The following is a 57,671-nucleotide window of genomic DNA, read 5'->3' as shown; positions in this document are numbered from 1 at the left end:
AGCCGCTCACCACGCGGAGCCGGCGGTAAAACCTTCCGGTGCGGCCGCGGGCGTCCGTTTTACGAACGAAAAAGGGCGGCCCGGGAGCCGCCCTTTCCTGTTTGTTGCTTGCGTCCGATCAGTATTGACGGCGCAGGGTCACACCGATGGTGCGCGGCTGGTTGGTGCGGAAGGAGAGGCGTGCCCGGCCGCCGCGTTCGCGGTCGAAGGACAGGTTCGCATTCTCGTCCATCACATTGTCGACGAAGGCGGTCAGCTGGGTGTTGCCCCAGTCGAGACCTGCCGACAGATAGCCGATGCCGTAAGGATCGAGGTGCAGGTCGACCCAGTTGCTCTCATTGCCGGTAGCACCGCCAAACGGCAGTCCGGAGAAAAACTGGCCTGCGCCGGTCTCCTGGTCGCTTGGCTGTGTGTAGCCGTCACCGACATGCTGGTAGGATGCGGTGAAGAAGCCTTCAGCACCTGATCCGGCCCAGCTGGCATCATAGGTGTAGACCGCGCTGACGGACATCATCAGCTCCGGTGTGGACGCCAGGCGGTTGCCTTCTCGAATGCCGGCGAGAACGGTGTTCGTGCCATCGACGACGGTGGAATCGAACTCTGCTCTCACATAGGTGCCGGCGAAGGCCACGAAGAGATTGTCGGTGAGCTGGTTTGAGAATTCGAGCTCAAGACCACCCGCATGGGCCTCTTCAACGTTGAAGCTGACACGAGAGGAACAGGAGCCCGCGTCAAGCGTGACCTGAAGGTTCTCGATGTCATTGTGGAATACGGCGGCATTCAGTGTCCAGCCATTGGCCTGGCCCTTGATGCCTGCCTCATAGTTCCAGGACGTTTCATCATCATAATCCTGGAAGCCACCGAAGATCGCCTCGTCCGCGGCCGTACACAGGGTGGAGTTCAGCGGGTCATTGACGCCGCCGAGACGGAAGCCCTGGGCTGCCTGGACGTTGAATGTGAACGTGTCATTCAGGTCATGACTGAAGATGAAACGGGTATTGATTCCATCCGACGCGGTTGAATCCTGGACGTTGGAGAAGCCGGAGGAGAACAGTCCGCCCTGGGAGATGGTGCGGTTCTCCTCGAAGTCATACCAGCGACCGCCAAAGGTCACACGGGTCCGCTCTGAAGCGTGCCAGGTGGCCTCACCAAACACCGCAAACTGATCGATATTATAGTCGAGATCAGCACTGTAGGGGCTGTCGGCCGGGAAACCGTTCAGCGTGCCTGCAGCGGTGCCTGCGCCAAGCGTTGCATCGGTGGCAGCATCATATCCTGGAGTGGGCAGGCGCTGTTTGTAGTTGCGCTCGACGTCGGAGAAGAAACCGCCGACGATCCAGTCGAAATCACCATCGCCCGTCGAAGCCAGGCGCAGTTCCTGGGTGAACTGGGTCAGTTCGGTCGTGTCGCGCAGGTTGGACGGCAGGAGGACTGCCGCATCAGCGTAGCCAAGGTCCACAGAGACCGAGCCGGTCAGCGCGGAGGCGTCACGGCTGACGAGGATGGAGCGATCCATGAAGCTGGTGACAGAGGTCAGGGTGAAACCGTCATAGTCCACCTCAACCGTCAGGTCGGCCAGCATGGTCTCGTCTTCGAAACCTTCCTGAAGCAACAGATACTGCTCGCGTGGACCCATGGTGATGGCCGGGCGGGTCGTTGTGTGCTCATTGGCGAACAGATTAAAGCGTTCCTGGCGATTGAAACCGTCTGCCTGGATCTCCTGGTAAACGATCCGCGGTGTGACCCGCATATTGTCGCTGACATCCATGGCAAGTGCCGCACGAATACCGGTGCGATTACCGCCATTGACGTCCTCGGTGCGCGAGCCGCCTTCGCCCAGCGCATCGATAAAGCCGCCATATTCCGTATGGTAGGCCGCGATACGCAGTGCGGCCGTATCCCCAACCGGGAAGTTGACCATGCCCTTGAGGTGGCCACCCATTTCGCCATCTTCGACGCTGTTCACCTCGAACTCGGCTTCGGCCGAGTACTCGCCGATTTCCGGCTGGTTGGTGATGTAGCGAATGGTGCCGCCGATGGAGCCCGAACCAAAGAGCGTGCCCTGCGGGCCACGCAGTGTTTCGACGCGGTTGAGGTCGTAGAGGTCGAAATCCGGTGTGAAGAGCGAGAGCGAGATAACGGATTCGTCGAGATAGACACCAACCTGTTCCTTCACGCCCGGCTGGTCGCGGACGATCTGGCCGGCGGAGACACCGCGAATGGAAACCTGGCTCTGGCCTGGCCCGAGATTCTGGATGTTCAGACCGGCAACATTGCGGGCAATGTCCTCGATTGAACCGGCGCCGGTTGCGCGGATGTCTTCCGCGGTTTGTGCGTTGATGGAGAACGGAACTTCCTGCAGCGATTGCTCGCGCTTGGTTGCCGTTACAACGATCACTTCAGTGTCTTGAGCGAGCGTGGGTGCCGCTAAAGAAGCCGCAAGTACAACTGCCAGAGCAGTTGAAGCGAGCACTCCAGACTGTTTCATTTTATCTCTCCCCGGGGGTTTTTGTTGGAATGATTCCAAGTTGCCACAATATATTGGGGTGTTCGAGCATTATTCGTGTTTCGCGTTAAGAGGAAAAATCATTTTCCCCCACGCGTTGCGTACAGATCACACTTCTTGACTTTCCCCCATTGCTTCCCCTTATCCAGCCTGAATGAGTGATCGCGACGACAATCCTGCCGCTTCGGGCGCGGACCGGCCATCCGAACAGGTGCCGGATACCAAGCCGGGGCTGGACATCATGACCTTTGGCTGCCGCCTTAATGGCTGGGAGAGCGAGGTCATGCGCGAACATGCGCAGGATGCAGGGCTGTCCAATGCGATCCTCGTGAATACCTGTGCGGTCACCAATGAAGCCGTGCGCCAGGCCCGCCAGCAGATCCGCCGCGCCCGCCGTGAGAATCCGGAAGCGAAAATCATCGTCACAGGCTGTGCGGCCCAGGTGGATCCGGACATGTTCGCTCAGATGCCGGAAGTCGACCGTGTGGTCGGCAATGACGAGAAGCTGAAGGCGGAAACCTTCAAGCCGGACCTCTTGCTGGGCGGCACCGAGAAGGTTCGCGTCAATGACATCATGAGTGTGCGCGAGACTGCCGGGCACCTGGTGGAGGGCATGGAGGGGCGTGCGCGCGCCTATGTCCAGGTCCAGAATGGCTGTGATCACCGCTGCACCTTCTGCATTATCCCCTTCGGTCGCGGCAATTCGCGATCCGTGCCGGCGGGCAAAGTGGTCGACCAGATCAAGACGCTTGTCGACAAGGGGCATAGCGAGGTCGTGCTGACGGGCGTGGATCTCACCTCCTGGGGCGGCGACCTGCCGGGAACGCCGCAGCTGGGGCGTCTGGTCCAGGCCATCCTGAAACAGGTTCCGGACCTGCCACGCCTGCGCCTCTCCTCTATCGATGCCATCGAGATCGACGAACCCCTGTTCGAGGCCATTACAGGCGAAGCGCGCGTTGCGCCCTATCTTCACCTGTCCCTCCAGGCCGGAGACGACATGATCCTCAAGCGCATGAAGCGTCGCCATCTGCGTGATGATGCCATCGCCCTGTGCACGCGCCTGAAAGAGGCGCGTCCGGATATCGCCTTCGGCGCGGATCTGATCGCCGGTTTCCCGACCGAGACCGAGGCGATGTTCGAGAACTCGCTCAAGCTCGTCGACGAGTGCCAGCTGGCCTATTTGCACGTCTTCCCGTTTTCACCGCGACCGGGTACGCCGGCCGCGCGCATGCCGCAGCTGGATCGCGCCGTGATCAAGGAACGCGCCGCCCGCCTGCGGGCCAAGGCTGAAGAAGCGCTCAACCACCATCTCGACAGCATGATCGGGCGGGTTGATGCGGCACTCGTCGAGAAGCCGGGATTTGCCCGCGCCGGAAACTTTGCCGCCATCCGCTACCCCTCCGACACGGCGCCGCGGCCCGGCGCGCTTGTGAATATCGAGGTTTCGGGTCATGACGGGCGTGAATTGCAGGGGAATCTCGTCGAATGAGTGAGAAAAAGCCGGGCTTCTTTTCCCGACTGGCTGCGGGTCTGAAACGCACCTCGTCCAAGCTGGGCGAGTCCGTCACTGCGATCTTCACCAAACGCAAGCTGGACCATGAGGCGATCGAGGAGCTGGAAGACACGCTCATCGCCGCGGATCTCGGCGCCGCTGCCGCGATGCGTGTGACCGAGCGCCTCGCCAAGGACCGGTTCGACAAGGAAGTAAGCGACGAGGAAGTGCGTGAAGTTCTCGCCTCGGTGGTCGCGGAAACGCTGGAACCCCTGGAAAAACCGCTCGACCTGACCGGCAGTGCGCCGCGTGTGGTGCTGTTTGTGGGCGTAAACGGCTCGGGCAAGACGACAACGCTCGGCAAGATCGCGGTCAAGCTCAAGCGCCAGGGGCGCAATCCGGTGCTGGCCGCCGGCGACACTTTCCGTGCGGCCGCGATCGAACAGGTCTCCGTCTGGGGCGAGCGGGCCAAGGCGCCGGTCGTCAAGCGCGACATCGGCGCCGATGCGGCCGGACTGGCGTTCGATGCGCTGGAAGAGGCCGAGCGTGGCGGTCATGACGTGGTGTTGATCGACACGGCCGGACGTCTGCAGAACAAGTCCGAACTGATGGAAGAGCTCCGCAAGATCGTCCGCGTCATTCGCAAGAAAATCCCCGACGCACCGCACGAGGTGTTGCTGGTGCTTGATGGCACGGTCGGCTCCAACGCCGTGTCACAGGCGGAAGCCTTCCTGGAAGCCTCCGACGTGACCGGCGTGATCATGACCAAGCTGGACGGCACCGCCAAGGGCGGAGCCCTGGTCCAGGTGGCCGAGAAATTCCAGCTGCCGATCCACTATATTGGGATCGGTGAAGGCGAAGAAGATCTCCAGCCCTTCAGCGCGCTGGGTTTTGCCCGCGCCATTGCAGGCCTGGAGGCGTAGGGCTTGCTCGAAGCCCTCCCGCTCGCCAGCCTGGCCATGCTGTGCTCGGCGAGCCTGCATGCCTTCATGGGGCTGCTGACCAAACAGGCCGGAGACCGTCTGGTCTTTCGCGCCACGATGATGTCGATCGGCGCGGTCTATGTCCTGCCGATCCTGCTGAGCAATCCCATCCCGGACTGGAGTGTCTGGCGTTTTTTGCTGCTGGGCGCGGTCCTGCACTGGGCTTTCCAGATGGCGATGATCCGTGCGTTCGAACACGGCGATATGGGGCTGGTCTATCCGATCATGCGCGGTGGCGCGCCGCTGCTGGCGGGGCTCGTGGCCTTTCTGGTGCTGGGCGAGGTTTTGTCGATCTGGGAGATTGCGGGGCTTGTAGTGGCTTCGTTGGCGGTGCTCGGTTTCGGCTGGCCGGAAAAGGGTGGTCGCCCCAAGGTGCAGGCCATCGGATTCGCCCTCCTCGCAGCCGGTATGACGGCGCTCTATTCTGTCAATGACGCATCAGGCGCACGCGCGGCCAGCAGCCCCTTTGTCTATCTGGCCTGGTTTGCGGTGGTGACGGCGGTGCCGATCCTGCTGACCGCGCTGATCCGTCGGGGGCGTGATTTGCCGGGACTGATGCGCCAGGAGCTCAAGTCCGGTGCCATCGCCTCGATCTTTGGCCTGGCAAGTTACGGGTTCGCGTTGTTTGCCTATGCCAACGCAGCAGTGGGACCGATGTCCGCGCTGCGTGAAACTTCGGTCGTCATCGGCGCAATCCTGGCCGCTGTCGTGCTCAAGGAAGGTTTCGGCAAACGTCGTATCGCGCTGTCGGTCGTGCTGGTCGGTGGACTAATCGCGATGAGGCTGGCGGCGGCGTAGTCTAGTTCAGCACGTCCAGTCCACGCTCAGGACGGAGAATATCTGATGAATTGAGCCGAACGTAGTGAATTAGGCGAGTATTTTCTGATTGAATATCTGATGTTCGGACGTTACGGGCCAGAGTATCCAACTGGTCCCACAGGGTTGAATCGAGGTCGTCGAGAAAATCCTCAATCGGAAGGTGTTTCACTAGATGAAACGTTGCCAAGACCATGTCTGCTTCTGCGTCGAACCCAATTTTACTAAGAGCAATTGCTGTTTCATTCAGGAAGCGAGTTCCATAGGTTTCGAGATAAGTAGGTAAGCCACTCCGTTCGACTGTGCCTATTAGACGCATGCAAAGTTCTATCTCGAATTCGGTTTTCGAAAGCTTGAGCGTTTGATGTGATGGGGCAAGACGGTGTGCCCAGAATGCTGCCAGGTCATGGAGCCCATCACCGCATTCTCGGGTGAGAAGCTCCTGAAAGAAAGTCTCCGAAATTCTAGGCTGCAACTCCGCCTCTCTGATCAATGCTAAGGACAACAAATAAACTGGTTATCCCAAGTTTGTCATCCCGGACGGATAGCCGGGCTTGACCCGGCTGGAGATCCGGGGCCCATCGCGCAATGGGTCCCCGCTCTACGCCCCGCTTTCGCGGGGCATTCGGCGGGGATGACAAGTGTTTCGGTGGTTTAAAGCCCTATCCGCCCCGATTGACCGGGACCAGCGCGCCGGAAATCGCACGGCTGTTGTTCGACAGAAGGAAACCGATCACCTCTGCTGCCGCTTCCGGCTTCACCCAGCTGGACATGTCTGCATCCGGCATGTCCGCGCGGTTGGTGGGGGTGTCGAGAATGGTCGGCAGGACCGCGTTGACGCGCACGCCGGCGCCAGCGCCTTCCTCCGCCAGGCTTTCGGTGAGTGCGTGCACACCGGCCTTCGAGGCCGTGTAGGCCGCCATGCCCAGACCCGGGGCTTTCACCGCAGAGGCGCCGATATTGACGATCGCCGCTTCGCCTTCAAACAGTGAAAACGCCGAGCGCGACGCAATCGCGGCGGTTTTTAGATTGATGCGGAACATCTTGTCGAAACCGTCAATCTCGCCGTCGGCGATCGTCTGCCAGATGAAACCGCCGGCGATATTGGCGATGCCGGTCAGGCCACCCATCTTTTCCTTCGCCGCGGCGAAGGCGGTCTGGACCGCCGCCTCATCAGTCAGGTCGACACCGCCGATGACGTGCTGTGCTGCGCTGGAACCGTTGTCGGCAGCCAGATCGATCGCGGTGACGGTTGCGCCGGTCTTGACCAGGTGAGCGACGACGGCCTGGCCCAGAATGCCCAGGGCGCCGGTGACGATGATCTTGTCTGACATGAGGATCTCCCGCTGTGTTGCGGGGCGGATAGCATGACCGTCACAAAGTGCAAGGGGCAAGCCGGGCCTGCCCCTTCACAGGATCAGCAGCGCATGCCGCGATAATCCTTCACATCCCAGGTCAGTCCCTGTTCATCCGTACCCGCCGTGTAGCCGCGGGGCAGTTCGTTCTGGTGGAAAGCGTTCTGCATCTGCAGAACCATCAGCTCACCGCTGCGCAGGAAGACGACGGCATATTGTCGATAGGCACTGAATTCATGAGTGCGCAGCGCGACGTTCAGCGCATCACCCATGATGGGTTCGATATCGGCCGGGTACGCTTCGCCCGTGCTGTCATCACGCAGGCACGCATTGAGGTCGACACCGCTGACATTGCGCGGGATTTCCCGGTTGCGCCATGATCCCGGTCGTTCCCAGGCGGCTTGCGCCATGGCGATGCGGTCGATCTGGCGTTCCGTGAAGATACGCTGTTCTTCTTCGGCGATCCGGCGTTCCTCTTCCTGGCGACGGCGTATTTCCTCGACCCGGCGGCGCTCTTCGTCAAACACGGCCGGACAGTCGGTTTCCCGCCGACCCAGCTCGGCATTGACCAGGCTGGTTTCCTCGACCTCGCGGCTGCCCGGATTGGCCTGGATACGGCAAAGTTGCAGGTCGGAGAAGCTGTAGACGTTCTCGGTGGTTACTGTGGTGGCGCAACCCGCCAGGGCGGTTGCGATTGCTGCTGCGGCGAGAGCAAGGCGTTTCATGAAAATCCCCCAATCAAAATCAGCGACAGAATACTGAGGGTTGTTTGCCAGACAACACCTGAACAGAGGATTGCAGGTTCGGGCTGGCTTTTTTTGCAGGCGCACCCAAAATGGCAAAAAACAAACAATGACGGCTGGTCCCATCATCATGCAAGACACAGAAGAAAGACGCCCGACGCAGGAAGAGGCGCCCGGCGCGCTGGTTGACCTGTTGACGGTCGAGGAAATCGATACCGACCTGTATCGCGGCAAGCGCAATCCGGGCGGTCAGGGCCGGGTGTTTGGCGGTCAGGTGATCGCCCAAGCATTGATGTCGGCGGTCGGGTCGGTGGATGAAGGGCGCGTCGCCCATTCGCTGCACGCCTATTTCATGCGGCCGGGCGACGAAAAACTGCCGATCATCTTCCGTGTTGAACGTGATTATGACGGGGGGAGTTTTTCCAACCGGCGCGTTATTGCCATTCAGCGTGGCAAGCCGATCCTCAATATGACAGCCTCCTTCCAGCGACAGGAAAAGGGTCTCGAGCATCAGGCCGAGATGCCGGATGTGCCGCAACCGGAGGAGCTGGAGACAGAAGCGGAAATCGCCGAGCGCTATCGCGATCGTTTCCCCAAGGCCTTCGTCGATTTCATGACCCGGCCCCGGGCCATAGAACTGCGCCCCGTTGAAAGCTGGCTGGACCCGGAAAACGAGGTTCGCAACGGTCTGCGCCAGACCTGGATCCGCACCTCAGGTCCGGTCGGTGATGATCCGATCATGCACCGTGCGATCCTGGCCTATGCCTCGGACATGACCCTGCTGGGCACCAGCATGAAGCCGCACGGTGTGAACTGGCTGATGCCGCAAATGCAGACGGCAAGCCTCGATCATGCGCTGTGGTTCCATGATGATGTGCGCGTGGACGACTGGCTGCTCTATGCCTGTGACAGCCCGTGGTCGGGCGGGTCGCGCGGGTTCAATCGCGGTCACCTGTTCACGCGCGATGGCAAGCTGATCGCCTCGGCGACCCAGGAAGGCCTGATCCGGTGGCGTGAAGACAGGAAGGGCTGAGTGTGACCCCGCAAATCCAGACAGAGGGCGAGTTCAAGGGCTGGCAATACTGGCCTGAAGAGCCGTTTGAGAGTCATGTCGGTCCGTTTTACCGCACGGTCGACGAAGAGGGCGTGATCGGTGCCTTTCGCGCTGAACGTAAACACATGAATGCAGGCGGTGTGGTGCATGGCGGCTGCCTGATGAGCTTTGCCGACTTCATGCTGTTCTCCATCGCCTGGGATGCCTTCGAGGACGGGAGCATGGGCGTCACAATGACCTTCAACTCCGAATTCCTAGATGGCGCACCGGAAGGCGCGCTGGTGACCAGCCGTGGCGAGGTCACCCGCATGGGCAAGTCCACCATATTCGTGCGCGGCATGATCTATTCCGAAGATCGTCCGGTGATGAGCTTTTCCGGTTCGATCCGCCGCTTCACACCCCGACCCTAGCGTTTGAGGTTTTTCGCGTCCTTGCCGTCCTGCATGTGGTGGGCGAGGAAGGCGAAGAGCATGTTCATCCTGTGTTTGGTCGGGCGTCCTTCGCCGAGGCGCAGGATATTGCGGTAGAAGAAGGCCATGTTGGCAAAGCCGTTCATGGCCCGCAGCGTGGGATTCGAGCTTTCGGGCCCGAAAATACCCGGGCCCAGCGCCAGCGAGTCTTCCCAGGATGTCAGCCGGTCGAGTGACCCTTCGATCAGACGCTCCGGCAGGTCCGTATCAACGCAGAGCGGTCGCGCCAGGCCGATGACCTGGATGTCGTCTTCATTGAGGGCCGCCAGCATGGCCTCGCGGGAACGGAAGCCACCAGTGACCATCAGCGGGACATTGCAATTCTCGCGGATCGCGGTCGCGTAGTTGAGGAAATAGGCTTCGCGGGCGCGCGTCGACGCCTTCACCGCCGTCTCGTCCTTGTAGACCGGTTCCAGGCCTTCAATGCCAAGCAGGGCGGGCTGTTCGTAATTGCCGCCGGAAATTTCGACCAGGTCTACGCCAGCCTGTTCCAGCATGCCGACAACGCTGATGCATTCATCCAGCGCAAAGCCGCCCTTCTGGAAGTCAGAGGAGTTGAGTTTGACCCCGATCGGATAGTCCGATCCGACCGCTGCGCGGACGGCGGCAATGATCTCCAGCAACAGGCGGGCCCGGTTTTCCAGCGAACCGCCCCATTCATCCTCGCGTTGATTGATCAGCGGGTTGAGGAATTCCGACAACAGATAGCCGTGCGCCGAGTGAACCTGGACCCCTGTAAACCCGGCGGTTTTGGCGACGCTGGCGGTGTGCGCGAAACGGGCGATGACATCCTTGATCTCATCCGTGCTCAAGGCGCGAGGCTTGGCGAACAAACCACCGGGCAAGGCGACTTCGCCAATAGCCGATGGTGCCACAGGCTCGGTAGCAATGGCCTTGGGAGACTGGCGGCCGGCATGGGAGATCTGCATCCAGATATGCCCGCCTCCGGAGCGTCCGGCCTCGGCCATCTTGCTGAGACCGTGCATCTGTTCGTCGGATTGCTCCCCATCGATGACGATATTGGCGGCGCGCTCGAGATAGCGCTTGTCGACCATGACATTGCCGGTGACAGAGAGGCCCAGCCCACCTTCCGCCCAGGCCTCGTACAGCCGGGCGTGTTTGTCGGTGGCGCGATTGTGATCATCGGCCAGGCCTTCCGTCATCGCGGATTTGCACAGACGGTTCGGCAGGGTGGCGCCGCAGGGCAGGGTGAGCGGATCGCCCAGATTGATCTTAGTCATGAAGCCCTCAAAACATTCCTTCTGCGGGAATTTGGATCAATTGCGCATCGCTTGGCAAACACTGTTTACCCGGCCTACGGTGTTCCGATCAAAACCGGGGGAGAGCTTGATGAAGATCGAACACGCGCTGGAGCCGACAGAGGCGCAGCTCAACGCGATCCTGGCGACGGGCAAGAGCGGCGAAGTCCACATGCTCAACCTGCTGAAATTCCGCGAATTCGCTGCCTATGAGGACGGGCGGGACGCGGACATGCCCGGGCGCGATGCCTATCTGCATCGGTATGGCGCTCCGATGGTTGAAATGGTGATGAAGGCCGGTGGTAGTCTGAAGTTTTCCTCTGTGCCCTCCGCATTGCTGGTCGGTGAGGTGGAAATGCCCTGGGATATGGTCGCGATTATAACCTATCCATCCATCAAAACCCTGATCGACATCTCGATGACACCTCAATTCCAGGAGATTGCCGTTCACCGCAAGGCGGGTCTGGAAGGCCAGCTCCTCATCCCGTGTTTTGGTGAGGACACGGCAATCGCATGAGTCTGAAAACCCTCGCGCCGCAGGTCCTGACCAGTTCGACCCTGCGCAATACCGTGCGCCTGTGGCACCTGCTGGGGCGCAGGCTTGGCGGCAAGGCGGCGACGTTGCACGCGTTTCTGGAGCCGGGTGAGCCCTATTCGGAATTGCTGATGCAGGCGCTTCCCAGGCTTCAGGAGACCTATGGGCTGGATGTCGTAAGACACTGCGTTGGTGCACCGGAGAGGTCTGCTGCGCCGGAACCTGAGATGCTGGCGAACTGGTCCAGTCTGGATGCAGAGGCGCTGGCCCACGCGCACGGCCTGGCCGGTGTGAAAGGTGTTGTCAGCGATATCGGGGGTGAGGCGCAGGCTGGAGCGGACCTGCGCCGCAAGCTGGGTCATTACGCGTCCGGAATGATCTGGTTTGAGGGCGAGTGGTATTGGGGTGTCGACCGTCTGGTACATCTGGAGCGTCGGCTGGGCGCCGTGCCCAGGCAGGCGCTGTTCGAGCCGCCTGCGGAGACAGGTGCGAGGACCGGTGGCAGCTTCGAGACGTTCTTCTCGCTGCGCAGTCCCTACAGCTATATCGCCCTGATGCGCGTGTTCGATCTTGCCCGTCGCTGGGGCGCTGAAATCAAGCTGCGTCCGGTCTTGCCGATGGTCATGCGCGCCTTGCCCGTGCCCCGGGAGAAACGTTTCTACATTGTGCGCGACTGCGCGAGGGAGGCCGACCGGTTCGGGCTCGAATTCGGCAACATCTGTGATCCGCTGGGCAAAGGGGTCGAGAACGGACTCGCTATCCTGGTCGACGAGATCAATGCCGGTCGCGGTGAGGTCTTTGTCCAGAGCTTCATGCGCGGTGTGTGGAGCGAGGGTCTGGATGCGTCCAGACCGGCCGGGCTCTACAAGATCTGCAAGCGCGCGGGCATCGACTGGAAACACGCTGAAGCGCTCATCGCGACGCAGGATTGGCGCGAAGTGGTTGAGACCAATCGCCAGGACATGTTCGCCGGCGGTCATTGGGGCGTGCCGTCCTTCCGAGTCGGCACACGCATGTGTTTCGGTCAGGACCGGCTGTGGCAGGTCGGTGAGTGGCTCGCTGAAGAGGCGGGACAGGAACCGGCATGACCGGTTCCTTTTGAAGCGTTAGCTGCGCGGTTTGCGCGGGGCCTTGCGGAGGCTGGCACCCTTTGGGCCACCCTTTGAGCCCGGCTTGCCGGAGCCTGTCGTGGCGCGTCGACGCGGACGATCCTCGGGTCCCGGGGCGCCATCGCGGAAATCACGCTTTTTCTTGAATCCGCCGGTCGGACCTTTTGATCCGCCCTTGGCCCCGAAGGGTTTCTTGCCCTTGGGCGTGCGCGGATCCTTCATCTTGCGACGCGGCTCATCGGAACGGTCATCCGACTTGAATTCACGATCATCGCGGCGTTTGAAGTCGCGTTTCTTGCCGTCGGTTGGACGGTTGTCACGGCGTGGCTTGCGGTTGTCGCGGTCGTTCCAGGCCGGACGATTATCCTGGTCACCCAGTAACTCATCCAGCGAAACATTTTCGTCGGCGGGACGGCGTTCGCCACGATCTTTATCACGCGGGCGGTCATCCCGGGGAGGGCGTGGCTTGCGGGGTTTGTCGAAGGAGCGCTCCTCGTCGCGCGGGCGGCGAGGACGATCATTCCAGTCCTTGCGGTCGCGATTGTCCGGCCGGCGATCATCGCGTTCACTCCGGTTGCGGTCATCGCGGTTCCGATCATCACGATCCCGGCTCCCGCGATCGCCACGGTCCCTGTTCTCGCGATGCGGACGGTCGCCACGCTCGCGGCGTTCGCCGTCACCGTCGCGGTCCCGTCGCGGACGCTCCTGGAAGGCGCGCTTTTCGCGGGCCGGGGGTTCCTCGTCGGTCTCGACGATACGGACATTCTTTTCACCGCCGCCGGAGGCTTCGAGGCCAGACTTGAACTGTTCCAGACCCTTGGCAGAAATCTGGACCCAGCTGTCTTCCTCGCGAATGCGGATGGAGCCGATATCGCGCTTGGTGACATCACCGGCACGGCAGACCAGCGGCAACAGCCAGCGCGGTTCCGCGCCGTGTTTGCGGCCGGTGTTCAGCTTGAACCAGCCACCATGTTCAAAATTATCGCGTTCCGACTTGGTCTTGGGCTGCGGTGCGGCCATCAGTTCCTCGGGAGCCGGCATGCCCTTCATCTGGGCGCGGATGAAGGCGGCAGCGACCTGCTCGGCACCAAAACTCTCCAGCAGCGCTTTCGCGTCCTCGAGCAGTTCCGGTTCAACCTCGTCGGTCAGGGCGGTGTCTGCCAGGATACGTGCACGATCCTTTTCCAGGATGGCTTCAGCACTCGGCGGGGCGATCCAGTCGGCCTCGATACCGCCATTGCGCAGCAAGGCACGGGCACGACCGGTGCGGCTGTAGGGCACGATCAGGGCGCAGATGCCTTTGTTGCCTGCACGGCCGGTACGACCGGACCGGTGTTTGAGGGTTTCGGCATTGGTCGGCAGATCGGCATGGATCACCAGTTCCAGACCCGGAAGGTCGATGCCGCGTGCGGCGACATCGGTGGCGATACAGACACGCGCACGGCCATCGCGCATGGCCTGCAGGGCGTGGCTGCGTTCCTTCTGGCTCAGCTCACCGGACAGGGCGACGGCAGCGAAGCCGCGATTGCCCAGCTTGGAGGCGAGACGGCTGACACCTTCACGCGTGGCGCAGAAGACGATGGCGCGCTGGGCGTCGTTGAAACGCAGAATGTTGACGATGGCGTTCTCGCGGTCGGGCGCCTGGACCGTCATCACCTGGTAGGAGATGTCGCCGTGTTGTTCCTTTTCGCCAGCGGTTTCCAGACGCATGGCGTCGTTCTGGTACTTCTTGGCAAGACGGGCGATGCCATGCGGGACCGTGGCTGAAAAGAGGAGAGTGCGGCGGCCGTCGGGAGACTGGTTGAGGATGAATTCCAGGTCTTCCTCGAAACCGAAATCGAGCATCTCGTCGGCTTCGTCGAGGACCACAGCACGGGCATCAGACAGGTCCAGAGCGCCCCGTTCAATGTGGTCGCGCAGGCGACCCGGCGTGCCCACCACGATATGGCAGCCGCGCTCCAGCGCCTTGCGTTCCGAGCGCGGATCCATGCCACCGACGCAGGAGGCGATGCGCGCCTTGGCTTCACCGTACAGCCATTGCAGTTCGCGCTGGACCTGCAGGGCCAGCTCACGCGTTGGGGCGATTACCAAGGCCAGAGGTGAGCCTGCGAAATCGAACTGGTCCTTGTCGCCGAGCAGTTCCGGCGCCATGGCCAGGCCAAAGGCGACGGTCTTGCCCGAACCCGTCTGGGCAGAGACCAGCATGTCCCGTCCGGCCGCCTCGTCGGTCAGCACAGCGCTCTGGACTTCGGTGAGCTCTGCATAGCCCTTGATATCGAGCGCGCGCGCCAGTGACGGCACGATATTCGCGTTGTTGGTCATTGTCTGGTCAATCCGATCCGGCGCATCTCGCGCCCTTGGCTGCATCTTGCCCGTCGCAGCTTTCATGGTCTGCCCTGCAGGCAGCGCGCGGGCATTAGCACAGATTGGCCGGAATGGAAAACGCAGCTGCAGATCAGATCGCGCGGCTGTGCTGTTCCTCCCGCACGATGAAGTTGGGATCGATCCGCGCAGCCAGGTTGCGCACGTAGGGACGACCCTGTTGCGGCACCAGAAGGCGCTGATCCTCGACGATGACCAGACCATCGGCTTGCATGTCGGCGATCGCATCGAGATCGATGCTGGGGTCGAGCGGAAGTTCGAAATCGCACATCAATCGTTCGATACGGGCGGCGATCCGGCGATCATCGGCGTCACGTTGCAGGCCGCGCACAAAGCTGGAGTGTCCCTGTTCTCGGGTCTCCGCATAGCGGGCGGGGTCCGGCTGGTTCTGCAGGTAACCGCCGGGCGCTTCGCTGATCGAAGAGGCGCCCAGACCCATCAGTACGTCATAATCGTCGTCGGTATACCCCTGAAAATTCCGGCACAGACGGCCTTCGCGCGTGCGGACAGCCATGCTGTCCGACGGCTTGGCGAAATGGTCGAAGCCGACGGGTTGATAGCCATGGCTTTCCAGCACCGACGAGGCTGCGAGCATCTGTTCGAAGCGCTCCCGTGCACCGGGCAAGCGATCTTCCGGAATGGCTTTCTGGTGTTTCTTGAACCAGGGCACGTGCGCATATCCGAACACGGCAATGCGGTCGGGCGACAGCTCTGCGACCGCATGCGCGGTCATCTCGACACGGTCGACCGTCTGGGCAGGCAGGCCATACATGATGTCAGTATTGATCGCGGCGATGCCAGCCTCGCGCAAATTCTGAACGGCCTGGCGGACAACACTCAGCGGCTGGATGCGGTGGATGAGTTTCTGAACCTCGTCGGATAGGTCCTGGACTCCCAGGCTGGCGCGATTGAAGCCCAGCTCGCCCAATCGCGTTGCCAGTGCCCGGGTTACCCCGCGCGGGTCAAGCTCGGCGGCAATCTCGGCGTCGGTTGCCAGGGGGAAGGCATCGCGGATTTCCTGCATGAGGTCGCTGAACTGGTCCGGGCTCAGCATGTCCGGTGAACCGCCTCCGAAATGGATATGGTGGATCTGTGCATCTGCCGGCAGCGACGCGGCCCGATGGCGTATCTCGTCTTTCAGTGCGTCCAGATAACGTTCGATTCGCTCCGACTTGTTGGGAATGGTGGTGTTGCAGCCGCAATACTAGCACATCGTCTTGCAAAAGGGGATGTGGAGGTAGAGCGAGATTTTCGGAGCTGCGGGAAGCGCCTGCATCCAGCTGGCCCACAGCGGCTCACCATCCACTTCGCCAAAGCCTTTGGCAGGCGGGTAGGAGGTATAGCGAGGCACGCTTTCGAGTGCGTAATTTGGCAGAAAACGAGGGGTCATGTCGGCGCATTCCTGAGCAGTTCAGGTGCACGCTACTCGTTTTTCGACCCCAATATAAATGTGCCCTTTGCGCGCAGCTTCAATTTGCCGCGCCTGACCGGATCAGGCTGCGCGGCGGTGGTTTTCCAGATGCTGACGCAGGGCGCTGATTGTCATTGGGCGACCGAAGTTCCAGCCTTGCATGAAGCGGAAGCCGAGAAGCTTGAGCATGGCGGCCTGGCTTTCGGTTTCAACTCCCTCGGCGACGAGGTCCTTTTTCAACGCATCGCCAAGCAGGGACATGGCCTGGAGCATTTTGTTGGAGCCATCGCCCTTGCCGATCGAGCGGACGAAACTCTTGTCGATCTTGATCTTGTCGAACGGGATCTGGTGCAGATATCCCATGCCGGCGAAACCGGTTCCGAAATCGTCCAGATTCAATTTGAAGCCGGCTTCGGAGAAGGAGACCAGCCGCTCGCGCGCGCGCTCGAAATCCTCGACCAGAACGGCCTCTGTCAGTTCGATCTCGATCTGGTTCGGCTTGAGGCCTGCATCCATCAGCTTGTCGACATAGTGATGGCAGATATTGGCGGCATTGAGCTGCGCGGGAGACAGGTTGATCGAGATGGTGTGCGACGTGGTTTCGTCGAAATCCTCACACACCGTGCTGATGACAAAATCGCCCAGCTTCTGGATCAATTTGGAGCGTTCGGCGACCGGGATGAAGACATCCGGCGGTACAGCACCGCGCTCTTCATTTTCCCAGCGCAGCAGCGCTTCGACGGATACGACCTCGTCCGTGTTGGCGTCCATGATCGGCTGGTAGGCGACATAGAACTCCTTGTTGGCGAGGCCTTCCTCGATCGCGGCTTCCATATTGCGGCGATGATTATGTTCGAGGCCCAGGCTGTTGTCATAGGTCAGCGGCTGGTCAAGCTGTTCGGCCTTGGCGCGATACATGGCCAGGTCTGCTTCCTCGATCAGGGTGTCAAAACTCTTCGGCGTTTGTTCGGTCGACCAGCTAATGCCGATGGCCCCGCCGATATCGTAGAGACGGCCATCGTGTTCGACAGGGTGATCAAGACTGCCAGAAAGGCGACGGGCGATATTGAGAGCAGCGCTTGTCGCCTCTTCACCAATCATTACGCAGGCAAACTCGTCCCCGCCGATCCGCGCCAGCAAAACATCGGCTGGAATGACCGAGCGGAAGCGTTGGGCAACGGCCCTGATGACTGCATCACCGGCATGGTGACCGGCCTTGTCATTGACCGCCTTGAAGCCGTTGAGATCGATATAGATGATCGCGGCCTGGCCCCTTGCTGCAGCATCCTCTGCGGTGGGACTTTCGATGAAATCGGTAAAGCCCTGGCGATTGGCGAGGCCGGAAAGGCTGTCCCGGCGCGCCGCAAGGCGCGCCCGGCGTTCATTATTGGTGACGCGACGGCCGAGCTTGCGAACGTGCAGGCGCAGGAATTGGAACGCGACCAGAAACAGCGCGACATAGGCGATCAGCGGCAGGAGGGCAAAACGCAAGGACTCGATGCCCGGCAGGGACGGGCTCCACACCAGGTGGCCGACTGTGTGTCCCCGGGCGTCCGCCAGCGGAACCGAACCCGTGACCGAGGGGTGGCTCGACGGTGTCAAAGCGATGTTCTCTAGCAGGTAGTTCGCGCCAAGCTCATCGAAGAAATACTTGTCCATTCGCGTGCCGATGATGATCAGCGGTACGGTGGCGATGTCCAGAATGGAGCGATCTTCGTGTTCACCGATTGCGGTCGCAGACATCAGATAGATATGGCCATTCAGCTCGGCCATGTGAGTGGCGCGCCAGAGTTCATTGGCCTGCGCCTCGAGCAGGTCTGCGCGGACCTGGGAAAGAGTTTCCTCACTCAGCAGTGAGCTGCGAACCTTTGAACCCGTCTCGCGATGCCAGGAGTATGTTTGCCCTTCGCTCTCCTGAGTCAGGACAACGAAGTCGAAGGAGCCGTGATCCTCGAACGGGCTGGCCATGCTCTCCGCGAGAATCCCTGTATCTCCGGCTTGGAAGATATAGAGAAGGTCGGCCCACCACCCGTAGTCGGTGGCCCAGTTTTCATTCTGGATGGAAGCCGCTCGAACGCCTGCCGAAAGTAGTCTCTGATCCGTTTCCAGCGCATTGCGATTCAATGCACCGACAAAGAAATAGATCGTGAGGATTGAGGCGATCAAAGAAATCAGAGCAGCGGAGCTGATATAGAGCCCCAGACGCTTTTCCAACGGATTTCGCATAGTCTTCCCGGTACTTCTCGAAAGCACAGGCTGTCACAAACTCGTAAAGACTCCGTCAGCGCGATGGTTAAGCGGTGCAGTGATCTCTTTTGCTGCGGTAATATTACATGCGCGTACTAACTATTTGTTTTCAAAAGTGAATTGTCCAACGTCGATGCGGTCGGTTTCGAAGCCTGCTTCGCAATAGGCTAGGTAGAAACGCCAGATGCGATCAAAACGTGTGTCGAAGCCCATCGGCTCGATGCATGCCCACTCGTTTTGGTAAACTTCACACCAGCGTCGAAGCGTCTCGGCGTAGTCCTTGCCAAAAAGATGGGTGTTGATCGATGCTAATCCGTGCTGACGGCCCAGTTCAACGACATGCTGATTGGTGGGCAGCATCCCGCCCGGGAATACGTATTTCTGGATAAAATCGACAGATTTCAGATAGCTGTCGAAGTCGCGCTCGCGGATTGTGATGACCTGCAGAGCTGCGCGACCACCCGGTTTCAGGACGGATTTCAGCTTGGCAAAATAGGTCTGCCAGTGTTCGGCGCCAACGGCTTCGAACATTTCGATGGACGCGATGGCGTCGTATTGCTCGGGGATATCGCGATAATCCTGCAGGCGGAGTTCGACCTGGTCCTCCAGGCCCAGGCGCTGCATCCGTGCCCGGGCAAAGTCGAGCTGTTCCTGTGACAGGGTCACGCCGGTGACCCTGCAGCCGAAATCCCTGGCAGCGATCTCGGCAAAACCGCCCCAGCCGCAGCCGATTTCCAGCACGTGCTGGCCCGGTTTCAGCTGAAGCTGTTCACAGATGCGGCGGTATTTGCGCTCCTGCGCGGTCTCCAGGCTCTCTTCGTGGCTGTCGAACAGGGCCGAGGAATAGGTCATGCTCTTGTCGAGCCATTTTTCGTAGAAGGCGTTGCCCAGGTCATAGTGGAAAGAGATGTTGCGCCGGCTTCCAGAGCGGGAATTGGCGTTCCGCAAGTGTTTGAGGCGCGCCAGCAGTCGGCTGGGACCGGTTTTGGCACTGGCGACGTTCATCTCGTCCAGCCCCGTGGCCAGGCTTGTCAGGAGCGCGGCCAGATCATCTGATTCCCACTCACCATTTACATAGCCTTCTGCAAATCCCAGTGGGCCGCTAAAGAGCGTCCGTGCCAGCACATTCCAGCTGTTCAGACGCCACTCGACCAGCGGTGTTGCGGAATGACGCGCAGCCATGAAGCGATATCCGGACGGCAGTTCAACGAGCAGGTTGAGTGCACCGGCGCGTGACAGCGTCTTGCTGATCCAGCCCGCAGCCTGCCGGTCCAGCCAGCTGGCGGTGTGTTCGGGAGAAAGCTCGGTGATACGTGAAGGGGACAAATCCATCAGACGCTCCTGGGGCGGGTGTCGACCGTGCCCCGGCGCGGGGCGAAGACGGGCAGGCCCTTGATTGCGAGGCGTGCGGCCTCGATCAGGATGCCGCCCACGATCTTGATCGTGTTGAACGGGTGGGAGATGAGGGCCTGCCTTAGAGCAGACTGGCTAAACGGGGTCAGGCGGGCGGTTTGCACGGCGGACAGGATTTTTTCGCCTTCGCGCTCGAGCTGAATGCAAAGGCGCAGGCTGGTCGCATCGCGGCGAAGCCGGAAGTGGTACTCGCCCCTGTTCGCAGGGTTGAAAGGGCTGACGAAGAAATCCTTGGCGCACTTGAACCGATAGTCGGGCCCGGCGTTCGGATCTACGGCGAAGGAATAGGCCTGGCGGCCGCTGTGGAAGTTGGAAACCTCGAAAATGACGCCGACAAAGCGCTCGCGGGTGTCAAAGGCGAAGAAAACCGATAGTGGGTTGAATTTGAGGCCGAAAATGCGCGGTACGGTGAGAAGTTCAATCCGGCCGATTGGTTGCACCATGCCGGCAGCTGACAGCTGTTGTTCCACCCAATCGCGCAGCTTAACGCGACCGCTCCCATAGTCGTGTGACCACAGGCTGATCAGAGCCGGTCGGTCTACTGCCCACAACCAGCCGCGGCGTCCGCGCGCGGTCTCGGCATCGATGTCGACAAGGACACTGAGTATGGAATACCGCAGCGAATGTGCTTTCGGTCCGTGCCGGGTGTGGCCGACGACGCAGTCACACAGGGATGCGGGCAGGGGTATCATTCGGCGGCCATGACGTGTTGAGCGCGTGCCCGGTGATGCAGATGGTCGGCCCAGTGAATCCGGTTGGTCGCGCCCTCAAGGCCCCAGGGGCGCACAGGCGCGCCTATTGCTTCGGCGACCGCGAGGCCGGCCTGCAGCCCGTCTTCATGGAAACCGGATCCCATCCAGGCGCCTGCATACCAGACACCGCCCTCGCCCTGGATATCTGGCAGGTCCTGCTGAGCCGTGATGGCGGCACTGTCGAAGAGCGGGTGGTCGTATTCATCAATCGCCAGGACCTTGTCCGAGCGGATGTCCTGCTGGGGGTTCAGAGTCACCAGTACGGGTGTGTCGGTTTTCAGCGGCTGCAGCGCATTCATCCAGTAGGTTAGGCTGATCTCGGTACGTGCAGACGGACCATGACTGGTCTCGAGATAGTTCCAGCTCGCCCAGGCTGCGCGTTTTCTCGGCATCAGACGCGTGTCGGTGTGCAGGATCGCTGTGTTGGGCCGGTAACGGATGCGGTCCAGGATATCAACGTCGCGACGTGATGGGTTTTGCAGCAGGCTCAGTGCCTGATCACTGTGAGTGGCTAGAACGACCTCATCAAACAGCTTGCTGTTTCCGCACGCGTCGTGAACGAGAACGCCGTTAGGCGTGCGCTCCACCGAACGGATTCCATTGCCGAGATGTGTCCGGCCCGCGAAATCCGCATGCAGCGCTCTGACATAATTCTGGCTGCCGTCCTGGATTGTTCGCCACGCGGGCCGATCGGTCAGCTGCAAAAGACCGTGATTGATGAAGAAGCGGAAAAATGTCCTGGCCGGATAATGCTTCATCTGTTCTGAAGGCGAGGACCAGATTGCTGCACACATCGGCAGGATGTGATCATTACGGAACGTATCCGAATAGCCTTCCTCGCGCAGGAATTCATCAATGGTGCGTGCGTCCGAAGTGAGATCGAAATGTTTCGATTGGCGGTATAGCCGCACCAGGTCGAACAGCATGCGCCACATGCGCGGTCGCAGGAAATTACGCTTCTGAGCGAACAAGCCTCCGGGGTTGGAGGAGTATTCGAAACGTCCATTGCCGAGTGACGCGGCGAAGGACATGTCGCTTTCCGCCGTCTGTACGTTCAGCTGCTTCAGAAGGGCGGTAAAATTGGGATAGTTGCGCGGGTTGTAGACGATGAAACCGGTGTCGACCTCAACACTCTGCCCGGCAATATCAACGGTGCGCGTATGGGCGTGCCCTCCCAAGCGGTCGGCACCTTCAAACAGGTCAACCTCATGGTTTCTGGAGAGCTGCCAAGCCGCGGAGAGGCCGGATATTCCAGAGCCGATTACCGCGATTTTGCGACCTGTCTTGGTGTCCATGTCCGTTCCCCGTGCCTAATGACGGGTGTACGTCGATGCGGCCAGTCTGGATCACCGGAAATTTCTTGTGATCCGATCATGCCTTGGAGGCGTATCCAACCTTATGTACGTTGCACTCGATACCAAGGATGCAGGCGGTCATGGCCTGGGGATCCATAGACAGCAGGGGGGAGCGACCGGCCCGGTCGCTGCGTCGAGTGCTCGATTGACGAATACCGAATTGGCTCAGCTTATCCAGAGGATCGCGCATCGTCGGGACCGTGAGGCCTTCACGACGATCTTTGATCATTTCGCGCCCAAGGTGAAAGCCTTTCTGCGGCGGCGTAATGTATCGACAGCGCTGGCTGATGATGTCACCCAGGAAGCGATGCTGGCCGTTTGGCGCCGGGCGGAGAAATTCGACCCAAGCAAGGCGGCGGCCTCAACCTGGATTTTCACCATCGCTCGCAATCTGCACATTGATCACTTCCGCAAACAAGCGCGTGCGAAGAAGCTGGACGAGCATGATCCGCACTTCCAGCCGGTGGGTGAACAACAGCCCGACGAGCTGTTGTCGCGCAGTCAGGATGTGAAAACTGTCAGCGAGGCCTTGTCAGTGCTTCCGGACGAACAACGTATGGTGCTGGAGCTGGCCTTCACCGAGGGCCTCTCCCACAGCGACGTCGCGGAGCGGCTGTCGTTACCCCTTGGAACTGTAAAGTCGAGAATACGGCTCGCGATGCAAAGGCTTCGCGGAGCACTTGGAGAAGTGGAATGACCCGGCGCGGAGAGATGCTGGACGATGCGTGGTACATGGACTACGCAGCCGGCACACTAAAAAGCGAAGGCGAGGACGTGCTGATGGCGGCTCATGTGGAGCTGTCGGATGAGGCGCGTGGCCGTGTGGAAGAGCTGGAAAAGATTGGCGCGGCATTGCTGATGATGGCGCCGGAGAACGAGCCGCTTCCGTTCACCGCTGATGATCTGCTGGCTGCCGAAGGCGCGCTGGCGCCGCTCGAGGTTGGGGACGTTACCCGTCATGAGGCGTATGTGCCCCAGGCGCTCGGCGACTTCCTACAGCGTATCCACAAGACGATCCGCTGGGAATTCCTCGGTCCGGGCCTGAACAAGGCGATGTTGTGGACGGGTCCGGATGGCGAGAAGCTGTGGCTGCTCAAGGCGCAGCCTGGTGTCGCCATTCCGCAACACGGCCATAATGGATCCGAGCTGACACTGGTGCTCAAGGGCAGTTTCTGGGATGGCGAGCAGCAATTCTGCCCCGGTGATGTTGAATATGCTGATGAGGCGGCCGCGCACGATATCCGCATCGATGACGGCGGTGAATGCATCTGTCTGGCCCTGACCCGTGGCAAGCTGCGCTACGACAACCCGATCCTGAAGCTTTTCCAGGTCTTTACCGGACTTTGATCAACTTCTTTGCTGCAGTTTTCTCGAAACTTGCCGAGGCCTGTGCTATCGAGCGTTAGCGATAGCATTCGAGGTGACGGGTTTGCGAACGAGGGCCAACAAGCAAAGCGGTGCAACGATCAAGGATGTGGCCGAGCGCGCAGGCGTTTCGGCCATGACTGTCTCACGGGTCCTCAACGGCGAATCCCGCGTCCGGGACGAGACACGCGAACGCGTGCTCGAGGCGATGAAGGAACTGGACTACCGGCCAAATATTTCGGCCCGCAGCCTGGCCAAGGCGCGCAGCTTTTTTCTCGGTCTTCTCTATAACAACCCCAATCCCGGTTATGTCAGCGAGCTGCTGGTGGGGATGATGAACCGTTGCCGCCAGGCTGGGTACCATCTGGCGATCGAGGATAGCGGATCCACCGATTCCCATTGGGCCAATGCCGTGGAGATGGTTCTGCGTACATCCAATTTCGACGGCGTGATCCTGCCGCCGCCGGTGTGTGATTTTCCGTCAGTCCGCAATGCCCTGGAAGAGATGGGCGTACCCTATGTGAGGATCGCTCCGGAACAGGACCGCGATGCCCAGCCCAGCGTCATAACGGACGATCGTGAGGCGGCCGAACGCATGACCCAATATCTGCTGGAACTGGGGCATACGCGGATCGGTTTCATTCAGGGCGATACGGAACACGGCTCCAGCCGCCAGCGCGAGGCCGGTTTCCGGGCGGCGCTGGAGAAGGCCGGGATTGCCCTGCGTGATGAATGGATCCAGCCGGGCCGCTATACTTATAGATCCGGATTGGTGGCGGCAGAGAACATGCTGCGAGGGGATGATCGCCCAAGTGCTGTTTTCGCCAGCAATGACGACATGGCCGCTGCTGTAGTGGCGGTGGCGAACAAGCTCGGATTGGATGTGCCCGGCCAGCTGTCCGTGACCGGTTTCGACGACACGCAGACCGCGACTACGCTGTGGCCCCAGCTCACCACGGTGCGCCAGCCAATCGCCGAAATGTCTGCTGCTTCGGTGGACATTCTGACCCGCGCTCTGGAACGGGGTGGCGAAGACTCGGATGTGGAAATTCGCCTTATTCCTTGCGAGCTTATAGTTCGTGGGTCGACAGCTCCGCCCGCCGCTTAGGGCGCGAGTCGAGGGCGGCAAGACCCGGGTCGTAATATATTATTAGCGAATAGCTTTATGCGGGCTCGGAGCCGATTGGTTGTCCAGCACAACTTTTTCGCGAAAAAACAAGCATTTATGATGGGTGTTAACGGGTTCCGGAATATTTCTATTACGCCAAAATGCTGCCTAAGCTGTTGTAATTCTTGAATAATAGCCGATTTCGGTGGTAGGGGTGTTTGACCGGTCATATTAGGGTTTGGTTAGAAGAATCGACTAAATTAACCATGATGTGTGCGATCTGCTCATGACACGCACAACGTGTGTTTCTAGTTGTCACGATTCTTAAGAGGCCCCCATGTCCGACTGGCGCAACGCTCCTGAAATGGACCCGGAAGTGATCAACACCCTGATTGCGGCCGTTGGCAAGGAAGCGTTCTCTGCGATGAAACAGCAGTTCATCGATGATCTTCGTTCGCTCTATGGTGCCTATTCCGAAGCCCACGGCAACCAGGACAGCGAGGCTGCCCGCCAGACAGCGCACGCGCTCAAGGGCGCTGCGGTCAATATCGGGCTGAAACAGCTGGGCGCGCTCGCAGCGGCACTCGAAGCCGGCGATGCTTCGCAGGCTGACGAGCTGGGCGCTGTCTTCGCCGCCGCCGTTGATCATCTGGAGGCTGCAGCCTGATGAGCGACGTGCCCGCCAATACGATTGAATTGCCCGCGCGCCTGGACGTTCCGGCGGCCGAGGCGCTTTTGACCGAGCTTCTGGAATATCGCGGCAGTGATGCCGACCTTGTTGTCAAAGGCTCTGATGTTGGCCTGATCGACACACCTGCCATTCAAATCCTTATGAGCGCTGCGCGGGATCAGGCCGCGCGCAAACGCGCTTTCACGCTGAACGACCCGAGTGCCGCCATTCGCGAAGCCATGGAGCTGATGGGCCTCGAGAATGAACTAGCCACCTGGAGGGGAAGCAATGAGTAAACGTGTACTAGCCGTCGATGATTCCAAGACCATGCGCGACATGGTCGCTTTCACGTTGAAACGAGAAGGGTTCGAAGTTGTCGAGGCCGAAGATGGTGTCGAGGCGATGGAGGTTTCCACGACCGGCGATTACGACCTGGTGATCTCGGACGTGAATATGCCCCGCATGGACGGCATCACCCTGGTCGGCAAGCTCCGCGAGAACCCCAAATTCCGTGCCACACCGATCCTCATCCTCACCACCGAGGCGGACCAGACCAAGAAGGAAGCCGGCAAGGCCGCTGGCGCTACGGGCTGGATCGTCAAGCCTTTCGACCCCGACCAGTTGGTGAATGTTGTCCGCCGGGTCTGCCGATAGTCTGAAGACTGGAGAAGACGAGTGAACGAGCTCGAACAATTCAAGCAAACTTTCTTCGAGGAATGTGAAGAGCTGCTGCAGCGCTTCGAGGAAGTTGCCGTGACATTGGTCGCCGGGCCGAATGACGCCGAGGTTCTCGACGACATTTTCCGGACCGTTCACTCCATCAAGGCTGGCGCCGGTGCTTTCAAATTCCAGCGGCTGGCGACCTATTGCCACGAATTCGAGAACTTCATGGATCTGGTCCGGGGGGGCAAGCTCCAGCTGGTCGAAGGGGACCCGGATCTCGTCATCCAGGCTGGTGACATCCTCCAGGATCTCGTCGCCGCCGCACGCGCCGGCATGGAAGCGCAGGCCGGTATCGAGGATGAGATCCTCGAGATTCTCCGCAACAAGACGGGCGCTCCTCAGTCCAACGCCAATGCTGGAGCCGACGTGAATGCAGCCGCTCCGTCCGGTGCCGGGTTCACGATCAAATTCCGTCCGCATCGGGCGATGTACGAGACGGCCAACGAACCGCAACTCCTCCTGCATGCGTTGAAGAGTCTGGGTGTCATGTCGATCTCGACCAGCTCCGAGGCCTTGCCTGACCTGGTCAAGCTCGATCCGCTGGAAGGGTATCTGAGCTGGGACATCGAGATCCGCGGTGACGACATCTCCCGCGAGAGTGTCGAGGAAGTTTTCGAGTTCGTAGATGGTGATTGTGATCTCGAGATCAACGAGATCGAATGCGCCTCCGAGCGGGTTGCTGCTGATTTGCCGGAAGCGCCGGATGCTGCCGACGAGCCGATGGCGGGGGCAGCCACTGCGGCGTCCACAGATTCCAAGGCGATCGCTGCAGCCGCCCAGAGCACGTCCATTCGGGTTGAGCTGGAGCGCATCGACCGCTTGGTCGACATGGTTGGCGAGCTGGTCATCGCCCAGGCCATGGCCCTCGACAGCCTCTCTGAGCTTGTCGATATCCGTCACGTCAAACAGCTCCAGGCGTTGGAAGACCTGACCATGCGGACGCGCCAGCTACAGGAAGGTGTGATGGCGGTGCGGATGCAGCCACTCAAGGCGCTTTTCTCCCGTTTTCCGCGCGTCGTGCGCGACCTCTCCAAGAAGCTGGACAAGAATGTTCGCCTGGAACTCGAGGGTGAAGCGACCGAGGTCGACAAGACGATTATCGAGGAGCTCAGCGATCCGCTTACCCACATGATCCGCAATTGCATGGATCATGGCCTCGAAACACGCGAGGAACGTGCTGAAACAGGCAAGGATGAGCAGGGGATCGTCAAGATTTCCGCCGAGCACCGCAATGGCCGCATCCTGATCCGTGTTGCCGATGACGGCCGTGGTCTGAGCCTCAAACGAGTACGCCAGAAAGCGATCGACAACGGTTTGATCGACGAGGATGCCGAGCTTTCCAAGGAGGAGATCGAGGCATTGATCTTCATGCCGGGTTTCTCCACGGCTGCGGCGATCTCCGATGTTTCCGGGCGTGGTGTGGGCATGGATGTCGTGCGCCGCAATATCCAGAAGCTGGGCGGTCGTGTGACCGTGGAGTCGGAAGAGGGCAAGGGTTCGACCTTCACCCTGGCACTGCCGCTGACCCTGGCTGTTCTGGACGGCATGCTGATTTCCGTTGCCGGCGAGCGTTTCGTCGTCCCGCTTTCCACCATTGTCGAGACAGTACTGCCGGATCCGAGTTCTGTGCGTCAGCTGCCTGACGGTGGCACGGTGATGTCGATCCGCGGCGAAACCATCCGCCTGATCGATGTCTGTGCGGCCATGAGTATTGACCGTTCCGGCCAACCGGAACCGCTGCGCAAGCTGGCGGTTATCGTGGAAACCGAATTTGGCCGTCGGATCGGCCTTATCGTTGACGAGCTGCTGGGACAGCAACAGGTCGTCATCAAGAGCCTGGAAGCCAATTACCGCAGCATTTCCGGTGTCGCCGGAACCGCCATCCTGGGCGATGGCCGGGTGCGTCTGATCCTCGATATCGACGGTCTCGCGGCCATGGATGTGCCGCGCACTGATGGCGGCCAGCCGAGCAACACACCCACTGATACCAATCGCGTCGCCTCGGGAGGGCAAAGCGCATGACAGCTGAGGAAGCCGTGCTGGCAACAGCCGAGGCCATAGCAAACGGTCGGGAAGCCGCGCCGGGCCAGAAACAGTATGTGAGTTTCGCCGCAGGTTCTGAGCAATACGCGGTGGACATCATGTCTGTCAGGGAAATCAAGGGATGGACGGAGGTTACCAGCCTTCCGAACCAGCCCGAGCACGTCCGCGGAGTGCTTAACCTACGCGGTGCGGTACTGCCGATCATTGATCTCCAGTGCCGACTGGGAGGGGGGTTGACCGAAACCACCCAACGCCACGTCATCGTGATCGTGGCGGTTATGGACCGGCAGGTGGGACTGTTGGTCGATGCGGTTTCAGACATTCTCGACGTATCCGACGACAAGATACAACCGGTTCCGGAAACCAACTCCAAGGAAGATGCGCGTGTCTTCTCCGGTTTCCTGACCGATGAAGACCAGATGGTCGCGATGCTGGACCTCGAGCGCCTGCTGGGCTCCGAAATCCTTGACCAATCCCAATCCGAAGACACCCCCGTTCAGTGAAAGCGACCAGAGGAGTCACTGCCATGACTTATGCTTACAACAATCCGAATAGCCGTTCCTCCGGCGACGCTGGTCGCCGCACTCAACTGCTGACCTCCGCCGCCATCTTTGCCGGAGCCGCTGCAGCCTTCGGCGCGGTCGCGTGGACCGCCGCAGGTGCAGGCCCGATCACCGCGCTGCTGGCCGGTCTGCCACTGGCCGCCATTTTCGGCGCCCACAACTATTTCCGTGGAGATGCCTCAACAGGTGCCGGTGGCACGTCCAACACCGAACTCACGGCCAAGCTCGACGCGCTCGACCGCGTCCAGGCCGTTATCGAGTTCGAGCTCGACGGCACGATCATCACCGCCAATGACGCCTTCTGCGGTGCCATGGGTTACGCGCTGGGAGAGATCCAGGGCAGGCATCATTCCATGTTCGCCGAGCCCGAGTACGCCGCCAGTCCGGAATACAGGTCCCTCTGGGACAAGCTGCGTCGTGGCGAGTTCGAAGCCGGTGAGTTCAAGCGCTTCGCCAAGGGTGGTCGCGAGATCTGGATCCAGGCCTCCTACAATCCGGTCTTCGATGAGACGGGGCGTCCGTACAAGGTCGTGAAGTTCGCGACCGACATCACCGAACAGAAACTGCGCAATGCGGATATGACCAGCCAGATCGAGGCGATCGGCAAGTCGCAGGCGGTGATCGAGTTCAATCTCGATGGCACGATTATCACGGCCAATGAAAACTTCTGCTCGACTGTTGGTTATTCCGTTGAGGAAATCCGCGGGCGTCACCATTCCATGTTTGTGGACTCTGAATACGCCGGGAGCCACGAATACAAGGAATTCTGGGCCAAGCTCGGCCGTGGCGAGTTTGACAGCGGTGAATACGAACGTGTTGGCCGTGGCGGCAAGCGCATTGTCATCCAGGCGTCCTACAACCCGATCTTCAACGCCGATGGCAAGCCATACAAGGTCGTGAAATACGCGACGGATCTGACGGCGTCAGAGCGCATGCAGGAGGCTGTTCGAATTCGCTCCGCCCTCGACAGCACGACGACCAATGTCATGGTCGCCGATGCCGATTTCAACATCGTCTACATGAACCACTCCCAGCATGAGATGATGAAGTCCAATGAGGATGCGCTTCGGACCGAGCTTCGCAATTTCAATGCAGACGAGCTGGTCGGCAAGAATATCGATGTCTTCCACAAGAACCCCGCCCACCAGCGCCAGATGCTCGAGCGTCTAACGGCGCCTCATCACACTGAAATCACAGTGGCCGGCCGAATTTTTGGTCTGATCGCTACGCCGGTGATGGATGCGGACGGGAATCGTCAGGGGATCGTTGTCGAGTGGGATGACCGCACCGAGCGTGTTGCTGCGGAAAAAGCGGCTGCCGAGGAAGCCGCTGAGAATGCCCGCATCAAGGCCGCTCTGGACACGACAACGACGAACGTCATGGTCGCCGATGCTGACCTCAACATCGTCTATATGAATGAGTCCCAGCGCGAGATGATGAAGGCCGCCGAGAGTGACTTGCGCAAGGATCTGCCGAATTTCGACAGCAATAACCTGCTTGGTCAGAATATCGATGTCTTCCACAAGAACCCGGCTCACCAGCGTGGAATGCTGGCGCGCCTTACCAGCGCTTATGAGACGGATATCAAGGTCGGTGGCCGCAGCTTCCACCTGATCGCAAGCCCGGTCATGGATGACGACGGACAGCGCGCGGGAACCGTTGTTGAATGGAGAGATGAGACTGCCGAGAAAGCTGTCGAAGCCGAGATCGCTGAAGTGGTGTCTGCTGTTTCGGCGGGCGATTTCACCAAGACATTGCCGCTGGAGGGCAAGGAGGGCTTCCTGCGCGCCCTGTCCGAAGGCGTCAACAGCTTGTCCTCGACAGTGGACGGGGTACTCCAGTCATTCGGTACCATGCTGGGGTCGCTTTCACAGGGCGATCTGACCCAGCGGATCAACCAGGATTATCAGGGCGTCTATGGCGAGCTGAAGGAAAATGCCAATTCCATGGCGTCAACCCTGCAGGAAACCGTCAAGGCGATTTCCATGGCATCCGAGGAAGTCTCCTCCGGCGCCGAGCAGATCTCCACGGGTGCTTCCGATCTGTCCCAACGCACTGAACAGCAGGCAGCCAATCTGGAAGAGACCGCTGCCTCGATGGAAGAAATGGCTTCAACCATCAAGCAGAATGCCGATAACTCCACACAGGCCAGCCAGCTTGCCATCACCGCGCGTGACAGTGCCGAGAAGGGTGGCAATGTCGTCTCCAACGCTGTTGATGCGATGGGCAAGATCGAGGACTCCTCGCGCCGTATCTCCGACATTATCGGTGTCATCGACGAGATTGCCTTCCAGACCAACCTCCTGGCCCTGAACGCAGCGGTCGAGGCGGCCCGGGCTGGCGATGCCGGACGTGGTTTCGCGGTCGTGGCGTCGGAAGTCCGCTCCCTCGCCCAGCGCTCCGCGCAAGCTGCCAAGGACATCAAGGATCTCATCGTCGACTCGACCGAACAGGTCCAGGGTGGTGTCGAGCTGGTCAACGAGACCGGCGAAGCGCTCACCGAGATTGTCGACAGCATCAAGAAGGTGGCGGATATCGTCGCCGAGATCTCTGCCGCATCCCGTGAGCAGGCCACCGGTGCTGACGAAATCAACACGGCTGTCACGCAGATGGACGAGATGACCCAGCAGAACTCTGCCCTGGTGGAAGAGAATGCTGCTGCAGCCAAGACGATGAATGACCAGGCAAGCCGCATGCGCCAGCGCATGAGCTTCTTCAATGCCGGCCAGAATACGGGCGGATACGAAGCTCATGCGGCTCCAGTCGCCCGTCCGCAAGTGGTCGCAGGGGGTGGCGCGGGAGCGCGTGGCCTGCAGGCAGCGCTTGCCGAGAGTGTCGTGGACGACGAGGACGACTGGTCTGAATTCTAGGCGAAGGCGGTCCTGAGCGAGTAGACAAGAATGGCACCAACAGCCTCCAGACGATCCGCCGGTGAACGTGAATTTGCCATGCGAGATGCCGATTTTCGGATTATCGCAAATGCAATTTATGACCATGCGGGCATTGTGATCGGTGATCACAAGAAGGAGCTTGTCTACTCGCGTCTCGCCCGTCGGCTGCGTCAGCTGGGGCTGGCCGATTTCACGGCCTACCTGGCCCGCCTGGGCGGGCCCGACGGGGATAGTGAGCGCAATCACCTGATCAATGCGCTGACCACCAATCACACCAACTTCTTCCGCGAACCGCATCATTTCGACTACATCAAGGATGTTCTGGTTCCACACTGGAAGACACGGGCCGCCAAAACCGGCGACAAGACCCTGAAGGTCTGGTCAGCAGGCAGCTCGACCGGCGAAGAGCCCTATACACTGGCCATGACCCTGGACGCCGCGCTGAAGGGCGATCCGGGCTGGAAGTGGAAGATCCTCGCCACCGATATCGACACAAATGTGCTCCAGCATTGTCGTGAGGGCAGCTATCCCTCCTCGGCCATCAGCGGCATTCCCAAGGGGTATCGGTCCTATTGCGAACGCGATCGCCGCGAAGGTGTGGACAGGTTCGTGATGTCCCAGGCCCTGAAGTCGCGGCTGGTTTTCAATCGGTTGAACCTGCACGCCTCCTGGCCGATCAAGAACAAGTTTGACGCGATTTTCTGTCGCAACGTCACCATCTATTTTGATGGCCCGGCCAAACAGCGCCTGATCGAGCGTTTCGTGAGCATGCTCAAGCCCGATGCCTGTTTGTTCCTTGGCCATTCCGAGAGTCTTCTGGGGGGCAAGGTCGACATGACGCCGGTCGGCCGAACGATCTACGCCTTCCGCGGAGGCGCTCACGATGTCTAGAAGCAGCGCTGCCCGCAAGAGCGATGTCCCTGGCTCCACGCGCTATCACGACAAATCTGCCGACAAATGGGTCGTAAAGGTCCTGCCGGGCGGGTACCACGTGACCGAAGGTGCTGATGGCAGCGAGCTGATTTCAACGGTCCTGGGCTCCTGTGTCTCGGCCTGCATCTGGGATCCGGTCATGGGACTGGGCGGGATGAACCATTTCATGTTGCCGCATGATGATGCCGGTGTGTGGGGCGGGGCCAGCCTGGCCATGCGCTACGGCAACCACGCCATGGAAAGCCTGGTCAACACTTTGCTCAAGGCTGGTGCTGACAAGCGTCGTCTCCAGGTGAAGTTCTTCGGCGGCGGAAATGTCATTCAGCGAATGCGCGGCGTAGGCGACCAAAACGCTGATTTCGCACGCAGATATGCCGAGGCCGAAGGTCTGAACGTGATCGCCTGGGATCTCGGCGGGGACCGCGGTCGCCGCATCATGTTCGACCCGGAAAGTGGCAAGGTCTGGCGGAAATTCCTCAACTCCTCTGCCCTGGGCGAGGTCACTGAGGTGGAATCCTCGATGCACAAAGCTCCGCCGCTTCGCAAGAAGCAAACCGATATCGAGCTGTTCTAGGGGATTTGATGGCGCGCAAGATACGGACATTGGTGGTCGACGACAGTGCTCTGATGCGGATGCTTATCCCGTCAATGCTCCAACGCTCGCCTCACATCGAGGTGGTTGGTGCAGCGTCGAACCCGTTCGCCGCGCGCGAGATGATCAAGGAGCTCAATCCGGACGTCATCACGCTGGATGTCGAGATGCCGAAAATGGATGGCATTTCCTTCCTCAACAAGATCATGACCTTGCGGCCCACGCCCGTGGTTATGGTCTCCTCGCTGACCCAGAAGGGCGCCGATATCACGCTCAAGGCGCTGGAGCTGGGTGCGATCGATTTCATCGGCAAGCCGACAATTGACCTGGAAAAGAACATGCCGCTGCTGGCGGACGAGCTGATCGACAAGGTGCGCGCAGCGGCCGTCTCCAGGGTTCGCGCGCACACCCGTAAGGTTGAGGTGAAGGCTGCCGCTCCGGTCCAGTTCGACACGACCGAGGCAATTGTCGCCATGGGAGCCTCGACGGGGGGGGTGGAAACGCTCGGCCGGATCCTGCGCGCCATGCCGCCGAACGCGCCGGGCATTGTTATCGCCCAGCACATGCCCGCCGCCTTTACCAAGCAATTCGCCGAGCGCATCAACAAGTCCTGCGCCGTCAATGTGGCGGAAGCGGACCAGGGACGGCGCATTCGCCCGGGTTCGGTGTGGATCGCACCGGGCGACCGGCATCTGGAAGTGCGTCGCTCCGGCGCTGACTATGTTTGCCAGCTGACTGATGAGGCGCCGGTCAGTGGTCACAAACCGTCTGTGGATGTGCTTTTCAATTCCGTTGCCCGGGCCTGTGGGGCGCAGGCGATCGGGGTCATCCTGACCGGCATGGGCAAGGACGGTGCGAACGGGCTCAAGACGATGCGCGACGCGGGATGTCACACGCTGGGCCAGGACGAGGCGTCGAGCCTCGTCTACGGCATGCCGAAAGCGGCCTTCGATGTGGGTGCAGTCGAGCGGCAGTTACCGGAAGATAAGATTCCATCAGCCATACTGCGGATCGTATCCGAGGGTGGCGACGTATTGCGTATTTAACCTGGTGCGATTTGGGCGCACCCAGCAGGACGAGTTCACGTTATGGGACAGGTTGTAAACTTTGATTCAGGCCCAGAGGATGCCCGGGAGCCCAAAACCCCGGTCGCGCGTCTTCTGCTGGGCACGATTGAGTCTGCCAATCTTGTATTGAATGAAACAACCACCGACGTGCAAGCCCAGGCCCATCGCCTGAGTGCGCTTTTCACCAGCCTGACCGATGCGTCCAACGAGCAAACTGACCGTCTCTCGGAGCTGGTCGAGCAGATATCGTCGGTCGAGTACGATGGCGGTGAGGTGGATCTTGTCGCTCTGCCGCGCATTCTCGAGGAATCGCTGGAAGAGGTCACCGAGCGTATTCTCGTCCTGTCCAAACAGGGCGTGTCGCTGATCTATTCCCTCGACGCAATCCTTGAGGAAATCGACGAACTACAGAGCTGTATCACCGAGATCGAGGCCATCAATCGCCAGACCCGCCTGCTCTCGCTGAACGCCCAGATCGAAGCGGGCCGGGCTGGTGACGCCGGGGCCGGTTTCCAGGTCGTTTCGACGGAAATGCACACATTGTCTAGGCGTATTGATGCGCTTTCGGAAAAGATGCGGGGTAGTACGGCCATCGTCACGCGATCGATCAAGGAGGTCATCTCCTCGATCCGTACAGAGTATGAAGAGCTCAGCGAAATCGGCGCGATGGACCTGACCCAGCAGATCGATGCCAAGGAGCACCTGGAGATCCTGCTCAACGCGCTGGTGGCGCGTAATGACGAGATCCACGGCGTGCTCGGGCATTCGACGGATACCGCGCGGCGCATTTCCGATGAGATCCGTGAAGTCGTCATGGCCATGCAGTTTCAGGATCGTATGAAACAGCGCACCGACGCGATCGTGAAGGCCCTCGATGCCGTTGCCCATTTCCTCGACGACCATCCTGATCTCGTTTCCGATGAGAGCGGATGTGATACGCTCAAGAAGAACATCCTCGATTCCATAACGCTATCGGATGTGCGCCGTGAATTCGGTCAACGCTTCGGAGTAGAGGAAGCAAGGCCTTCCTCCTCGCCGTCCGGCGGTGGCGATCTTGATATTGAACTATTCTAGGGGAGAAGAATGGAATACACCGCTGACCACTCCGGAGAAAGGCTGCACGTGCGTATTTCCGGCGTTCTGACTTTTGATGATCACGAGCGTTTCAAGTCCATCGTCAAGCTGATCGCTTCGGGTGATGAGACCCAGGTCACACTCGATCTCGGCCAGACCAAGATGATCGACTCCGCGGGCATCGGCATGCTCCTTCTGGCCAATGACAGAGCCATGAAAGAATCCAAGAAAATGTCTCTGACCGGAGTCAATGGTCACGTGGCGAAGGTGATCGAGTTGTCCAAGGTCGATCAGATTATCCCCATCACCTGATAAGGGTCTGCTATGAGTGCGAAACCGAAGCCGGTCGACACCGAGATTGCGTCTGCGACGATTGAGGCGAACGATGCTCGTGTCCTGATTGTTGATGATTTGAGATCATCTCGCATGCTCATCGGAAGCGTGCTCAAGGCTGCGGGTTTCTCTAATCTTGACTACGCGGTCGATGGTCTGGATGCGCTCGAAAGGTTCAGAAAGAACGAGCCGGATGTTGTCGTGCTCGACATTGTCATGCCGCGCATGGACGGGTTCGAGGTCTGTCACGAGATTCGCAATACGCTTAAAAGCGATGTGCCGATCCTGATTCAGTCCGGCGTGCAGGAAGGCAATCAACGGGTCCGGGCCTTTGACGAAGGTGCCAGCGATCTCGTTTCCAAGCCGATCAATGCAGCTGAACTTGTCTCGCGCCTGCGTCTGCATATCGAGCGTCGCCGTATGATCGACCGCCTGCAGCGCTATCAAAACCGGATGGAGGAGGAGCTGCACACGGCGGAAGCCATGCAGATGTCGCTGCTCAAATCACCGGAAGAGCTGGAGGGACTGGCTCAACCCAAGGGCGCGGAGGTCGAGGCCTTCTATCGCGCTTCGCACAAACTTGGCGGTGACCTGTGGGAAGCCTTCGAAGTCGATGAAGACCGTTTCGGCCTGTTGATGTTCGACCTGTCCGGGCACGGTGTGTCCGCAGCGATCAACGCGTTTCGCCTGCACATGCTGGTCAATTCCCACAAAGAGTTGCGCAGTGACCCGGCGAGATGGCTGGCACAGGTCTCTGCCGATCTGTACCGCATGCTTCCGGTCCAGCATTTCTCGACGGGTTTCTATGGCATCTATGACCGCCGTGACCGAACGCTCACCTATGCAGGCGCGGGCGCGCCGACACCGGTCTTGATACGCGGTGCCGAGGCAATCCAGCTCGACGGTAGCGGTGTGATCATGGGCTGCCTGCCCAGCTCGGAGTACAGCAATCACCGCCTGCAGATGCAGCCGGGTGACCAGCTCTGCCTCTACAGCGATGCACTGTATGAGGACTTCGATGATCCGACCCAGTCGCTTGAGGTCGCGGATCTGGTTGAGCACATTCGTTCAGGGCTTGCTAACCGCAACAAGGCCGGTTTCGCCGATGCCCTGGTGCGCAGCATTTTCGGATGTTTCCCGGAGAGCATGCCGGACGACCTCACCATATTGCGGTTGGAGGTGAAGGCGTGATTGCTGAACTCCCGGCCAGCGCCAGCGACGGCAAGGTCTGGGTCCGATTCAAGGATCCGCGCCTTTCCCGCCTGATCCCGGACGTGCTTGGCGACGAGCTGGGCCACGCCATTGCCCACGACGAGGCGCCGGATTTCTCGAACGTCGGTATCGTCATTGTTGACGACGCCCATGCGGATATTCTCGTTGCCGCGCGCGCAGACAGACGCGATCGTACAAACCATCTTGATTTCGGTCGATGCCTCGCCAGGACGAGCCGATTTTGTCCTTCCGGTGGATGTCGACGCCCAGGTGCTCAGTTCGGTCTATTCGGCGGCATCGGAGTTTCGCTCGCAAGTCGCCAGCCTGCGTCGTGATGTTGCCAGCCGCCAATCCGCGGTCGGCACCATCAATCATGGTCAGTTTGTGCTCTCCTCGCTGGATGAGGCACGTAATCTGGCAACGATGCTCGCCCTTGCCTGTCCGAATTCGGACCTGGTTGCGATCGGCCTTCAGGAATTGCTGATCAATGCCGTCGAGCACGGCAACCTGGAAATCACAGCCCAGGAGAAGCAGGAGCTGCTGATCGACGGCAAGTGGCGTGACGAGGTAGAGCGTCGCCTCAACAGCGCGGAATATGCGGGGCGTGTCGTCCTGGTGAACTTCCAGCGCGGTGAGCGCATGATCTCGATCACCATCCAGGATGATGGCGAGGGCTTCGAATACGACAATTATGTCGACAGCGATGTTCCAACCGAAGGCTATCGCGGCCGCGGTATCGCCATGGCCCGCGACCTTTCCTTTTCCAGTCTGACCTATCTGGGTCGGGGCAACCTGGTTGAAGCAACCATCTTGCTGCAGAGCGACTAGGTCGTCTCTGATAGTTCACTGGATTTCCGGCTCCAGCTCCGCTAGGCGAGCCGACGAAGAATATTGGAGGATGTTCAGTGCGCGTTTCAATCAGCACCGCCGTGTCCGTTCTGGCGGCCGTCTCGACGATCTGTTCCGCAGGTCATGCCCAGTCTGGCGAAACCACTCGGGATGAGACCTGGGTCCGGGCACAGGCCGAGGCACGCGCGCGAATCGAGCGGCGCCTGCGCCCGCAAGAGGCACGCAATGTCATCCTTTTTGTCGCCGACGGGATGAGTATTCCGACAATCACGGCAGCACGGATCTTCGATGGCCAGCAGAATGGGCTGGGTCAGGATGATGTGGAACATTTGCTGAGCTTCGAGAGCTTTCCGGACGCGGCACTGGTGCGGACCTATTCTACCGATGCCCAGGTACCGGATTCGGCAAACACGGCCTCGGCCATGGTTACCGGGGTCAAGACACGCAATGGCGCGCTGAGTGTGCGTGGTGACCAGTTCCTGGACGTCTGCGACGGCTCCTCCACGCCGCCCGCAACCCTGGTCGAGCTCGCCGAGGATCGTGGCATGGCGACCGGCATTATCTCCACCGCACGCATTACCCATGCTACGCCGGCAGCGACCTATGCTCATTCATCTTCCCGCACGTGGGAACTGGATACGGTGCTTCCGGACGAAGCCGTGGAGGCCGGTTGTGAGGATATCGCGGCTCAGCTTCTCTCATTCGACCATGGCGACGGGCTGGATGTGGTGCTGGGTGGTGGGCGCCAGGCCTTCCTGCCCGAGGGGGGAGGCGGACGTCGCGGCGACGGCCGCAACCTGATGCAGGAGTGGGCGGATCGTGGCGGTGCCACCGCAACCACCGCACAGGAATTCAGGAGCCTTGCAGCCGAGGATGAGGCTCCGGTGCTCGGTCTTTTCACCGGCAGCCACCTGGCGTTCGAGGCGGACCGCGTCAGCGAGGAGGAGCCTTCCCTCGCCGAGCTGACGTCCTTCGCCGTGCGCCGTCTGGAAAATGACGAGGATGGTTATGTCCTGCTCGTGGAGGCGGGTCGTGTCGATCACGCTCACCACGCGACCAATGCCTATCGCGCCTTTACGGACATGCAGGCTTTTGCGGATGCGATCGCCGCCGCGGTAGAGCTTGTCGATCTGGATGAAACGCTGATCCTGGTCACAGCCGACCACGGTCACACCATGACGATATCGGGTTATCCTGCACGCGGTAATCCGATCCTGGGTCTCGTGCGCTCTGCCAATATGGAAGAGCGTGGTGGTGAGCCAAGCCTGACGTTCGACGCCACCGGTCGTCCCTATACGACGATCGGTTATGCCAATGGTCCCAACACGCGTTCGGAAGATGACGAGGCGCTGACCGAGGAAGAGGTTCAGGATACCAGCTATCGTCAGGAGGCGACGGTAAGGCGCCCGGCCGAGACGCATTCCGGTGCCGATGTAGCGCTTTTCGCCAATGGTCCGCGCTCGCATTATTTCACGGGTTCCATGGAGCAGAACACGATTTTCCACCTCATCACCGCTGCCCTTGGTTGGGCGAGCGACGAGGGGGCGCAGGACTAATTTCAACATTCAGCTGGGGTTCAGGCCCTCTATCCCCTAATGTTGCCATCTTAGGGTATGCGCGGTGCCAGGCACCCCGCATCAGGGAAAAGGGGATCAAGATGAAATATGTTCTTGCGATCTCGGCGAGTGTATTGGCGCTGGGGAGTAGTGCGTTTGCTCAGGATTTCACACAGCCGGCGACGGCTGGCAGCGTGTCGCTGAACTCCGGTTTCACACCGGATCCACACACGGCACAGATCACGTCCGGGGGAACGATTTCGGCTTCGAATGTCGGTGGAAACTGTCGTGGCTGGATTGCCAATGCGCCGGATTATTCGGTTTCGTACAGCGCGGGCAATCTGTTCGACCTGACAATTGGTGTCGATTCCAATAGTGATACGACGCTCGTTATCAATGACCCGAACGGCAACTGGTATTGCGACGATGATGGTGGCGAAGGTCTCAACCCGCTGATTTCATTCTCCAACCCGCTGTCAGGCCGTTACGACGTCTGGGTTGGTTCCTACCAGTCCGGCGAATATGCCAGCTCGACCCTGTCGGTTTCCGAAATCGGCGAAGTGGCCGAGCACTATGACCAGCCGACCGTCTATGGCCCGGATTACAGCCTGCCGGCCCTGTATGGTTCGGTCAGCCTGAATTCCGGATTTGCGCCCGACCCCTATCGTGTGAACGTGGTGTCCGGTGGCCAGTTTGCTGCGTCGGATGTTCGTTCGGGCTGCCGCGGTTGGGTCGCGGGCCCGCCGGACTTCGAGCTCAGCTTCTCGGCGGGTTCCCTGCCGCTGATTATTTCAGCGAATTCGAGTTCCGACACGACGCTTCTGATCAATGATCCGAACGGAAACTGGCACTGTGACGACGATGGCGGCAATGCCGGCCTCAATCCGGCGCTGACCTTCCACAATGCCATGTCCGGCACATATGACATCTGGATCGGTTCGTATCGCCAGGGCGAAAACGCCAATGCGAGCCTCTCCATTTCCGAGCTCTACAGCGAATAGTTCAACTCGTCTGACAATCGGAGAGGCCGCTGCGAGCCAGCGGCCTCTTTTTTTGTGTGGCAAACCCCGGCAAGCTGTTGGCACGGAGATTGTCATGCGCATCATTCTGTCCGCTCTTGTGGTTCTTGTTGCGGCCATCCTCATCGGGGTGTTCCGGATCCTGCCCGCCCATGTCGATAACGATATGAATGGCGTACATCCTCATGCGCCGTATCAGGTATCAGCCGAAGCGCGCGCGCTTCACGACGAGCTGCGTGTCGCGGACCTGCATTCGGACATGTTGCTGTGGATGCGCAATCCGCGTCGCTGGAATAATCGTGGCCATACCGACCTTCCGCGCCTAGCCCATTCCAATGTGCGCCTTCAGGTCTTTGCCAGTGTCACCAAGACGCCCTCCGGCCAGAATTACCAGAGCAACTCAGCCGACAGCGACAACATCACCGCGCTTGCAGTGGTTCAGCGCTGGCCGGTGGATACCTGGAATTCCCTGTTTGCCCGCGCGCGTTTCCATGCCCGCCGTTTGCAGCGTATTGAGCGTGCGGGCGACGAGCTGGTGATCGGTCGGACATCAGCTGACCTGCGAGCCGCCCTGGCCAATCCAGACGGGCCGATGGTGGCGCTGCTGGCGACGGAAGGCGCGCATTCCCTGGAAGGCGAGATCGATAATCTTCAACGGCTCCATGATGAAGGTTATCGGGTGCTCGGCCTGCATCACTTCTTTGACAACGAACTGGGTGGTTCCCTGCACGGCCTTGCAGGTGACGGGCTCAGTGCCTTTGGCGAGCAGGTCGTGTTGCAAGCTGTGGACATGGGAATGGTGATCGATGTGGCCCACTCCTCGCACCAGGTTGTGCGCGATGTGCTGGGCCTGATTGATGAGCCGGTCATCGTGTCCCACACCGGTATTCACGGTCACTGTCAGACCCAGCGCAACCTGCCGGATGCGCTGATGCGGGAGATCGCCGCTGCGGGCGGTCTGATCGGGATCGGTTTCTGGGCGGATGTGACCTGTGATGACAGTCCCGCCGGTGTCGCCCGGGCGATCACGGCAGCGGTCCAGCTGGTGGGAATCGATCACGTTGCGCTGGGCTCGGACTATGACGGCGCCATCACCGCCAGTTTCGACGGCGCAGAGCTCGCTGTACTTACGCACGAGCTTTTGCGTCAGGGTTTCTCTCGTGACGAGGTCGCGCTGATCATGGGCGAGAATGCGATCCGTTTCTTCCTCGCCAATCTGCCGGAGGGTGAGGGCGAATGATCCGTCGTGCCCTGTGGCTGATTTTCGGGCTGTTGATGACGGGGCTGGCGATTGCCGGCGCGCTGTTGCCACTCTTGCCCACGACGCCATTCCTGCTGCTGGCGGCCTATGCTTTCGCGCGCAGTTCCAAACGCCTGCATGACTGGCTGCTCAACCATAGAAGTTTCGGCCCGCTGATCCGCAATTGGCGTGACTATGGCGCCATTGATCGCAATTCCAAGATCATCGCCATCGCTGTGATGATCGGGGCTTTCGCCTTGAGCTGGTTCATGGGGCTGGGCTGGTGGATCCTTCTGACCCAGGCGCTGGTGCTCACGGCGTCCGCCACTTTCATTCTCTCCCGGCCCGGCGGACCGGGAGAGAAAGGCAAGAGTCAGCGTGCTCCGTAGAGAAGCTCGGCGCTGTCGCAATGCCAGCAACTGTCGGCACCGATCGGGCTGCCCGGCGGGATGGCGGTATCACTGTCAGCAAGGTCCTCGCCTTCACCAATGCGTGCCAAACCGGTCTCGATACGCTGCGCCAACCAGTTACGATGGGCGTTGGAGCCGCGGGACAGGAAGCGTGAAAGCCCGGTCAAACGCGCCCGGCCGAGGGAAGCCACGGCTGGATTATCCGAGCTGGCCAGGGCGAGAAGGCGATCGGCATATTCGGTCTGTACGGCTTCGCGAATGGGCGTCAGGCGTGCTGCCTCACCGCGCGGGGCGTTGAAGACCGCAGCTTCCACTGTGGAGAACAGCTCGTCCGGGCCCAGCTGGTTCTCATCGCGTGCGGACTGATCCGCGATGCGCGCCACCCGCCCCGAAGACAGCATGGCATTGAGGCTGATGCGGCTGGCAGCTGCCGCTGCGTCACGGCGACTGAAAGCCGGGTAGAGGGAGGAGTTGAACAACTCCCGCGTTGCCGCCGCGTCATAGTCTGCGAACGGAGCCGGTGCCAAAAGGGCCAGCGTCTGGTCGCTGATGTCCAGGAAGCCCGGTTCCAGCGTTGCTGTCAGAGCGGCCAGTGCATCGCGCTGGTCCGCAGCGGACGCGGTGCGCAGGCCGGCTGCACCAACGGCGTTTGTCTCATAGGCAAAGTGAACGCCGCCCAGTGTCTTGGCAGCGGCTTCGGCCTGGTAACGGTGATACAGATAGATCGGCGGGAAAACACCGCGCAGCGAGCTCAGCGGCTGGTCGGCCGCCATGACCTGCTGGCCGAAACCGGCCAGGGCGGCGTTGCGCACATCGATGATCTCGCGCAGCTCGGCGACGGGGTCAGGGCCATTGTCCCAGAGATTGGCCAGAGGGTGGGCCGCATTGCTGCCACGCGCATGCAGGTCGGTGATGTAGAGAAGGCCGTTATCGCGGGCGTCTTCCAGAACGCCCTCGATCAGGTTCGCCTCGGCGGCAGGTGTCGCGGCCTGGCCATAGAGCCAGGATATCGCCGTGATATCCCACTCTCCGATATCGGTGTCATAGGCCCGGGAGACATCAAACTCACCAGCGTCACTCATGCGCACCCAGGGGGCCGGGTAATCCATCACCGAGGCCCGGTTGTTAATGCTGGCCGCGAAATTATGGGCGAGGCCGATCGTGTGGCCGATTTCGTGGGCCGAAAGCTGGCGAATGCGGGCAAGAGCCAGTTCCAGCGGATCATTGGCGCCGCCGCTTCCTGTTCCGTCAACGCCGAGCAAACCTTCAAAGATCATGCGATCCTGGCGCACGCGCTGGCTGCCCAGGATGACGTGGCCCTTGATGATCTCGCCCGTGCGCGGGTCGATGACCGAGCCGCCATAGGACCAGCCGCGTGTCTGGCGGTGGACCCACTGGATCATGTTGTAGCGTACATCGGCCGGGTGAGCGCCTTCCGGCAGGAGCTCGACACGATAGGCGTTTTCAAAACCGGCAGCCTCGAAAGCCTGGCCCCACCAGTTGCCGCCCTCGATCAGGGCCTGGCGGATGACTTCCGGGGCGCCGCGGTCAACATAATAGACAATCGGTTCCACGACCGGGCCAGACGTGGCGGAGGGATCAATACGTTCCAGGCGGTGACGCAAGGCAAATGAGCGGCGGACCGGCTCGTCCAGCGGCGCGGCCATGTCATAGACGCTGGTGATGATGCTCCCGGCGCGGTCGTCGGCCATACGGGGTGTGTAGCCCGCATCCGGCAGGGCGACGAAGGAATGGTGTATCGTCAGCGTCACCGAATTTGGCGAAGGCGCTACCGCACGGACTTCCGATCCCGGTGAGGAGGATTGCAGGGTCAGGACTGCGTCGATCTCTACGTTTTCGGGAAAGACCAGAACACTGTCGGTCAGCGGTGCACTGCGCCCGCCATCCACCGAGAAAGAACCCTGGCCGGAGCGCGACAGCGTGCGCGCCGTGCCAACCTGGTCACGTTCCAGGAAATCTGACAGGTCGATGAGAACACGACCATCGCTCTCCGCGATGATGTTGGTTTGCCAGATCACGGAGCGTGCGAAGCTCTGGCGCGTAGCGTCCGCTTCTTCCTCCCCGGCGCCCAGGGCGACATAACCCGTATTCTCGAACTCGGCGAAGACCTGGCCATTGACGCGGCTGAAACGCAGGATTTCCGAGCTGGAACCCAGTCCGCGATCGAGGCCAACAGGGTTGGAGCCGAGGCCAGAGGTCAGGCGGGCCGTGTAAATCATGCGTCCCAGCGAGCCGTCTGCCTGTGGCGTCAGCTCGACCAGCACACGACCGTTCGCAGTGTCGACATAGCTCGTCAGGAAGCCTTCGCGGGCATCAAGACCATCAACGGCTTCGGAAATGCTCTCCTGGGCGAGCGCTATCGGGCTGACGCCAAGCGTGAGAATGGCCGCCAGAGTCGTAAGTTTTTTGTACATATGGAGTTCCCCTCTTGGCGCGAACGCTAGCTGCACCACGCTACGCTGTCATCACACAAAGCGTTTAACTGAAATAATTGTATATTGGATCCAATTTCTGTAGTATGGAAAATTATGTTCCATTTCCTACGGGTTTGAATGAAGGGTGCGCATATGAGCAAGATCGGATGGCGAGGCGTATTCCCCGCGGCAACGACGCAGTTCACGGAGGACCGCTCCGTGGACATTGAGGCAACCAAGCGGGTGGTCGACAATCTGGTGCGCGATGGCGTGCACGGCATCATTGCCATGGGCACTGTCGGGGAGAACAACTCCCTGCGCGCCGGCGAGAAACGCGATGTGCTCAAGGCGATCGCCGAGGTCGTGGCCGGGCGTGTGCCGGTCATCACCGGTGTGTCCGAGCTGACGACAGAGCTGGCTGAGAACTATGCGCGCGCCGCTGAAGAGATCGGTGCAGACGGTCTCATGCTGTTGCCGGCCATGGTCTATGTGCCGACGGAAGCCGAGCTGGAGGCGCATGTACGCCGTGTGGCCGGTGCCACCCGTCTGCCGATCATGCTCTACAACAACCCGCCCGCCTATCGCGTGTCCATCTCAATCGACACGCTGCAGCGCCTGTCCGATGTCGCGAACCTGGCTGCGATCAAGGAAAGCGCGCCCGATCCCCGTCGGATCACCGATATCATCAATGCCTGCGGCGAGCGCTATACGGTGTTTGCGGGTCTGGATGATGTGGCGCTTGAAGAGTTGTTGCTGGGTGCCGAGGGCTGGGTGTCCGGTCTCACCAACGCCTTCCCGCGTGAGTCCATCGCGCTCTGGGACGCATTCGAGGCGGGTGACCTGGTCCGGGCGCGCGAAATCTATCGCTGGTTCATGCCGCTGCTGCATCTCGATGCCGATCATGATCTGGTCCAGTCGATCAAGCTGGCCGAAGCGGTTATGGGGCGTGGATCAGAGCTGGTGCGCATGCCGCGCATGGAACTGACGGGGGCGCGTCGCGCCGAGGTGATCCGAATGGTTGAAGAGGCCCGTGATACGCGCCCGGTCAGCCAGCTGGATGCCATTCCGGCCCAATAAGGACGAGCGAGGGGCCGGGCATGCGCCATACATTCCTCTGTCTGGACGGGCATACCTGCGGGAACCCCGTCCGGGTGATCACCGGTGCTGTCCCGGCCCTTGCCGGCGAGACCATGGCGGAGCGCCGCCTGGATTTTCTCGCTCACCACGACTGGATTCGCACGGCCCTCATGTTCGAACCGCGCGGTCATGACATGATGTCCGGCTCCATACTTTATCCGCCAATCAGCAAGGGGGCCGATGCGGCAATCCTGTTTGTGGAGACATCCGGCGCACTGCCCATGTGCGGGCATGGCACGATCGGCACGATCACCATGGCGCTGGAGAACGGATACATTATGCCGAAAGACCGCTCCCGCGTGGTTCTGGACGCCCCGGCCGGACTGGTGCGCGCCGAAGTGGAATGGGATGGCGATCATGTCGCCGGGGTCCGTATCTTCAACGTGCCCAGCTTCCTTGATCAGTCCGAGGCAAAACTTGAGGTCGAGGGGCTCGGCGAACTGGTTGTCGACATCTCCTATGGCGGCAATTTCTACATCATTATCGAACCCCAAAAGAACTTCCCAGGCCTTGATGAGGTGGGTGTAGACTGGCTGCTGTCGCGCAGCCTCCAGGTGCGGGCCGCTGCATCTGCCCAGCTGAATTGCCAGCATCCGGAAAGTCCGGAAATCAGCGGTTTCCACCACGTGCTCTGGGCCGACAAGCCAAGATCAGCCCAAGCTCACGCGCGCAATGCGGTGTTCTACGGTGAGCGTGCAATCGATCGTTCTCCCTGTGGCACGGGCACAAGTGCGCGCATGGCCCAGCTGGCCGCGCGTGGTGAGCTCAGGCCCGGCGATGACTTCGTGCATGAGAGTATTATCGGGTCGCTGTTTCACGGGCGGGTGGAAAGCGCGGCGCGGGTCGGCGAATTCAACGCGATCTGTCCCAGCGTTCGGGGCTGGGCTGTGCAGACGGGTGTAAACACGATTTTTGTGGATGATCGAGACCCGTTCAAGCACGGGTTTTTGGTCAGCTGATCAGGCGTCCGCCAGGACCTGGCGCTCGCGCAGGGCTGCCAGCAGGGATGAGCGCGCATCCTGTATATGTTGCTGCAGGATCGAGCGAGCTTCCTCGCCATTGCCGCTGGTGAAGGCCTGCAGCATTTGATCGTGTTCGATATTAGCCCGATCCGGTGCCGAGCGCTCCAGCGATAATTGCAGGCGCACATAGCGATCGATATTGGCATTCAGACCGTCGAGCAGGGCCAGGGAGCGCGGCCGGGCGGACGCTGTGTAGAGCGACTTGTGGAATGCCCAGTTCAAGGCGCCCCAGTGTTCTTCATCTCCGGAAGAGTAGGCGTCCTGAACCGCCTTCAGTGCAGCTCTAGCGGTGTTTTTGTCCTGCTCGGTCGCATTCTCGATTGCACGCTGGATCAGATCGGTCTCGATGGCGAGGCGTAGGTCGAACAATTCCTCGGCTTCCTCGATCGACATGGCGCTGACGACAGCGCCGCGATGCGGATGGAATTCAACAAGACCTTCGGCTTCAAGCTGACGGAAGGCCTCACGGATCGGCATGCGGCTGACGCCGTAGGCCTCGGCAAGGGCTTCCTGGCGCAGCGGCTCGCCCGCGCGCAACTCGTTTTTCAGGATACGCTCACGTAGTTTTCCCGCCAGCGTGTCCACGACGCTGGTTTTCTGGATTGGGTCGGAAAAGCTGGGAGATGACTTGGGCAAGGATAAATCCTGAAATCTGGTTTTGGTTTTGTTTCTAGTTTCCGCAGACCTACAGCACAGACGGATGTCATTCAATAAGAAGCGCTCGTAATGGCTTCCAAATCAGACGGTTGCGAGAAATTCCTGGAAATTGTGCGGTGCGTCGTATGAGGCTTGGGTGGAAATTGCTTACGCCCACGTAAACGACGAAAATAATACCTCCTATTCACCAAAGTTATCGCTACCACGGAATAATTCTCTATAAATTGTGACCGAGTCAAACTTGTGCGGTTGCGAAAATTATGCTGCGCTGCGTCAAGGCGAGTGTGGGAGGCGAGCGTTTTGCTGCGATTTGTAAACTTGGATCAGAACTACCCGAAAGCGCGCGACGCTCAGGACCGCAAGCAGGATTTCGAGGAAATCTATGCGGACTGGGCGGTGGATGCGGCGACGGGCCAGGCTTCCAGGTGTTCGCAGTGCGGCGTACCCTTCTGTCAGTCTGGTTGCCCGCTTGGCAACAACATTCCTGACTGGCTGATGCTGGCGGGCAATGACCGCTTGCACGACGCCTACCTGGCCTCCTCGGCGACCTCGACCATGCCGGAGATTTGTGGCCGGATCTGTCCCCAGGATCGGTTGTGCGAAGGCAGCTGTGTGATCGAGCAGTCCGGGCATGGTGCCGTGACAATCGGCAGTGTCGAGAAATTCATCACCGATACCGCCTGGCAGGAAGGCTGGATCGAGCCGATTAAGCCGGGTGTGCCAACAGGGGCCAGCATTGGCATCATCGGATCCGGTCCGGCGGGTCTGGCGGCCGCCGAGCGCCTGCGTGAAGCCGGGCACGCGGTTACCGTTTACGAACGCAGCGACCGCGCGGGCGGATTGCTGATGTACGGCATTCCGGGCTTCAAGCTCGAGAAGAGTGTCGTCGAGCGCCGCCTCAAACGCCTGGAAGAGGGAGGGGTCGAATTCCGCCTCAACTGCGATGTCGGCCAGGACGTGCCCTTCGCTGACCTGCGGGTCCGGCACAGCGCTGTCCTGATCTCGACCGGCGTGTATGCCGCGCGCAAGCTGACCTGTCCGGGCGCTGGCGAACAGCTTGTTCCAGCACTGGACTATCTCACGCGTTCCAATCGCGATGATCTGGGTGATGCCATTGACGAGGCAGGCCGCCTGGACGCGAAGGGCAAGCGCGTTGTGGTCGTTGGAGGCGGTGATACGGCGATGGATTGTGTGCGCACCGCGATCCGACAGGGGGCGAAAAGCGTGACCTGCCTGTATCGCCGCGACAAGGCCAACATGCCCGGTTCGGCCCGTGAAGTCCGCAATGCCGAGGAAGAGGGTGTCACCTTCGAATGGCTCGCCAATCCGATCGCGATCAATGATCACGGCGATGGTGTTCAGACGGTACGGGTTCAGCGCATGCGGCTGGGAGCAGCCGATGCGACGGGCCGCCGATCACCTGAAGCGGTTGAAGGCGATGTGTTTGACCTCGACGCGGATCTGGTTGTTGCTGCCTTGGGCTTTGAAGCTGAAGACCTCCCCAAGGCTTTTGCCAATGCTGATCTGGCGCGCGACCGCTGGGGCAATGTCGCGGCTGATCGCGATACCCGTATGACCAGCCTTGAGGGGGTATTTGTGGCCGGCGATATCTATCGCGGTGCGTCCCTTGTGGTCTGGGCGATCAAGGACGGGCTCGACGCTGCTCAATCCATTCAGGCCTATCTCGACAACCGCCAGGCCGTATTGGGAGCTGCCGAATGACCCGTTCTGTCAAAGATCAGCTGCATCGGCTCCAGAGCACCGGCCTGCACCATCCTGAACATGAAAAAGATGCCTGTGGTGTCGGCCTTATCGCGGACGTCAACGGCAAACCACGTCGCGAGATCGTCGAGCTGGGTATAGCGGCGCTCAAGGCAGTCTGGCACCGCGGTGCTGTGGACGCTGATGGTTTGACCGGGGATGGTGCCGGCTTGCGTGTCGGTGTTCCCCAGGCGTTTTTCAAGAACGAGGTCGCTCGCACGGGCCACGAGCCGGAAGCCGGGGACGTTATCGTCGGCATGGTCTTCCTGCCGCGTACAGATTTCGCCGCCCGCGAGCGCGCCAGGGCCATCATCGAGGCGGAAATCCTGCGCGAAGGCCTCGCCTTTTATGGTTGGCGCCAGCCGCCTATCGACACTTCGGTCCTGGGTGAGAAAGCCCGTGCGACCCTGCCGGAGATCGAACAGGTCCTGTTTCGGGATCCGGTCGACCGGCATCCGGAAACCTTGTCTCGCTGCCTGTATCTCATACGCCGCCGTATCGAACGCCGGGCGCGAGAGGAAAATCTGCGCGAGCTCTATGTCTGTTCGCTCTCGCCCAAGGACATCATCTACAAGGGCCTGTTCCGGGCCCAGGATATCGATGCTTTCTATCTCGACCTCCGGGATCCGGAATTCGTCTCGCCCTTCGCGATCTTCCATCAGCGTTATTCCACCAATACCTTTCCGGAATGGCGCCTGGCGCAGCCCTTCCGCATGCTCGCGCATAATGGCGAGATCAACACGATCCGCGGCAATACCAACTGGATGCGATCGCACGAGCGTCACATCGCGGAAAAGGCCTTCCTGTCCGAGACGGATGATGTTCTGCCGGTGATCCAGCCCGGGGCGTCGGATTCGGCAGCGCTGGACCAGACGTTTGAGGTTCTGGTGCGGGCCGGCCGCACGGCGCCAATGGCCAAAACGCTGTTGATCCCTGAGGCCTGGTCCAAGCGGACCGATGTCATGCCGGAGAGCTGGCAGGCGTTGTACGGCTATTGCAATGCGGTGATGGAGCCCTGGGACGGGCCCGCGGCGATCGCCGCGTTTGATGGTCGCTGGGCCGTGGCAGGGCTGGACCGCAATGGCCTGCGCCCGATGCGTTATTCGCTGACCCATGATGGTATGCTGATCGTTGGCTCCGAGACGGGGATGGCACCCGTTGATGCGGAACGTATCGCCGAACGGGGTTCCGTCACCCCTGGGCGTCTGATTGCCCTGGATCTGGTCGAGGGACGCTTTTACCGCGAGCCGGAAATTCTGGACGAGCTGGCGAGCTCAGGCCCCTATCAGCGCTGGCTGGAGAGCGTCGAGGATATCGAACCGGTGGTCGGGCCGGGTGCCGAACCTGAACTGTTCAACGCGCAAGAGCGCCGGTCCCGCCAGGCCGCCGCCGGATTTTCTTTCGAGTCAATCGAGCTGGTGCTCAAGGAAATGGCGAAAGCCGGCAAGGAGGCTGTCGGTTCGATGGGGGATGATACGGCGCTCGCCGTACTGTCGGATCGCTATCGTCCGCTCAGCCACTTCTTCCGCCAGACCTTCTCCCAGGTCACCAACCCGCCCATCGACCCCTTGCGGGAAGGCCGGGTGATGGGGTTGAAGACGCGTTTCCGCAATCTGGGCAATATTCTCGGTTTCGGAGAGCGCCAGTACAATGTGCTGGTTCTTGAAAGTCCAATCCTGACCAATGGCGCCTTTGACCGTCTGCGCACGCATCTTGGCCGCACGGTGCACGAGATCGACTGTACCTTCCCGGCAAAGACTGCGGCCGGTGACGGCCAGGCTATGCGCGATGCGCTGGCCTCGGTGATGGAACAGGCCGGTGAAGCCATTCGCGGTGGTGCGGGCCATCTTGTCCTCTCCGACATGGCGCAGGACGAAACCCGCCTGCCATTACCGATGATCTTGGTGGCGGGCGCTGTGCACGCGCATCTGACCAAGCAGGGCCTGCGCAATGCCTGTTCGATCAATGTGCGCACGGCCGAGTGTTTCGACGGCCATTACGCAGCTGTTCTGATCGGTCTGGGCGCGACGACCGTGAACCCATATCTCGCCTTTTCCACCGTGACCGCAGATCGTCCGGCCGTGGGCGGTGATGAATGGGCACGGGACCGCGCGCGTCATCTCAAGGAGGCGCTCGACGGTGCCCTTCTGAAAATCCTCTCCAAAATGGGGATTTCCATCATTTCCTCCTATCGCGGCGGCTGTAATTTCGAGGTGCTGGGTCTCTCACGCGCGCTGGTGGAAGCCTATCTGCCGGGCGTGGTCAGCCGGATTTCCGGTATTGGACTGCCGGGGCTGGAGGCGATCGCGGTCGATCTGCACGAACGCGCCTGGGCCAAACACGAAGCCCTGCCCGTGGGCGGTTTCTATACCCGCCGGTCCAGCGGCGAGCGCCATGCCCTTTCCGGCCAGGCTATCTCGGCCCTTCAGAAGGCTGTGCGCTATGAGGATCGTGATGCGTGGGCTGAATACCGCAAGGCGCTGGCAAGTGAAGGTCCGACGCAATTGCGCGACCTTCTGGAAATGCGCGCGCTGGGCCCCGAGGTGAGCCTGGAACGGGTCGAGAGTGTCAACGGTATCCGCAAGCGTTTCGTCACGCCGGGCATGTCGTTGGGAGCGCTTTCCCCGGAAGCCCATGCCGCACTGAATGTCGCCATGAACCGGATTGGTGCCAAGTCTGTCTCCGGCGAGGGTGGCGAGGACCCGGCGCGTTATGTCGCCCTGCCCAATGGAGACAATATGAATTCCGCGGTCAAACAGGTCGCCTCCGGGCGATTTGGGGTGACTGCGGAATATCTCAATCAGTGCCGCGAAATCGAGATCAAGGTCGCGCAGGGCGCCAAACCCGGTGAGGGCGGCCAGCTGCCCGGTTTCAAGGTCACTGACTTCATCGCCCGCATGCGCCTGTCGACGCCAGGCGTGTCGTTGATCTCGCCGCCGCCGCACCACGATATCTATTCCATCGAGGACCTTGCCCAGCTGATCTATGATCTCAAGCAGATCAATCCGGAAGCTCGAGTGGGCGTAAAGCTGGTTGCCTCTTCGGGCGTCGGTGCCGTTGCGGCGGGTGTTGCCAAGGCCAACGCCGATATAATCAATATATCCGGCTCGATCGGCGGTACGGGTGCTGCGGCACTGTCCTCGATCAAGTTTGCCGGCGGTCCGCTGGAGCTGGGCCTGGCGGAAGCGCATCAGATGCTCTCCCTCAACGGCCTGCGTGACCGTGTGACCCTGCGCGCTGACGGTGGTATCCGCACCGGCCGAGATATCGTCATCGCCGCCATGCTTGGAGCGGAGGAATTCGGGATTGGTACAGCGGCGCTGCTGGCTCTGGGCTGTCTGATGGTGCGCCAATGCCATTCCAATACCTGTCCCGTGGGTGTGTGTACCCAGGATGATGATCTGCGCGCCCGTTTCGGCGGGGCGCCGGATCATGTGGTCAATCTGATGACCTATCTGGCCGAGGATGTGCGCGAGATCCTGTCGGGACTGGGCGCCCAGTCCCTGGAGGATGTTATCGGCCGTTCCGACCTGCTCGACCAGGTCTCGCGCGGTTCCGAAGCGCTCGATGATCTTGATCTCAGCGCCATCATGATCCGTGCAGACGCGGCGGATCGCCCGGCCCGCTCGACCCGCAAACAGCGCAATGAAGTCGCGCCCAGCCTGGATGAACAGATCATCGAGGACGCCCAGCCGGTGTTCGAGCGCGGTGAGAAGATGCAGCTGGACTATGTGGTCCGCAATACCGATCGCGCGGTCGGCACCAAGACCTCCTCGCGCATTGTCCGAACCTTCGGCCCGGACGGGCTGGAAGACGGCAAGCTGACACTGAAGCTCCAGGGCTCTGCGGGGCAGTCACTGGGGGCCTTTGCGGCAAAGGGCCTGCGGATCAGTCTTTCCGGAGATGCCAATGACTATGTCGGCAAGGGCCTGTCCGGTGGCGAGGTCATCATCCGCCCGTATGAGGACCGTGGCGCGCATGACGTCATCATCGGCAATACCTGTCTTTATGGTGCGACCTCCGGCCGCCTCTTTGCTGCCGGCAAGGCGGGCCAGCGTTTTGCCGTTCGGAACTCCGGTGCGGAAACCGTGGTCGAGGGTTGTGGAACCAATGGGTGTGAATACATGACGGGCGGCGCGGCCGTGATCCTGGGGCCGGTCGGGGATAATTTTGCGGCTGGCATGACCGGGGGCGATGTCTTCCTCTACGACCCGGACAAGCGCCTGGAATCCCGACTGAATCGCGAAACCGTTGTCGAGCTGCCCCTGGACACCGGGGCCGAGCGCCGCTGCCGCCGGCTGATCGAGACCCATCTCGATCTCACCGGTTCACGGGTGGCTGCACGCATCCTGTCCAGCTGGACGGCCGAGAGGGCCCACTGGGTGCATTTGCGCGGCCGGGAAGTCGTCGCCCGCGAAGCCACGCAGACCGGTGACGGGCCGGATGCCCGCTCTGCCTGATGCTTAAACTTCATATTGCGCCGCAGCGAACCCATTGGCGGTTTGCTGCGATAGGCGTATGAGGACAGGCAAATAGCTTCTCTGCTGGGAAATAAAGAAAATGCGCCTCGATAAAATTGCCGCTGGCATCAATCCGCCCGAAGACATCAATGTCATCATCGAAGTTCCGGTTGGCGGCCAGCCGGTCAAATACGAGATGGACAAGGACAGCGGCACCGTTTTTGTAGACCGCTTCCTGCACACGCCGATGCGCTATCCGTGCAATTACGGCTTCATGCCGCACACCCTGTCTGATGATGGCGATCCGATCGATGTCATGGTGCTTGGCCAGACGACCCTGGTTCCGGGCTGTGTCGTTCGCGCCCGTCCGATTGGCGTCCTCTTGATGGAAGACGAGAGCGGTCTGGACGAAAAGATCCTGGCCGCTCCGCACCAGAAGATCTCTTCCATGTATGACGAGGTGCTCGACTACACCGATGTCCAGAAGACGCTGATCGCCCGCATCGGTCACTTCTTCGAGCACTACAAGGATCTCGAGCCGAACAAATGGGTGAAGGTCCAGGGCTGGGAAGGTGCCGAGAAGGCCCGCCAGCTGATCCAGGAATCGATCGAGCGTGCCCAGAAATAGGTAGCGCAGATCCTTTTGGACAAGGCCCGCTGACCCCGGTCAGCGGGCTTTTTCGTGGCTGGCCATCACATCACGGCAAAGCCGGTCCACGCGCTTGAGCCGGGGTGGGAATTCGGTGTGCGCGGCTTTATCCACGTCATCCCTGCGAAGGCAGGGACCCAGTTCATAAGGCCGGGTCCTGCTCCAGAAAGCGCCTGTCCGTGAAACACCCAAACCTTCGAACTGGGCCCTGATCGTCATCAGGGTGACGGTGTTTGAATGCTTATCCTCCCCCCCCCCCGGGGGGGGGCGAAGGGACGGAGGGGCCGGAGCGCGTAGCGCGAAGGTGCTGTGATCACAGGCGTTCCCACACCGCCTTCGTTCTCAGTTTCGGCGACCCCAAGCCCCCGCTCGCGGCAAAGATATCCCCCACCTGTGCCAATGCACCATAATCGCCTGTGACTTCCGGGATGAGAGGCGCAGGCCTACGTCATCTGTGCCTGGCGGTTTGCGGAGCCTGTCCGCCCCTTGTCGGTGACGCGGCGAGGGTCCGGCAGGGCGGCATGGTAGGTCAAACGGCACTAAACGCCCGACCGGGATACCGCCATGTTTGGAAACGGGGGCGAGAGCGTCCGGGAAAACTCCGCGTGCGGGAGACTTGTCGCGCCACTCACACAAATATCAAATTTCGGCCCGTCCGGCCTCCCGCATGCCTCTCATAACTCCACGCCAGAAGGTCGTGGAGCCACACCCGTTCTCACATGCATATTCGCAATTCCGGTTTGCGCTAACATTTTTGCGTCAAACGGCGTCCCGCTCTGTTGCGGTGCAATGAAATGGCGCTAGTCTGGGGACTTCTCGAAAAAGGTGCGCCCGATGAGCCAGACCGCTGTCCTCTTTGAAAACATCCATCCGGTCGCTGACAAGCCGCTTCTGTCAGCCTCGCTGACGATTGAGCGTCATGGCGCCGCGCTTCCGGTTGCTGATCTGCATTCGGCTCTGGGCGGGGCAATCGTGGCGGGCATCCGCTCGCGCACCAAGATGAATGCTGATGCCTTTGCCGCAGCGCCCAGCTTGCTGGCCCTGGGCTGTTTCTGCATCGGCACCAACCAGGTCGATCTGGATGCAGCGGCGGGGCGGGGCATCCCGGTGTTCAATGGGCCGTTTGGCAATACCCGGTCCGTTGCGGAGCTGACCCTGGCCTCGGTGATCATGCTGATGCGCGGCGTGCCGCACCGATCCGAAGCTGCCAAGCGAGGTGAGTGGCGCAAGAATGCCGAACACTCCCACGAGGTGCGAGGCAAGAAGCTCGGCATTATCGGCTACGGCAATATCGGTTCCCAGCTCTCCGTCCTCGCCTCGGGTCTGGGCATGCATGTCTATTTCCACGATGTTGAGCCCAAGCTTGCGCACGGTAATGCACGATCGGTGGGATCTCTGGACGAATTGCTGGAGATTTCAGACGTCGTCACCATTCATGTCCCTTCCACGCCCCAGACCAAGGGCATGATGGGTGCTGAACAATTCGCCCGCATGAAGGCCGGCGCGCATTTCATCAACCAGGCGCGTGGCGACCTCGTTGATGTCGATGCGCTGGCCGCAGCCCTGGAGAGCGGCCACATCCGCGGTACGGCCGTGGACGTTTTTCCCAAGGAGCCGGCCTCCAAGGACGAGGCGTTTGTGTCTCCCCTGCAGAAATTCGAGAACGTCATTCTGACCCCGCATGTCGGCGGTTCCACCCTGGAGGCCCAGGCCGCCATCGGGGATGATGTGGCACTCAAGCTGGCGCGTTTCGTCAGCCAGGGCACGACCAAGGGCGCGGTTAATGTGCCCGAGCTTGATCCCGGTCCGCTCAGGCGGGGCGTTCGCCGTATCCTCAGCTTCCACGAGAACGCGCCGGGTTTCCTGTCGCGCTTCAACGATGCGGTCAGCGCGTCCGGCGCGAACATCGCCGCCCAGCGCCTGCAGACCATGGGACAGCTGGGTTATGCGACCGCTGATCTTGAAGGCGATCTTCCGGCGGGGTTCGTGGATCACATTGCGGCGCTGGACGGATCCATCGCGACCCGGCTCATCGAAGGCTGATTATCGCAGGGCCCTGGCGAGGGCGTCGACCGTGCGGACATATTCCGCGCCGGAATGCTCTGCCGCGGCCAGTACGACTTCGCGCTGGGCGATGGCGCCAAAACCGATGAAACGGTCTGCAGCACCCCCTTCATAGGCCTCGAAATCGGTCATGCCGTCGCCGACCATGATCACCTGTTCGAACTGCCCACCGATCAGGTTCAGCACATCCGTCTTGCCGCCATTGCGCGACAGGGGGATGTCGACATCCAGCCCGGTCACCCGGTCACCGTCGAAACTGAAACGGTTGGCGTGAACATGCGCCGGGCCAAAACCGAGATCGCCCAGGACCGGTTCGAGCAGGTCGACAAAACCACCGGAAATCGCGTGCAGCTCATCGCCGTCATCCCGCAGGGCTTTCAGCAGCGGTTTGAAACCCGGCGTGATCTGGCGACGCAGGGTCTCGGCGATATCCCCGACGAGATCGCGCGAAAGGTCGGCAATGCCGATCCGCGTAAGCAGGCTGTCGCGCAGGGCGAGCGTGCCGGTCATGCCGGCCTGGGTCAGCTCATGCAGTCGAGCTTGCGCCGCGTCCCGGTCCGGATGCGATTGAAGGGCGTGTTCCACGGCCAGGTCGAGCGATTCCACACGCAGAAGGGTGGAATCGACATCAAAGGCGATCAGGCGATTCAATCCGGGCTCCCAACAGGCTAAGCCCAAGACAAGCCTGCTTTATCCCGGCGGGCAAGTGAAACCTGCCATGCCTAATTATCTATTCCGTAGCGGGCGCGGGAGATGCGCTGATAGGGACGCCATGTCTCGCCATTATCCGCCGTCATGTCGATCTGGAATACATTGGAATTCGGGCCGTCAATCCGGGTGGTCAGGCGGAAGGGCAGGGATGTGCCATCAGGGTTCTCGAAACTGGTTCCGGAACGCAGATTGGTGAGGGCCAGCGCTCCGTTCTCGTTCCACTCGCCCTCATAGATATCCATATTGCCCCAGGTGTCATCCATGGCGGCGAGGCGGTAGAGGTCGCGGTTCTGGTCGTACTGGATGGTGGATTCCAGGCGGAAGGGATTGACCGGGTGTTCAGCCGGATCCTCGCGCAGGGCAAGTCCGCCGAGCATGTAGCGGATCTCCACCATTTCCTCGCCGGCGGTTTCCCATCCGCCATCGGGCTGCATGATTTCGATCGTTGCCACCCAGCTGCCGGCCAGCGATGCCAGTCGCGACATCTCTTCGCGCGCTTCCGCGCCGGGCGCAGGCGTGACCTGGATGGTGTTGAGTGTGGTGGCCAGAGCAAGGGCAAGCAACATGACAAAACTCCGTTTCAGAACCGCAGCTTGTTCTAGCGTTCGGGCCGAGTGGCCGACCAGATCCGCTCATCCCTCCGCTGCCGATTTTCATCCCATTCCGCCGCCAGGCTGGATAAGCTGAGCCGGGAACTGACTCTGATGGCGATTTCGCTGCGTTTAGCTGAGCGAGACGGCTTGTGATTTGCCACTTAGCCGATATAGTCCGCGCCTCTTGCGGTGAGGTGGCCGAGTGGTCGAAGGCGCACGCCTGGAACGCGTGTAGGCGGTGTCCCCGTCTCGTGGGTTCGAATCCCACCCTCACCGCCACTCTTTTCCCTGAAATCACAATGCGTGCCCGAGGCAGTGTCAGAGGAACTTCGGCTTGAGAGTGGAGCGCCAGTTTCCTAGCGTCGCGCGATGCGTAATCCGTTCAAATATTTCAAGACTTCGCCTGAGATCATCCGCTTGGCCGTGATGATGTATGTCCGTTTTCCGCTGTCGCTGCGCAACGTTGAAGATCTGCTGCACGAACGAGGCATCGATATCACTCATGAATCAGTGAGATTTTGGTGGAACCGCTTCGGTCCACTCTTCGCGAAGGAGATCCGAAAACGGCGCGTGCAGAGCACGAACTATTCGAACTGGGCGTGGCATCTGGATGAGGTTTTCGTAAAGATAAACGGAGAGCTTCATTACCTCT

49 protein-coding genes, 1 tRNA gene and 2 pseudogenes (1 of these 52 running past the window's edge) are annotated in these 57,671 nt (G+C 60.6%); 36 read left to right on the top strand and 16 right to left on the bottom strand.

What is annotated here, in order from left to right; genetic code table 11:
* Window position 1, top strand: a 1-nt sliver of a protein-coding gene (locus JJ889_RS00260) for a DUF885 family protein (protein WP_291890748.1). Its footprint begins 1,856 nt before the window's first position; only 1 of the gene's 1,857 nt is visible here; the start codon falls outside the window, past its left edge; only part of the stop codon is in view: it crosses the left edge, with 1 base visible at window position 1.
* Window positions 2–118: 117 nt separating this feature from the next.
* Here the strand turns inward: JJ889_RS00260 and JJ889_RS00255 are convergent, their stop codons facing one another.
* Window positions 119–2,488, bottom strand: coding sequence for a TonB-dependent receptor (locus JJ889_RS00255; RefSeq protein ID WP_291890747.1), 2,370 nt, complete (start codon window positions 2,486–2,488; stop codon window positions 119–121).
* Between the two features lie 172 nt (window positions 2,489–2,660).
* Between JJ889_RS00255 and mtaB the strand changes: the two genes are divergently transcribed.
* The 3 genes from mtaB to JJ889_RS00240 are packed head-to-tail and all read left to right on the top strand — an operon-like array spanning window position 2,661 to window position 5,779.
* Window positions 2,661–3,995, top strand: coding sequence for a tRNA (N(6)-L-threonylcarbamoyladenosine(37)-C(2))-methylthiotransferase MtaB (mtaB, locus tag JJ889_RS00250; RefSeq protein ID WP_291890746.1), 1,335 nt, complete (start codon window positions 2,661–2,663; stop codon window positions 3,993–3,995).
* Window positions 3,992–4,921, top strand: a complete 930-nt coding sequence (ftsY, locus tag JJ889_RS00245; RefSeq protein ID WP_291890745.1) for a signal recognition particle-docking protein FtsY — start codon at window positions 3,992–3,994, stop codon at window positions 4,919–4,921. The genes mtaB and ftsY overlap by 4 nt, the downstream gene beginning before the upstream one ends.
* A gap of 3 nt (window positions 4,922–4,924) precedes the next feature.
* On the top strand, window positions 4,925–5,779 hold the full coding sequence (locus JJ889_RS00240) for a DMT family transporter (protein ID WP_291890744.1): 855 nt from the start codon (window positions 4,925–4,927) through the stop codon (window positions 5,777–5,779).
* Window position 5,780: 1 nt separating this feature from the next.
* Here the strand turns inward: JJ889_RS00240 and JJ889_RS00235 are convergent, their stop codons facing one another.
* The 3 genes from JJ889_RS00235 to JJ889_RS00225 form a co-directional block, all read right to left on the bottom strand.
* Window positions 5,781–6,272, bottom strand: a complete 492-nt coding sequence (locus JJ889_RS00235; protein ID WP_291890743.1) for a hypothetical protein — start codon at window positions 6,270–6,272, stop codon at window positions 5,781–5,783.
* 187 nt (window positions 6,273–6,459) lie between these two features.
* On the bottom strand, window positions 6,460–7,131 hold the full coding sequence (locus JJ889_RS00230; RefSeq protein WP_291890742.1) for an SDR family NAD(P)-dependent oxidoreductase: 672 nt from the start codon (window positions 7,129–7,131) through the stop codon (window positions 6,460–6,462).
* Window positions 7,132–7,214: 83 nt separating this feature from the next.
* Window positions 7,215–7,877 carry a hypothetical protein gene (locus JJ889_RS00225; protein ID WP_291890741.1) on the bottom strand — a complete coding sequence of 221 codons (663 nt, stop codon included), beginning with the start codon at window positions 7,875–7,877 and terminating at the stop codon, window positions 7,215–7,217.
* Window positions 7,878–8,025: 148 nt separating this feature from the next.
* Between JJ889_RS00225 and JJ889_RS00220 the strand changes: the two genes are divergently transcribed.
* Together JJ889_RS00220 and JJ889_RS00215 are read left to right on the top strand one after the other, a co-directional pair.
* On the top strand, window positions 8,026–8,928 hold the full coding sequence (locus JJ889_RS00220) for an acyl-CoA thioesterase II (protein WP_291890740.1): 903 nt from the start codon (window positions 8,026–8,028) through the stop codon (window positions 8,926–8,928).
* Window positions 8,929–8,930: 2 nt separating this feature from the next.
* On the top strand, window positions 8,931–9,359 hold the full coding sequence (locus JJ889_RS00215; protein WP_291890739.1) for a PaaI family thioesterase: 429 nt from the start codon (window positions 8,931–8,933) through the stop codon (window positions 9,357–9,359).
* Here the strand turns inward: JJ889_RS00215 and JJ889_RS00210 are convergent.
* Entirely contained in the window at window positions 9,356–10,660 is a 1,305-nt protein-coding gene (locus JJ889_RS00210; protein ID WP_291890738.1) for an NADH:flavin oxidoreductase/NADH oxidase family protein, read from the bottom strand. The two genes, JJ889_RS00215 and JJ889_RS00210, sit on opposite strands and share 4 nt — an antisense overlap.
* 109 nt (window positions 10,661–10,769) lie before the next feature.
* On the opposite strand from JJ889_RS00210, the gene JJ889_RS00205 reads away from it, so the two are divergent.
* Window positions 10,770–11,195 carry a hypothetical protein gene (locus tag JJ889_RS00205; protein ID WP_291890737.1) on the top strand — a complete coding sequence of 142 codons (426 nt, stop codon included), beginning with the start codon at window positions 10,770–10,772 and terminating at the stop codon, window positions 11,193–11,195.
* Window positions 11,192–12,301, top strand: a complete 1,110-nt coding sequence (locus JJ889_RS00200; RefSeq protein ID WP_291890736.1) for a DsbA family protein — start codon at window positions 11,192–11,194, stop codon at window positions 12,299–12,301. Before JJ889_RS00205 ends, JJ889_RS00200 begins: the two co-directional genes overlap by 4 nt.
* An 18-nt stretch (window positions 12,302–12,319) precedes the next feature.
* Here JJ889_RS00200 and JJ889_RS00195 read toward each other — a convergent pair whose 3' ends face one another.
* The 7 genes and pseudogenes from JJ889_RS00195 to JJ889_RS00165 all read right to left on the bottom strand — a co-directional run bounded on the left by JJ889_RS00195 (window position 12,320) and on the right by JJ889_RS00165 (window position 21,822).
* The gene (locus JJ889_RS00195) at window positions 12,320–14,710 is read right to left on the bottom strand and encodes a DEAD/DEAH box helicase (RefSeq protein WP_291890735.1); all 2,391 of its coding nucleotides are present in this window, start codon (window positions 14,708–14,710) and stop codon (window positions 12,320–12,322) included.
* A gap of 67 nt (window positions 14,711–14,777) precedes the next feature.
* Window positions 14,778–15,896: pseudogene (gene hemN / locus JJ889_RS00190) on the bottom strand (oxygen-independent coproporphyrinogen III oxidase); the annotation flags it as partial.
* A gap of 12 nt (window positions 15,897–15,908) precedes the next feature.
* Window positions 15,909–16,094 carry a hypothetical protein gene (locus JJ889_RS00185; RefSeq protein WP_291890734.1) on the bottom strand — a complete coding sequence of 62 codons (186 nt, stop codon included), beginning with the start codon at window positions 16,092–16,094 and terminating at the stop codon, window positions 15,909–15,911.
* Between the two features lie 102 nt (window positions 16,095–16,196).
* Window positions 16,197–18,341, bottom strand: a complete 2,145-nt coding sequence (locus tag JJ889_RS00180; protein ID WP_291890733.1) for an EAL domain-containing protein — start codon at window positions 18,339–18,341, stop codon at window positions 16,197–16,199.
* 120 nt (window positions 18,342–18,461) lie between these two features.
* A complete protein-coding gene (locus tag JJ889_RS00175) occupies window positions 18,462–19,694 on the bottom strand; it encodes a cyclopropane-fatty-acyl-phospholipid synthase family protein (RefSeq protein WP_291890732.1) in 1,233 nt (410 codons plus the stop codon).
* Entirely contained in the window at window positions 19,694–20,467 is a 774-nt protein-coding gene (locus JJ889_RS00170; protein WP_291890731.1) for a DUF1365 domain-containing protein, read from the bottom strand. The genes JJ889_RS00175 and JJ889_RS00170 overlap by 1 nt, the downstream gene beginning before the upstream one ends.
* On the bottom strand, window positions 20,464–21,822 hold the full coding sequence (locus tag JJ889_RS00165) for an FAD-dependent oxidoreductase (protein ID WP_291890730.1): 1,359 nt from the start codon (window positions 21,820–21,822) through the stop codon (window positions 20,464–20,466). The genes JJ889_RS00170 and JJ889_RS00165 overlap by 4 nt, the downstream gene beginning before the upstream one ends.
* A 25-nt stretch (window positions 21,823–21,847) precedes the next feature.
* Between JJ889_RS00165 and JJ889_RS00160 the strand changes: the two genes are divergently transcribed.
* The 20 genes from JJ889_RS00160 (at window position 21,848) to JJ889_RS00065 (ending at window position 41,509) form a co-directional block, all read left to right on the top strand.
* Window positions 21,848–22,579: a sigma-70 family RNA polymerase sigma factor gene (locus tag JJ889_RS00160; RefSeq protein ID WP_291890729.1), complete on the top strand. Its 732-nt coding sequence runs from the start codon at window positions 21,848–21,850 to the stop codon at window positions 22,577–22,579.
* The gene (locus JJ889_RS00155) at window positions 22,576–23,229 is read left to right on the top strand and encodes a ChrR family anti-sigma-E factor (RefSeq protein ID WP_291890728.1); all 654 of its coding nucleotides are present in this window, start codon (window positions 22,576–22,578) and stop codon (window positions 23,227–23,229) included. The genes JJ889_RS00160 and JJ889_RS00155 overlap by 4 nt, the downstream gene beginning before the upstream one ends.
* 82 nt (window positions 23,230–23,311) lie before the next feature.
* A complete protein-coding gene (locus JJ889_RS00150) occupies window positions 23,312–24,355 on the top strand; it encodes a LacI family DNA-binding transcriptional regulator (RefSeq protein ID WP_291890727.1) in 1,044 nt (347 codons plus the stop codon).
* A gap of 337 nt (window positions 24,356–24,692) precedes the next feature.
* Window positions 24,693–25,022, top strand: coding sequence for an Hpt domain-containing protein (locus JJ889_RS00145; RefSeq protein WP_291890726.1), 330 nt, complete (start codon window positions 24,693–24,695; stop codon window positions 25,020–25,022).
* Complete coding sequence (locus tag JJ889_RS00140) at window positions 25,022–25,321, top strand: STAS domain-containing protein (RefSeq protein ID WP_291890725.1); 300 nt, start codon at window positions 25,022–25,024, stop codon at window positions 25,319–25,321. Before JJ889_RS00145 ends, JJ889_RS00140 begins: the two co-directional genes overlap by 1 nt.
* Entirely contained in the window at window positions 25,314–25,679 is a 366-nt protein-coding gene (locus JJ889_RS00135; protein ID WP_291890724.1) for a response regulator, read from the top strand. Before JJ889_RS00140 ends, JJ889_RS00135 begins: the two co-directional genes overlap by 8 nt.
* Before the next feature lie 21 nt (window positions 25,680–25,700).
* Entirely contained in the window at window positions 25,701–27,770 is a 2,070-nt protein-coding gene (locus JJ889_RS00130; RefSeq protein ID WP_291890723.1) for a chemotaxis protein CheA, read from the top strand.
* Window positions 27,767–28,294 (top strand): chemotaxis protein CheW, encoded by a 528-nt coding sequence (locus JJ889_RS00125; protein ID WP_291890722.1) that lies wholly within the window; start codon window positions 27,767–27,769, stop codon window positions 28,292–28,294. Before JJ889_RS00130 ends, JJ889_RS00125 begins: the two co-directional genes overlap by 4 nt.
* 23 nt (window positions 28,295–28,317) lie before the next feature.
* Entirely contained in the window at window positions 28,318–31,224 is a 2,907-nt protein-coding gene (locus tag JJ889_RS00120; protein WP_291890721.1) for a methyl-accepting chemotaxis protein, read from the top strand.
* Window positions 31,225–31,254: 30 nt separating this feature from the next.
* Window positions 31,255–32,136 carry a protein-glutamate O-methyltransferase CheR gene (locus JJ889_RS00115; protein ID WP_291890720.1) on the top strand — a complete coding sequence of 294 codons (882 nt, stop codon included), beginning with the start codon at window positions 31,255–31,257 and terminating at the stop codon, window positions 32,134–32,136.
* Window positions 32,129–32,752, top strand: coding sequence for a chemotaxis protein CheD (locus JJ889_RS00110; protein WP_291890719.1), 624 nt, complete (start codon window positions 32,129–32,131; stop codon window positions 32,750–32,752). Before JJ889_RS00115 ends, JJ889_RS00110 begins: the two co-directional genes overlap by 8 nt.
* A gap of 8 nt (window positions 32,753–32,760) precedes the next feature.
* On the top strand, window positions 32,761–33,816 hold the full coding sequence (locus JJ889_RS00105; protein ID WP_291890718.1) for a chemotaxis response regulator protein-glutamate methylesterase: 1,056 nt from the start codon (window positions 32,761–32,763) through the stop codon (window positions 33,814–33,816).
* A 42-nt stretch (window positions 33,817–33,858) separates the two neighbouring features.
* A complete protein-coding gene (locus JJ889_RS00100; RefSeq protein ID WP_291890717.1) occupies window positions 33,859–34,911 on the top strand; it encodes a methyl-accepting chemotaxis protein in 1,053 nt (350 codons plus the stop codon).
* Between the two features lie 9 nt (window positions 34,912–34,920).
* Window positions 34,921–35,223, top strand: a complete 303-nt coding sequence (locus JJ889_RS00095) for an STAS domain-containing protein (RefSeq protein ID WP_291890716.1) — start codon at window positions 34,921–34,923, stop codon at window positions 35,221–35,223.
* Between the two features lie 12 nt (window positions 35,224–35,235).
* Window positions 35,236–36,435: a PP2C family protein-serine/threonine phosphatase gene (locus JJ889_RS00090; RefSeq protein WP_291890715.1), complete on the top strand. Its 1,200-nt coding sequence runs from the start codon at window positions 35,236–35,238 to the stop codon at window positions 36,433–36,435.
* Between the two features lie 171 nt (window positions 36,436–36,606).
* Window positions 36,607–37,284, top strand: coding sequence for an ATP-binding protein (locus JJ889_RS00085; protein WP_291890714.1), 678 nt, complete (start codon window positions 36,607–36,609; stop codon window positions 37,282–37,284).
* Window positions 37,285–37,361: 77 nt separating this feature from the next.
* The gene (locus tag JJ889_RS00080) at window positions 37,362–38,861 is read left to right on the top strand and encodes an alkaline phosphatase (protein ID WP_291890713.1); all 1,500 of its coding nucleotides are present in this window, start codon (window positions 37,362–37,364) and stop codon (window positions 38,859–38,861) included.
* Between the two features lie 101 nt (window positions 38,862–38,962).
* Window positions 38,963–39,862 (top strand): hypothetical protein, encoded by a 900-nt coding sequence (locus JJ889_RS00075; protein ID WP_291890712.1) that lies wholly within the window; start codon window positions 38,963–38,965, stop codon window positions 39,860–39,862.
* Between the two features lie 94 nt (window positions 39,863–39,956).
* Window positions 39,957–41,120 (top strand): membrane dipeptidase, encoded by a 1,164-nt coding sequence (locus tag JJ889_RS00070; RefSeq protein WP_291890711.1) that lies wholly within the window; start codon window positions 39,957–39,959, stop codon window positions 41,118–41,120.
* Window positions 41,117–41,509: a YbaN family protein gene (locus tag JJ889_RS00065; RefSeq protein WP_291890710.1), complete on the top strand. Its 393-nt coding sequence runs from the start codon at window positions 41,117–41,119 to the stop codon at window positions 41,507–41,509. The genes JJ889_RS00070 and JJ889_RS00065 overlap by 4 nt, the downstream gene beginning before the upstream one ends.
* Here JJ889_RS00065 and JJ889_RS00060 read toward each other — a convergent pair.
* On the bottom strand, window positions 41,494–43,965 hold the full coding sequence (locus JJ889_RS00060) for a zinc-dependent metalloprotease (protein ID WP_291890709.1): 2,472 nt from the start codon (window positions 43,963–43,965) through the stop codon (window positions 41,494–41,496). The two genes, JJ889_RS00065 and JJ889_RS00060, sit on opposite strands and share 16 nt — an antisense overlap.
* A 153-nt stretch (window positions 43,966–44,118) precedes the next feature.
* Between JJ889_RS00060 and JJ889_RS00055 the strand changes: the two genes are divergently transcribed.
* Both JJ889_RS00055 and JJ889_RS00050 read left to right on the top strand, forming a co-directional pair.
* Window positions 44,119–45,042, top strand: coding sequence for a dihydrodipicolinate synthase family protein (locus JJ889_RS00055; RefSeq protein ID WP_291890708.1), 924 nt, complete (start codon window positions 44,119–44,121; stop codon window positions 45,040–45,042).
* A gap of 20 nt (window positions 45,043–45,062) precedes the next feature.
* On the top strand, window positions 45,063–46,061 hold the full coding sequence (locus JJ889_RS00050; RefSeq protein ID WP_291890707.1) for a 4-hydroxyproline epimerase: 999 nt from the start codon (window positions 45,063–45,065) through the stop codon (window positions 46,059–46,061).
* Here JJ889_RS00050 and JJ889_RS00045 read toward each other — a convergent pair whose 3' ends face one another.
* A complete protein-coding gene (locus tag JJ889_RS00045; protein ID WP_291890706.1) occupies window positions 46,062–46,760 on the bottom strand; it encodes a GntR family transcriptional regulator in 699 nt (232 codons plus the stop codon). It lies immediately after the preceding gene.
* A 321-nt stretch (window positions 46,761–47,081) separates the two neighbouring features.
* Between JJ889_RS00045 and JJ889_RS00040 the strand changes: the two genes are divergently transcribed.
* The 4 genes from JJ889_RS00040 to serA all read left to right on the top strand — a co-directional run bounded on the left by JJ889_RS00040 (window position 47,082) and on the right by serA (window position 55,694).
* Entirely contained in the window at window positions 47,082–48,503 is a 1,422-nt protein-coding gene (locus tag JJ889_RS00040; protein ID WP_291890705.1) for an NAD(P)-dependent oxidoreductase, read from the top strand.
* On the top strand, window positions 48,500–53,002 hold the full coding sequence (gltB, locus tag JJ889_RS00035) for a glutamate synthase large subunit (protein WP_291890704.1): 4,503 nt from the start codon (window positions 48,500–48,502) through the stop codon (window positions 53,000–53,002). Before JJ889_RS00040 ends, gltB begins: the two co-directional genes overlap by 4 nt.
* A gap of 100 nt (window positions 53,003–53,102) precedes the next feature.
* Complete coding sequence (gene ppa, locus JJ889_RS00030; RefSeq protein ID WP_291890703.1) at window positions 53,103–53,630, top strand: inorganic diphosphatase; 528 nt, start codon at window positions 53,103–53,105, stop codon at window positions 53,628–53,630.
* Window positions 53,631–54,485: 855 nt separating this feature from the next.
* Window positions 54,486–55,694 carry a phosphoglycerate dehydrogenase gene (gene serA / locus JJ889_RS00025; protein ID WP_291890702.1) on the top strand — a complete coding sequence of 403 codons (1,209 nt, stop codon included), beginning with the start codon at window positions 54,486–54,488 and terminating at the stop codon, window positions 55,692–55,694.
* On the opposite strand, the gene JJ889_RS00020 is transcribed toward serA, so the two are convergent.
* Window positions 55,695–56,366 carry an HAD-IB family phosphatase gene (locus JJ889_RS00020; RefSeq protein WP_291890701.1) on the bottom strand — a complete coding sequence of 224 codons (672 nt, stop codon included), beginning with the start codon at window positions 56,364–56,366 and terminating at the stop codon, window positions 55,695–55,697. It abuts the gene before it with no gap.
* A 71-nt stretch (window positions 56,367–56,437) separates the two neighbouring features.
* Window positions 56,438–56,992, bottom strand: coding sequence for a DUF1579 family protein (locus tag JJ889_RS00015; protein ID WP_291890700.1), 555 nt, complete (start codon window positions 56,990–56,992; stop codon window positions 56,438–56,440).
* A 215-nt stretch (window positions 56,993–57,207) separates the two neighbouring features.
* Between JJ889_RS00015 and JJ889_RS00010 the strand changes: the two genes are divergently transcribed.
* Window positions 57,208–57,298: transfer RNA gene (locus tag JJ889_RS00010), tRNA-Ser, on the top strand.
* A 90-nt stretch (window positions 57,299–57,388) separates the two neighbouring features.
* A pseudogene (locus tag JJ889_RS00005) lies at window positions 57,389–57,671 on the top strand (IS6 family transposase); the annotation flags it as partial.

The sequence above is a fragment of the Maricaulis sp. genome (assembly GCF_017643475.1).
In the GTDB taxonomy this organism is placed as follows: domain Bacteria; phylum Pseudomonadota; class Alphaproteobacteria; order Caulobacterales; family Maricaulaceae; genus Maricaulis.
This window is presented reverse-complemented; position numbering and strand designations above follow the sequence as displayed.

Coding starts and splice junctions, on each gene's coding strand:
- JJ889_RS00255 (WP_291890747.1), bottom strand. CDS start 2,488: ATGAAACAGTCTGGAGTGCTCGCTTCAACTGCTCTGGCAGTTGTACTT.
- mtaB (WP_291890746.1), top strand. CDS start 2,661: ATGAGTGATCGCGACGACAATCCTGCCGCTTCGGGCGCGGACCGGCCA.
- ftsY (WP_291890745.1), top strand. CDS start 3,992: ATGAGTGAGAAAAAGCCGGGCTTCTTTTCCCGACTGGCTGCGGGTCTG.
- JJ889_RS00230 (WP_291890742.1), bottom strand. CDS start 7,131: ATGTCAGACAAGATCATCGTCACCGGCGCCCTGGGCATTCTGGGCCAG.
- JJ889_RS00225 (WP_291890741.1), bottom strand. CDS start 7,877: ATGAAACGCCTTGCTCTCGCCGCAGCAGCAATCGCAACCGCCCTGGCG.
- JJ889_RS00220 (WP_291890740.1), top strand. CDS start 8,026: ATGCAAGACACAGAAGAAAGACGCCCGACGCAGGAAGAGGCGCCCGGC.
- JJ889_RS00210 (WP_291890738.1), bottom strand. CDS start 10,660: ATGACTAAGATCAATCTGGGCGATCCGCTCACCCTGCCCTGCGGCGCC.
- JJ889_RS00205 (WP_291890737.1), top strand. CDS start 10,770: ATGAAGATCGAACACGCGCTGGAGCCGACAGAGGCGCAGCTCAACGCG.
- JJ889_RS00200 (WP_291890736.1), top strand. CDS start 11,192: ATGAGTCTGAAAACCCTCGCGCCGCAGGTCCTGACCAGTTCGACCCTG.
- JJ889_RS00195 (WP_291890735.1), bottom strand. CDS start 14,710: ATGAAAGCTGCGACGGGCAAGATGCAGCCAAGGGCGCGAGATGCGCCG.
- JJ889_RS00185 (WP_291890734.1), bottom strand. CDS start 16,094: ATGACCCCTCGTTTTCTGCCAAATTACGCACTCGAAAGCGTGCCTCGC.
- JJ889_RS00180 (WP_291890733.1), bottom strand. CDS start 18,341: ATGCGAAATCCGTTGGAAAAGCGTCTGGGGCTCTATATCAGCTCCGCT.
- JJ889_RS00175 (WP_291890732.1), bottom strand. CDS start 19,694: ATGGATTTGTCCCCTTCACGTATCACCGAGCTTTCTCCCGAACACACC.
- JJ889_RS00170 (WP_291890731.1), bottom strand. CDS start 20,467: ATGATACCCCTGCCCGCATCCCTGTGTGACTGCGTCGTCGGCCACACC.
- JJ889_RS00165 (WP_291890730.1), bottom strand. CDS start 21,822: ATGGACACCAAGACAGGTCGCAAAATCGCGGTAATCGGCTCTGGAATA.
- JJ889_RS00155 (WP_291890728.1), top strand. CDS start 22,576: ATGACCCGGCGCGGAGAGATGCTGGACGATGCGTGGTACATGGACTAC.
- JJ889_RS00145 (WP_291890726.1), top strand. CDS start 24,693: ATGTCCGACTGGCGCAACGCTCCTGAAATGGACCCGGAAGTGATCAAC.
- JJ889_RS00140 (WP_291890725.1), top strand. CDS start 25,022: ATGAGCGACGTGCCCGCCAATACGATTGAATTGCCCGCGCGCCTGGAC.
- JJ889_RS00135 (WP_291890724.1), top strand. CDS start 25,314: ATGAGTAAACGTGTACTAGCCGTCGATGATTCCAAGACCATGCGCGAC.
- JJ889_RS00125 (WP_291890722.1), top strand. CDS start 27,767: ATGACAGCTGAGGAAGCCGTGCTGGCAACAGCCGAGGCCATAGCAAAC.
- JJ889_RS00120 (WP_291890721.1), top strand. CDS start 28,318: ATGACTTATGCTTACAACAATCCGAATAGCCGTTCCTCCGGCGACGCT.
- JJ889_RS00115 (WP_291890720.1), top strand. CDS start 31,255: ATGGCACCAACAGCCTCCAGACGATCCGCCGGTGAACGTGAATTTGCC.
- JJ889_RS00110 (WP_291890719.1), top strand. CDS start 32,129: ATGTCTAGAAGCAGCGCTGCCCGCAAGAGCGATGTCCCTGGCTCCACG.
- JJ889_RS00105 (WP_291890718.1), top strand. CDS start 32,761: ATGGCGCGCAAGATACGGACATTGGTGGTCGACGACAGTGCTCTGATG.
- JJ889_RS00100 (WP_291890717.1), top strand. CDS start 33,859: ATGGGACAGGTTGTAAACTTTGATTCAGGCCCAGAGGATGCCCGGGAG.
- JJ889_RS00095 (WP_291890716.1), top strand. CDS start 34,921: ATGGAATACACCGCTGACCACTCCGGAGAAAGGCTGCACGTGCGTATT.
- JJ889_RS00090 (WP_291890715.1), top strand. CDS start 35,236: ATGAGTGCGAAACCGAAGCCGGTCGACACCGAGATTGCGTCTGCGACG.
- JJ889_RS00085 (WP_291890714.1), top strand. CDS start 36,607: ATGCGGATATTCTCGTTGCCGCGCGCGCAGACAGACGCGATCGTACAA.
- JJ889_RS00075 (WP_291890712.1), top strand. CDS start 38,963: ATGAAATATGTTCTTGCGATCTCGGCGAGTGTATTGGCGCTGGGGAGT.
- JJ889_RS00070 (WP_291890711.1), top strand. CDS start 39,957: ATGCGCATCATTCTGTCCGCTCTTGTGGTTCTTGTTGCGGCCATCCTC.
- JJ889_RS00065 (WP_291890710.1), top strand. CDS start 41,117: ATGATCCGTCGTGCCCTGTGGCTGATTTTCGGGCTGTTGATGACGGGG.
- JJ889_RS00060 (WP_291890709.1), bottom strand. CDS start 43,965: ATGTACAAAAAACTTACGACTCTGGCGGCCATTCTCACGCTTGGCGTC.
- JJ889_RS00055 (WP_291890708.1), top strand. CDS start 44,119: ATGAGCAAGATCGGATGGCGAGGCGTATTCCCCGCGGCAACGACGCAG.
- JJ889_RS00050 (WP_291890707.1), top strand. CDS start 45,063: ATGCGCCATACATTCCTCTGTCTGGACGGGCATACCTGCGGGAACCCC.
- gltB (WP_291890704.1), top strand. CDS start 48,500: ATGACCCGTTCTGTCAAAGATCAGCTGCATCGGCTCCAGAGCACCGGC.
- ppa (WP_291890703.1), top strand. CDS start 53,103: ATGCGCCTCGATAAAATTGCCGCTGGCATCAATCCGCCCGAAGACATC.
- serA (WP_291890702.1), top strand. CDS start 54,486: ATGAGCCAGACCGCTGTCCTCTTTGAAAACATCCATCCGGTCGCTGAC.
- JJ889_RS00015 (WP_291890700.1), bottom strand. CDS start 56,992: ATGTTGCTTGCCCTTGCTCTGGCCACCACACTCAACACCATCCAGGTC.